The sequence below is a fragment of the Streptomyces sp. NPDC059169 genome (assembly GCF_042755225.1).
Taxonomy (GTDB): Bacteria; Actinomycetota; Actinomycetes; order Streptomycetales; family Streptomycetaceae; genus Streptomyces.
In genome coordinates this window covers 121,184-178,854 of record NZ_JBHZCF010000014.1, presented here as the reverse complement: position 1 = coordinate 178,854, position 57,671 = coordinate 121,184, and the positions used below count along the sequence as shown (strand labels likewise).

General features: G+C 70.6%; 44 protein-coding genes (1 of these 44 cut by a window edge). 24 read left to right on the top strand and 20 right to left on the bottom strand.

All coding sequences use genetic code 11. From position 1 onward, the window contains the following. On the bottom strand, nucleotides 1–255 hold the 5' end (the start) of the coding sequence (locus ACFXOM_RS25080) for a response regulator (protein WP_384937624.1). It extends 399 nt beyond the left edge of the window; 255 of the gene's 654 nt are visible here — the first part of the coding sequence; its start codon is at nucleotides 253–255; its stop codon lies beyond the left edge, outside the window. A 788-nt stretch (nucleotides 256–1,043) separates the two neighbouring features. On the opposite strand from ACFXOM_RS25080, the gene ACFXOM_RS25075 reads away from it, so the two are divergent. The 4 genes from ACFXOM_RS25075 to ACFXOM_RS25060 all read left to right on the top strand — a co-directional run bounded on the left by ACFXOM_RS25075 (nucleotide 1,044) and on the right by ACFXOM_RS25060 (nucleotide 8,955). Next, complete coding sequence (locus ACFXOM_RS25075) at nucleotides 1,044–3,833, top strand: LuxR C-terminal-related transcriptional regulator (protein WP_384944614.1); 2,790 nt, start codon at nucleotides 1,044–1,046, stop codon at nucleotides 3,831–3,833. 472 nt (nucleotides 3,834–4,305) lie between these two features. Continuing rightward, a complete protein-coding gene (locus tag ACFXOM_RS25070) occupies nucleotides 4,306–6,099 on the top strand; it encodes a S8 family serine peptidase (protein ID WP_384937629.1) in 1,794 nt (597 codons plus the stop codon). Nucleotides 6,100–6,377: 278 nt separating this feature from the next. After that, nucleotides 6,378–8,192, top strand: coding sequence for an alkyl/aryl-sulfatase (locus ACFXOM_RS25065; protein WP_385039349.1), 1,815 nt, complete (start codon nucleotides 6,378–6,380; stop codon nucleotides 8,190–8,192). 22 nt (nucleotides 8,193–8,214) lie between these two features. Further along, nucleotides 8,215–8,955 (top strand): YoaK family protein, encoded by a 741-nt coding sequence (locus ACFXOM_RS25060; protein ID WP_384937634.1) that lies wholly within the window; start codon nucleotides 8,215–8,217, stop codon nucleotides 8,953–8,955. A 39-nt stretch (nucleotides 8,956–8,994) separates the two neighbouring features. On the opposite strand, the gene ACFXOM_RS25055 is transcribed toward ACFXOM_RS25060, so the two are convergent. The 6 genes from ACFXOM_RS25055 to ACFXOM_RS25030 are packed head-to-tail and all read right to left on the bottom strand — an operon-like array spanning nucleotide 8,995 to nucleotide 18,601. Further along, complete coding sequence (locus ACFXOM_RS25055) at nucleotides 8,995–12,012, bottom strand: alpha-mannosidase (RefSeq protein WP_384937637.1); 3,018 nt, start codon at nucleotides 12,010–12,012, stop codon at nucleotides 8,995–8,997. 28 nt (nucleotides 12,013–12,040) lie between these two features. Continuing rightward, nucleotides 12,041–14,080, bottom strand: a complete 2,040-nt coding sequence (locus ACFXOM_RS25050) for an endo-beta-N-acetylglucosaminidase (RefSeq protein WP_384937640.1) — start codon at nucleotides 14,078–14,080, stop codon at nucleotides 12,041–12,043. A gap of 55 nt (nucleotides 14,081–14,135) precedes the next feature. After that, complete coding sequence (locus ACFXOM_RS25045; protein ID WP_384937642.1) at nucleotides 14,136–15,368, bottom strand: glycosyl hydrolase; 1,233 nt, start codon at nucleotides 15,366–15,368, stop codon at nucleotides 14,136–14,138. A gap of 48 nt (nucleotides 15,369–15,416) precedes the next feature. Then, nucleotides 15,417–16,319, bottom strand: a complete 903-nt coding sequence (locus ACFXOM_RS25040) for a carbohydrate ABC transporter permease (RefSeq protein ID WP_384944621.1) — start codon at nucleotides 16,317–16,319, stop codon at nucleotides 15,417–15,419. After that, complete coding sequence (locus ACFXOM_RS25035; protein ID WP_384944623.1) at nucleotides 16,316–17,314, bottom strand: carbohydrate ABC transporter permease; 999 nt, start codon at nucleotides 17,312–17,314, stop codon at nucleotides 16,316–16,318. The genes ACFXOM_RS25040 and ACFXOM_RS25035 overlap by 4 nt, the downstream gene beginning before the upstream one ends. 6 nt (nucleotides 17,315–17,320) lie before the next feature. Next, nucleotides 17,321–18,601 (bottom strand): ABC transporter substrate-binding protein, encoded by a 1,281-nt coding sequence (locus ACFXOM_RS25030; RefSeq protein ID WP_384937651.1) that lies wholly within the window; start codon nucleotides 18,599–18,601, stop codon nucleotides 17,321–17,323. A 225-nt stretch (nucleotides 18,602–18,826) separates the two neighbouring features. On the opposite strand from ACFXOM_RS25030, the gene ACFXOM_RS25025 reads away from it, so the two are divergent. Next, entirely contained in the window at nucleotides 18,827–19,879 is a 1,053-nt protein-coding gene (locus ACFXOM_RS25025; protein WP_384944624.1) for a LacI family DNA-binding transcriptional regulator, read from the top strand. 81 nt (nucleotides 19,880–19,960) lie between these two features. Here ACFXOM_RS25025 and ACFXOM_RS25020 read toward each other — a convergent pair whose 3' ends face one another. The 5 genes from ACFXOM_RS25020 to ACFXOM_RS25000 all read right to left on the bottom strand — a co-directional run bounded on the left by ACFXOM_RS25020 (nucleotide 19,961) and on the right by ACFXOM_RS25000 (nucleotide 27,701). Continuing rightward, entirely contained in the window at nucleotides 19,961–20,566 is a 606-nt protein-coding gene (locus tag ACFXOM_RS25020) for a class I SAM-dependent methyltransferase (RefSeq protein ID WP_384937657.1), read from the bottom strand. A 371-nt stretch (nucleotides 20,567–20,937) separates the two neighbouring features. Continuing rightward, nucleotides 20,938–23,064, bottom strand: a complete 2,127-nt coding sequence (locus ACFXOM_RS25015; RefSeq protein WP_384937659.1) for a TfuA-like protein — start codon at nucleotides 23,062–23,064, stop codon at nucleotides 20,938–20,940. Beyond that, a complete protein-coding gene (locus tag ACFXOM_RS25010; protein ID WP_384937662.1) occupies nucleotides 23,061–24,251 on the bottom strand; it encodes a YcaO-like family protein in 1,191 nt (396 codons plus the stop codon). Before ACFXOM_RS25010 ends, ACFXOM_RS25015 begins: the two co-directional genes overlap by 4 nt. 952 nt (nucleotides 24,252–25,203) lie before the next feature. Then, a complete protein-coding gene (locus tag ACFXOM_RS25005; protein WP_384937665.1) occupies nucleotides 25,204–26,496 on the bottom strand; it encodes an MFS transporter in 1,293 nt (430 codons plus the stop codon). Next, entirely contained in the window at nucleotides 26,493–27,701 is a 1,209-nt protein-coding gene (locus tag ACFXOM_RS25000) for a cupin domain-containing protein (protein WP_384937668.1), read from the bottom strand. The genes ACFXOM_RS25005 and ACFXOM_RS25000 overlap by 4 nt, the downstream gene beginning before the upstream one ends. A 569-nt stretch (nucleotides 27,702–28,270) precedes the next feature. Here ACFXOM_RS25000 and ACFXOM_RS24995 point away from each other — a divergent pair. The 3 genes from ACFXOM_RS24995 to ACFXOM_RS24985 all read left to right on the top strand — a co-directional run bounded on the left by ACFXOM_RS24995 (nucleotide 28,271) and on the right by ACFXOM_RS24985 (nucleotide 31,196). Beyond that, complete coding sequence (locus ACFXOM_RS24995; protein ID WP_384937671.1) at nucleotides 28,271–28,924, top strand: response regulator; 654 nt, start codon at nucleotides 28,271–28,273, stop codon at nucleotides 28,922–28,924. A 336-nt stretch (nucleotides 28,925–29,260) separates the two neighbouring features. Next, on the top strand, nucleotides 29,261–29,941 hold the full coding sequence (locus ACFXOM_RS24990) for a GAP family protein (protein ID WP_384937674.1): 681 nt from the start codon (nucleotides 29,261–29,263) through the stop codon (nucleotides 29,939–29,941). 337 nt (nucleotides 29,942–30,278) lie between these two features. Next, complete coding sequence (locus tag ACFXOM_RS24985; protein ID WP_385039347.1) at nucleotides 30,279–31,196, top strand: NADP-dependent oxidoreductase; 918 nt, start codon at nucleotides 30,279–30,281, stop codon at nucleotides 31,194–31,196. A 167-nt stretch (nucleotides 31,197–31,363) separates the two neighbouring features. Here the strand turns inward: ACFXOM_RS24985 and ACFXOM_RS24980 are convergent, their stop codons facing one another. The 3 genes from ACFXOM_RS24980 to ACFXOM_RS24970 form a co-directional block, all read right to left on the bottom strand. Further along, nucleotides 31,364–32,692: a pyridoxal phosphate-dependent decarboxylase family protein gene (locus ACFXOM_RS24980; protein WP_384937680.1), complete on the bottom strand. Its 1,329-nt coding sequence runs from the start codon at nucleotides 32,690–32,692 to the stop codon at nucleotides 31,364–31,366. A 530-nt stretch (nucleotides 32,693–33,222) separates the two neighbouring features. Then, nucleotides 33,223–34,701, bottom strand: coding sequence for a sensor histidine kinase (locus ACFXOM_RS24975; RefSeq protein ID WP_384937682.1), 1,479 nt, complete (start codon nucleotides 34,699–34,701; stop codon nucleotides 33,223–33,225). Beyond that, nucleotides 34,698–35,435: a response regulator transcription factor gene (locus tag ACFXOM_RS24970; protein WP_384937685.1), complete on the bottom strand. Its 738-nt coding sequence runs from the start codon at nucleotides 35,433–35,435 to the stop codon at nucleotides 34,698–34,700. The genes ACFXOM_RS24975 and ACFXOM_RS24970 overlap by 4 nt, the downstream gene beginning before the upstream one ends. Nucleotides 35,436–35,669: 234 nt before the next feature. Here ACFXOM_RS24970 and ACFXOM_RS24965 point away from each other — a divergent pair, with 234 nt between their 5' ends. The 3 genes from ACFXOM_RS24965 to ACFXOM_RS24955 are packed head-to-tail and all read left to right on the top strand — an operon-like array spanning nucleotide 35,670 to nucleotide 38,302. Then, nucleotides 35,670–37,037, top strand: coding sequence for a ferric reductase-like transmembrane domain-containing protein (locus ACFXOM_RS24965; protein WP_384937688.1), 1,368 nt, complete (start codon nucleotides 35,670–35,672; stop codon nucleotides 37,035–37,037). Nucleotides 37,038–37,065: 28 nt separating this feature from the next. Continuing rightward, nucleotides 37,066–37,512 (top strand): FMN-binding protein, encoded by a 447-nt coding sequence (locus ACFXOM_RS24960; RefSeq protein ID WP_384944632.1) that lies wholly within the window; start codon nucleotides 37,066–37,068, stop codon nucleotides 37,510–37,512. Then, nucleotides 37,505–38,302 (top strand): FAD:protein FMN transferase, encoded by a 798-nt coding sequence (locus ACFXOM_RS24955; RefSeq protein ID WP_385039345.1) that lies wholly within the window; start codon nucleotides 37,505–37,507, stop codon nucleotides 38,300–38,302. Before ACFXOM_RS24960 ends, ACFXOM_RS24955 begins: the two co-directional genes overlap by 8 nt. A gap of 162 nt (nucleotides 38,303–38,464) precedes the next feature. Here the strand turns inward: ACFXOM_RS24955 and ACFXOM_RS24950 are convergent, their stop codons facing one another. Continuing rightward, the gene (locus ACFXOM_RS24950; protein ID WP_384937696.1) at nucleotides 38,465–39,373 is read right to left on the bottom strand and encodes a ribosome-inactivating family protein; all 909 of its coding nucleotides are present in this window, start codon (nucleotides 39,371–39,373) and stop codon (nucleotides 38,465–38,467) included. Between the two features lie 498 nt (nucleotides 39,374–39,871). On the opposite strand from ACFXOM_RS24950, the gene ACFXOM_RS24945 reads away from it, so the two are divergent. From ACFXOM_RS24945 to ACFXOM_RS24935, 3 genes are all read left to right on the top strand, one after another. Continuing rightward, on the top strand, nucleotides 39,872–41,923 hold the full coding sequence (locus ACFXOM_RS24945) for a right-handed parallel beta-helix repeat-containing protein (protein WP_385039342.1): 2,052 nt from the start codon (nucleotides 39,872–39,874) through the stop codon (nucleotides 41,921–41,923). A 197-nt stretch (nucleotides 41,924–42,120) separates the two neighbouring features. Further along, entirely contained in the window at nucleotides 42,121–42,735 is a 615-nt protein-coding gene (locus ACFXOM_RS24940; RefSeq protein WP_385039339.1) for a hypothetical protein, read from the top strand. 5 nt (nucleotides 42,736–42,740) lie between these two features. Then, nucleotides 42,741–44,030, top strand: coding sequence for a hypothetical protein (locus ACFXOM_RS24935; RefSeq protein WP_385039417.1), 1,290 nt, complete (start codon nucleotides 42,741–42,743; stop codon nucleotides 44,028–44,030). A 112-nt stretch (nucleotides 44,031–44,142) separates the two neighbouring features. Here ACFXOM_RS24935 and ACFXOM_RS24930 read toward each other — a convergent pair whose 3' ends face one another. Continuing rightward, nucleotides 44,143–44,808 carry an esterase/lipase family protein gene (locus ACFXOM_RS24930; RefSeq protein WP_384937703.1) on the bottom strand — a complete coding sequence of 222 codons (666 nt, stop codon included), beginning with the start codon at nucleotides 44,806–44,808 and terminating at the stop codon, nucleotides 44,143–44,145. 199 nt (nucleotides 44,809–45,007) lie between these two features. Then, nucleotides 45,008–45,949 carry a helix-turn-helix domain-containing protein gene (locus ACFXOM_RS24925; protein ID WP_384937705.1) on the bottom strand — a complete coding sequence of 314 codons (942 nt, stop codon included), beginning with the start codon at nucleotides 45,947–45,949 and terminating at the stop codon, nucleotides 45,008–45,010. Nucleotides 45,950–46,242: 293 nt separating this feature from the next. Here ACFXOM_RS24925 and ACFXOM_RS24920 point away from each other — a divergent pair, with 293 nt between their 5' ends. Genes ACFXOM_RS24920 through ACFXOM_RS24900 form a run of 5 tightly spaced genes read left to right on the top strand, consistent with a single transcriptional unit; the run spans nucleotide 46,243 to nucleotide 50,260 of the window. Further along, entirely contained in the window at nucleotides 46,243–47,538 is a 1,296-nt protein-coding gene (locus ACFXOM_RS24920; protein WP_384937708.1) for an ATP-binding protein, read from the top strand. Continuing rightward, nucleotides 47,535–47,948 carry a roadblock/LC7 domain-containing protein gene (locus tag ACFXOM_RS24915; RefSeq protein ID WP_384937711.1) on the top strand — a complete coding sequence of 138 codons (414 nt, stop codon included), beginning with the start codon at nucleotides 47,535–47,537 and terminating at the stop codon, nucleotides 47,946–47,948. Before ACFXOM_RS24920 ends, ACFXOM_RS24915 begins: the two co-directional genes overlap by 4 nt. Further along, nucleotides 47,945–48,307, top strand: a complete 363-nt coding sequence (locus ACFXOM_RS24910; protein ID WP_384937713.1) for a DUF742 domain-containing protein — start codon at nucleotides 47,945–47,947, stop codon at nucleotides 48,305–48,307. Before ACFXOM_RS24915 ends, ACFXOM_RS24910 begins: the two co-directional genes overlap by 4 nt. Further along, nucleotides 48,285–48,887, top strand: coding sequence for an ATP/GTP-binding protein (locus tag ACFXOM_RS24905; RefSeq protein ID WP_385039336.1), 603 nt, complete (start codon nucleotides 48,285–48,287; stop codon nucleotides 48,885–48,887). Before ACFXOM_RS24910 ends, ACFXOM_RS24905 begins: the two co-directional genes overlap by 23 nt. Then, nucleotides 48,884–50,260, top strand: coding sequence for a cytochrome P450 (locus ACFXOM_RS24900; protein ID WP_384937719.1), 1,377 nt, complete (start codon nucleotides 48,884–48,886; stop codon nucleotides 50,258–50,260). The genes ACFXOM_RS24905 and ACFXOM_RS24900 overlap by 4 nt, the downstream gene beginning before the upstream one ends. On the opposite strand, the gene ACFXOM_RS24895 is transcribed toward ACFXOM_RS24900, so the two are convergent. Next, the gene (locus ACFXOM_RS24895; protein WP_384944642.1) at nucleotides 50,261–51,439 is read right to left on the bottom strand and encodes a cytochrome P450; all 1,179 of its coding nucleotides are present in this window, start codon (nucleotides 51,437–51,439) and stop codon (nucleotides 50,261–50,263) included. Between the two features lie 446 nt (nucleotides 51,440–51,885). After that, on the bottom strand, nucleotides 51,886–52,419 hold the full coding sequence (locus ACFXOM_RS24890) for a MarR family winged helix-turn-helix transcriptional regulator (RefSeq protein WP_384937725.1): 534 nt from the start codon (nucleotides 52,417–52,419) through the stop codon (nucleotides 51,886–51,888). A gap of 251 nt (nucleotides 52,420–52,670) precedes the next feature. Here ACFXOM_RS24890 and ACFXOM_RS24885 point away from each other — a divergent pair, with 251 nt between their 5' ends. The 5 genes from ACFXOM_RS24885 to ACFXOM_RS24865 all read left to right on the top strand — a co-directional run bounded on the left by ACFXOM_RS24885 (nucleotide 52,671) and on the right by ACFXOM_RS24865 (nucleotide 57,519). Beyond that, a complete protein-coding gene (locus tag ACFXOM_RS24885; RefSeq protein WP_384937728.1) occupies nucleotides 52,671–53,741 on the top strand; it encodes an alkene reductase in 1,071 nt (356 codons plus the stop codon). Nucleotides 53,742–53,781: 40 nt separating this feature from the next. Next, nucleotides 53,782–54,684 (top strand): NADP-dependent oxidoreductase, encoded by a 903-nt coding sequence (locus ACFXOM_RS24880; protein ID WP_384937730.1) that lies wholly within the window; start codon nucleotides 53,782–53,784, stop codon nucleotides 54,682–54,684. An 88-nt stretch (nucleotides 54,685–54,772) separates the two neighbouring features. Continuing rightward, entirely contained in the window at nucleotides 54,773–55,567 is a 795-nt protein-coding gene (locus ACFXOM_RS24875; protein WP_384937733.1) for an alpha/beta fold hydrolase, read from the top strand. 698 nt (nucleotides 55,568–56,265) lie between these two features. Beyond that, the gene (locus tag ACFXOM_RS24870; protein ID WP_385039333.1) at nucleotides 56,266–56,772 is read left to right on the top strand and encodes a hydrogenase maturation protease; all 507 of its coding nucleotides are present in this window, start codon (nucleotides 56,266–56,268) and stop codon (nucleotides 56,770–56,772) included. Between the two features lie 324 nt (nucleotides 56,773–57,096). After that, the gene (locus ACFXOM_RS24865) at nucleotides 57,097–57,519 is read left to right on the top strand and encodes an Hsp20/alpha crystallin family protein (protein WP_384937738.1); all 423 of its coding nucleotides are present in this window, start codon (nucleotides 57,097–57,099) and stop codon (nucleotides 57,517–57,519) included. Nucleotides 57,520–57,671: the final 152 nt, after the last annotated feature.

The window sequence follows — 57,671 nt, the reverse complement described above, 5'->3', positions numbered from 1 at the left end:
GATCACACGCACCGGCAGACCGTCCCGTGCAACGGCATGGACCACGGCAAGTCCGTCCAGCTTCGGCAACTGGAAGTCCACGAGTGCGACATCGGGCTTGTGCGCACGGATGTGCTCCAGAGCCTGTGCCCCGTCCCCCGCTTCCGCCACAACCTCGACGAGTCCGCTCTGTCCCAGCGCACGGATGACGCCCTCGCGGAATATCGGGTGGTCGTCGGCGACGACGACGCGCACGCGGGTCTCGTGTGTACGCATACGGCACACCGTCCTGTCAGCACTCGGCTCACACGGAAACACGGAACCTGAACCCATTGTCAACGCCCGGCATGCCCCGGTCCACACAAGCCGGCGGACGAGCCGTGGTCGTGGCGGTCGACCGGCCCGCCCCGATCGGCGTCCTACCGCCGGCGATCGCCCCGGACGCGGGGTGCCGGTCGCCCCCCCCGGCCCGGTGACGCGGGCGGGACGGACGTCGTCGGGCACCCGGTCCTCTCCGCCGGCCGGGCGAGTGGTCCGGTCCGTCGCCCGTCGCCCGTCGCCCGTCGGCCGGATCTCGCCGGCCGCCAGCGGCGCGCCCCGGACCTTCCCGCTTCCGGAACGGAGCGCTGGCGGTGACACCGGTGGCCGGACGGTACTTCGTCTTCCTGCCGAACACCTCCCCCATCGATCGCGTGGAGTAACAGTGCGACTGCTGGTGGTGATTCTTGCCTGCGGAGACGCCGTCGGAAACACCACGGCACGGGGGACCCATCATGCCGGGCGATGGGTGCCGCGGGAATCGTCCGCCACCGGTGGTTCGGTCTCGACGCGCGTCAGGACGAGCAAAGCGCGCGGGGACGAACGTTCCAACGGCAGCCGGGAAAAGCCCGGTTGCACCAGCGTCACAGCATCGCGGAAGGTGGCGGAGCAGGTCACGGGTTGACGGTGCACCGACCGTCGGGGCGGCATCTGCCCGTACGGCCCGCCGCACGGACGATGCGGCACACTTGGGCACCACCGGACCCCAGAGGCGCGGGGATCCCCGGAGCGAGGGAGCAGGCAGCGTGAACACACCGGTCTGGGAACGCCACCTGCGGCGTGCCCTCACCTCGGGGACCACCGGGCCGTTGCTCCTCCTGGTGGCGGGAGCGGCCGGCACCGGCAAGAGCCACCTCGTGCGCCGGCTCGCCGCCCTCCCCGAGGCGGCCGGCGCCGAGTTGCTGACGTGGACGTGCGGCGAGGACGCCGCCCCGCCCGACCTGGCCGGAGACGGGCCCGTCCTGCTCCTGGTGGACGATCTGCACCGGGCGGACGCGGCCGAGCGCAATGCCTTGCGCCGTGTGCTGGAGCGGCGCCGACCGCCCCTCGCGACCGTGCTGCTGTACCGGCCCGAGGAACTGCCCGAGCCCGGTCTTCCCCTGGGTGCGCCACCCGTGCGCTACCCGCGGGAGCTGGTCGTCCTCGAGCACCAGATCACACCGTGGACAACCGATCAGGTACGGCAGGCCGCCACGACCGCCCTCGGTGACCGCTGTACGCCCGAGGCCGTCGTCCGGCTGCACACGCGGTCCGGCGGCGTGGCGCAGGTGGTGGTCGACCTGCTGGCGGTGTTGCAAGAGCACGACGCACAGCGGTGCGCGGCAGCTGACGTGGACGCAGCGGGCGTGCCCGTACGCCTCACCGAACTGGCCCTGAGCCGCACGGCCTCACTACCCGCTCCGCAGCGGGCCGTGGCGTGGGCGGCTGCCGTGCTGGACGAGCCGGTGACCAGAGAGGAACTGCTGACGGTGGCCGCCGCGTCGGCACCTCCTGGCGACGGCCCCGCACAGAAGCCCTCACCGGTGGGCAAAGGGGAGCGGAACCCGGCGCTCAACGCCGCGTTGGTCGCGGCGCTCGACGCGGCCGTTCTCACCGAGTACCCCGACCGCCGGTACGGACTGTTCGTCCCGCTCGCCGCCCGGACCATACGGCGGGTACTGCCCGGCCCCGTTCGCCAGGAACTGCACGCGAGAGCCGCCGACGTGCTCGTGCGGAGGCAGCCCGTGCCGTGGGCGGCGCTCGCGCGGCACCACCGTGAAGCCGGCCGGGTACGGGCCTGGTTGCGGGCCGTGGAACAGGCCGCGGACCTGGCCACCAATGCCGGCGACCATCGGGCGGCGATCACGCTCCTGGAGCAGACCCTCGCTTCTCCCGACGTGCCCCGGGGAACGCGGGAGCGGCTGGCGCCGCTGCTGGCCGGCATCGCCGTCGACGGACTGCGCTCGGACCAGACCGTCGACGTGCTGTCGCAGATCGTGGAGGACGAGAGCCTCCCCGCGGCGTTGCGCGGCGAGATCCGGCTCGACCTCGGACTGCTGTTGTGCAACCAGGTCGGCATGGGAGGCACCGGCTGGACGGAGCTGGAGCGCGCCGCTGCCGAACTGCGCAGTGAGCGACCGGCGTTGGCCGCCCGGGCCATGTCAGCCCTGGCGATGCCGTACTGGCCCGGCTCGTCCATCGACGTCCACTGCACCTGGCTGGAGGACGCGGAGGTGGCCGCCGACGACAGCGGGGACGAGATCGTGCGCTCGGCAGTCCAGGCCAACCGCGCCGGATTGGCCATGAGTTGCGGCGATCCTGTGGCGTGGGACCTGCTGAAGTCCCTACCCACCGACCACCCCGACCCCAGCATCCGCCGGCACGCCGCCCGCGGGCTGTGCAACGCGGCCGACTCGGCGATATGGCTCGGGCACCTCGGGCGGGCGGAGGAGCTGCTGCACGAGGGCCGGGAGCTGTCCGCACGAAGCGGTGCCCCGTACACCGAGCACACCGCACTCGGGGCGACCCTCCTACTGGAGTGGTTTTCCGGGCGGTGGACAGGGCTCATCGAACGCTGCGAGGAATTCGTCGCCTCCACCGCGGACATGCCGGTCATCAGCGCCGACGCGCGCATGGTTCGGGGTCTGCTCGCCCTCGCCCAGGGCGATTGGAGTACCGCGCTGTCGTGGCTGTCCGGCCCGGACGCTTCGTCGGCCGAACACGCCGCCGCGCCGCACGCCGCCGCCACGTCCGGGGCTCTCATCCGGCTGGCGTTGGCACGCCAGGACGTGCCCGCTGCGGCGGAGGAGGCCAGGAGTTCCTGGGCGAAGGCGGCGGCGAAAGGCGTGTGGCCGTGGGCGGCCGAGTTGGCACCCTGGGCCGTTGAGGCGATGGCGCGCGTCGGCGAGCGGGCGGCGGCCCGGTCCATGGTCGAGGACCTCGCGACCGGTCTCACCGGGGTGGACGCGCCTTCCGCGACGGCCGCGTTGAGCTGGAGCCGGGCGGTACTGGCCGAGGTGGAGGGCCGTCCGCTGGACGCCATCCCGCACTACCGCGAGGCTGCCGTGGTGTTCGAGCAGGTGCCGCGTCCGTACGCCCGATCGCTGGCCGCCGAGGGCGCGGCACGCTGCACCCTCGAAGTCCTCGGGGTGCAAGCCCCGGGGACCACGGAGCAGGGGGGCGACGCCGACCCGGCCACCGCCCCCGCCGTCCATGAATTGGCCTCTTGTGTCGCCCGGTTCACCGAACTCGGAGCGGTGTGGGACGCCGCTCGGGCCCGCGCCGAGCTCCGCCGGCACCAGCCGGCCAAGGAGGGCCGGCCGCCGGGCCGCCCCTCCTACGGCGGCCACCTCTCCCCACGCGAGCGCGAGGTCGCCGAACTCGCGGCGACGGGGCTCACCAATCGGGAGATCGCGACAACGTTGCACCTGTCGCCGCGGACGGTCGAGCAGCACGTGGCCCGGGCCATGCGGAAACTGGGCACGCCCTCCCGCCAGGACCTCGCCGAGCGGTGGGAAGTCGCCGAGCGGCGCGAGTCGGTCGCGCCGGACGCATAGCACGCCGTTCCGGCCCGCACGCCCGACATCGCCAGCCCACCCGCCTGCACCTATACACATATGCGCATCCGTATAGGCATGCACCACGTGTGCGTAGATCAACCGTCCACGAACCCCACATCCGGTGATCAATCGGACCGACAAGCCCTGGTCAGGGATTAATCACGTATCCGTAGTGACCACGACCCGGATATTCCGCATGCGGGATTCGACCGTAGGTTCCTTCCACGTGCCGGTCGACCGCGCATCCGCCGCCAAGGGGAGCGATTGAGACAGCGGTCGACCGGCTGAAGCCGCGCGCACGGGCATCGTCACACGATGCCCTGCCCGGTCCGGCCGCCCCCAACCCCCCACCCTGATGCGGCCGCAGGGCCCGACTTGTCATGTACCGAACCTACCCACTTCGGTCGACCCGTCGGGAACAAACTGGAAAGGCAGCACCTTGAACGGTTCCAGACCCTTTCGCATATCCGTGCTGGCTGTGACCGCCACCGCACTGCTCACCGCAGGAGCCGCAACCTCCACCGCCGCCCCGGCGCCCCCGGCGCCCTCCAATGCCGCCCCCGCGGCAGCCGCCCCCTTGGCCAACGCCGACGCACCCGTCGAACGGCTGATCGTCGGCTACAAGACCCGCGCCGCAGAAGCCGCGTCGGACTCCGAGGCGGCCAAGGACGCCAGGTCCAAGGGCAAGAAGGCCGGTGAGTCCCTGGACTTCGACCGCCGTCTCGGCACCGGAGCCGCCCTCATCGACCTCGGCGGCAAGCAGGGCAAGGCCGATACCGCCGACATCATGGACGCCTTCCGGGCCGACCCCGACGTCGCCTACGTCGTCCCCGACACCCGCGTGTACGCCACGTCCGTCACACCGAACGACACCCAGTACAGCAAGCAGTGGGACCTCTTCGAGAGCACAGCCGGTATGAACGTGCCCGGCGCCTGGGACAAGGCCACCGGGCAGGGCGTCAAGGTCGCCGTGATCGACACCGGATACGTGGCCCACTCCGACCTCGCGGCCAACATCATCAGCGGCTACGACTTCATCTCCGACCCGTCCATGGCCAATGACGGCGGCGGTCGGGACAGCAACCCGGCCGACCCGGGCGACTGGATGGACCGCGGCGAGTGCGGAACCGACAGCAGCGGCCTGCCCGTGCCGCGGCAGGACACCAACAACTCCTGGCACGGTACGCACGTCGCCGGCACGATCGCCGCGGACGCGAACAACGGTAAGGGCGTGGCGGGCATCGCGTACGACGCGACGATCCAGCCGGTCCGCGTGCTCGGCAAGTGCGGCGGGACGACCGCCGACATCATCGACGCGATCACCTGGGCGTCCGGCGGCTCCGTGCAGGGCGTGCCGAACAACCCGAACCCAGCAGACGTCATCAACATGAGCTTCGGCGGGGAGGGCGGCTGCGACTCGGGCACCCAGAGCGCGATCAACGCAGCCGTGGGCCGCGGCACGACACTCGTCGTCGCGGCGGGCAACGACGACGAAGACGCCGCCTACTACAACCCGGCCAGCTGCAGCAACGTCATCACCGTCGCCGCAAGCGACCGCCAGGGCAACCGGGCCTCGTACTCCAACTACGGAAACGTCGTCGACATCACGGCGCCCGGTGGCGAGACCGCGGTGAGCAGCTCCAACGGCATCCTGTCCACGCTCAACACCGGTACCCGCAGCGTCGGCAGCGAGACCTACGCCGCCTACCAGGGCACCAGCATGGCGGCCCCGCACATCGCCGGCCTCGCCGCACTGTTGGTCGACGCCAACCCGTCGCTGACCCCGGCGCAGATCGAGTCCACCATCAAGAGCAAGGCCCGCACGCTGCCCGGCTCCTGCTCCGGCGGCTGCGGTGCCGGCCTCGCAGACGCGGCGGCCGCGCTCGGCGCCAGCAGCACGACCGAGCCGCCCAGCGACTCGAACGTCTTCCGCAGCACCACCGACGTCAGCATCCCCGACAACGGTGGCTGGGTCACCTCACCGATCTCGGTGAGCGGCATCAGTGGCAACGCCCCGGCGGACCTGAAGATCGACGTCGACATCAAGCACTCCTACCGGGGTGACCTGGTCATCGAGATCGTCGCCCCGAGCGGCGCCTCCGCGCGCCTGAAGGACGCCTCCGACGACAGCACCGCGAACCTCGTCACCACGTACACCGTCGACGCCTCCGGGGTAGCCGCCAACGGCACCTGGAAGCTGCGGGTGTCCGATGCCTACGCCGAGGACACCGGGTACATCGACTCCTGGAGCCTGACCTTCTGACGGTAGCGCCCCCTCGGTCTGCCGGTGCCCTCCTCGGGTACCGGCAGACCGTGCGTTTGCCCGCGACGCCGTACGTCACTCGCCGGTGCCGTTGGGGACGTCCGCGTCCGAGCACGGAAGCCGTGGTCCGGCGCAACAGGGGCCGAGCGTGCCGGAGTACCTGGACGCCCAACGCGCCCGGCGCCCTGCTCCGCTGACCGTGCGTAAGACGGGTGAACCAGTGACGACGCCCCCCGTGCTGGCGACCTGCGGAGGGGACGCGCTCCTACGATGCGCGTATGACGAAGCACCCCGGCCCCTCCGACGCCCGAGGACCGTCCGCCGCCGACCGTGGCTTCGTAGCCGCCCCGTCCTCCGCGCGGATCACCAGCGAGGACGGGCGCGTCATCTGGGACTCCGGAGCATACGACTTCCTCGAGAACCCCGACTGCCCGGACACCGTGCATCCCGGCCTGTGGCGGCAGAGCCGACTGTGCGCGAGGCAGGGGCTCTACGAAGTGACCGAGGGGGTCTACCAGGTCCGCAACCTCGATCTGTCCAACATGACCCTCATCGAGGGCACCGACGGTGTGATCGTCGTCGACCCGCTCATCTCCGCCGAAACCGCCGCGGCCGCTCTGTCCCTGTACCGCGTCCATCGAGGCGAGCGTCCCGTCACCGCCCTGATCTACACCCACAGCCACACGGACCACTTCGGCGGCGCCGGCGGCGTGCTGCCCGACGGGGCGGGGGACGTTCCGGTGTTCGCCCCCCAGGGATTCACCGAGCACTTGGTCAGCGAGAACGTCTACGCGGGCACCGCGATGGCCCGCCGTGCCGCCTACATGTACGGTGCCCTGCTCGACGAGTCCCCCACGGGGCAGGTCGGCTGCGGTCTGGGGATGGCCGTTTCCAACGGTACCGTCACCCTCATTCGGCCCACGCGTGACGTCACCCGGACCGGTCAGGAGGAGACCGTCGACGGCGTGAGGTTCGTGTTCCAGCTCACACCGGACACCGAGGCCCCGTCAGAGATGAACTTCCTGCTGCCGGACCGGCGCGCTCTGTGCATGGCCGAGAACGCCACCCACACCATGCACAACGTGCTCACCCTGCGCGGGGCCGAGGTCCGCGACAGTCGCCGATGGGCCCGCTACCTCGACGAGGCACTGAACCTGTTCGCCCCGGAAGCAGACGTCGCCTTCGCATCCCACCACTGGCCCACCTGGGGGACGGACGCCATCGCCGAGTTCCTCGGGGCCCAGCGCGACATGTACGCCTATCTGCACGACCAGACACTACGTCTGACCAACAAGGGCCTGACCGGTACCGAGATCGCCGAGCACGTACGGCTGCCGCCTTCGCTCGAAGCCAACTGGTCCCTGCGCGGCTACTACGGTTCGGTGAGCCACAACGTCAAAGCGATCTACCAGCGCTACATGGGCTGGTACGACGGGAACCCCGCACATCTGTGGGAACACCCACCCGTCGACCTGGCCCGCCGCTACGTCGCCGACTACGGCGGTCCCGCCGCGATGACCGCTCGTGCCCTCGAGTACGCAGCCCAAGGCGACCTGCGCTTCGCCGCCACCCTCCTGAACCACGCGGTCTTCGCCGAGCCGGACGCCGTCGAAGCGCGGGAAGCCCTGGCCGGCGTCTACGAACAGCTCGGCCACGGTGCGGAGAACGCCACCTGGCGCAACATCTACCTCACCGGTGCTCTGGAGCTGCGCGGTCATCCCGCCCCCCTGACCGTACGCTCCAGGATGGCCCTCACCCTGACCGTCGACCAGATCCTCGACGTCCTGGCCATCCGCATCGACGGCCCCCGCGCCTGGGACGAACACCTGGTACTCGACCTGCACGTGACGGACGAGCGGCAGACGTGGCGTCTGACGCTCTCCAACGGCGCCCTCACCCACCGCAGCGCACCGCCCGACCAGCCGCCACCCGGCGCGGCACACGCCATCCTCACCCTGACCAAGCCCCAACTACTCGCCCTCGCTGACGGCGCCCAGCAAGGCATCACCAGCCAGGGCGACCCCGGCGTGCTCCCGCGCCTGCTCGGGCTCCTCGACGCCCCGGACCACCACTTCGCCATCGTCACGCCCTGACCCGCGAGCCAACGCCCCCACCATGCTCAGCAAACGCCTTGACCGGGTGGGCCCGCCAGCGGGCCTCATGGTGCTGCTCACCGCCGTCGCGGGGTGGGTGGACGCAGCCGCCTACACGGGTCCCAGCCGGGTGTTCGTCGCGAACCAGACGGGCAACGCCGTGTTCCTCGTCACCCGCCTCACCGAGCGCGCCCTGCTGCACCCGGCCGGACGATCCGTGGAGGACGCGAGCGGACCGCTGGCTTCGATCTGTGGCTTCTGCGCCGGCGTTCTCCTGGCTGCCCTGCTCGTCCGCCGGAGCCTCCGGAAGATGGGAAGGGCCTGGACCGCGCTGGCCGCCGGACGCTGGTTCCTCCTCGTCGTGGAGGCGGCACTGCTCGTGGCCGCCGCAACCTCGGCCCCCGATCTCGATCAGGTGCCCGTGGTGCTGATCGCGGCGGCCATGGGGGTGCAGAGCCTGTACGCGGCGCGGGTCGCCCTGCAGGGAGTTCCCACGACGACCTTGACCAATACCTTGGTCACCGTGATCACCCGGGCGGTCCAGGACCGCGGACGCGCTGCCCGGCGCGGAGTACGGCTGCTCTTCCTGGTCTTCCTCGCCTACATGATCGGCGCGGCGGGAGGTGCCGCCGTCACGCTCGGTTGGTCGTACTCAGCCGCCCATGCAATCGCCGCCGTCCTGCTCGCCGCCTCGGCGGCCGCCATGATGCGCGGCGGCCTGCCGGGGACGGGGACGGGGACAGCCGACGACGGCTCCCGGTGAGGTGCATCGGGCTTCCGCCGTTCGAAACGGGCGCCCCGGTCAGACACGCCGCAGCCGGAGCGTCACCAGTTCGAAGGGGCGCAACCGGAGGCTGATGCGGTTGCCTTCCCGGCTCGGGGCCGCCCCACCGTGGAGCGGGCGCTCCAGCAGGTCGACGACCGCAACGGACGCCACGTCGAAGCCGGCCGTCAGGGTGGCCCGGGTACGACCGCCGTGCGCCTCGTGGCACCGGACGATCACGTCTCCCGTGCCGTCGTCGGCGAGTTTGACGGCGGTCACGACCACCGCATCCTCATCGACGCCGATCAGCGGCGCGACCTCACGGGCGCCGGTGAGCCGGCGCTGCGGAAGGTTGATGCGCCAGCCCTCGCGCACCGCGTCTCCGATCCCCCCACCGGGGACCATCGCATGCCGGAACCGGTGAACGCCCTGGTCGGTCTCGGGGTCCGGGAAGCGCGGAGCACGCAGCAGTGAGACGCGCACGATGGTGGTCGTCCCGCCGTCCTCGTCGCGTACGGTCCGGGTCACGTCGTGACCGTAGGTCGCGTCGTTCACCAGGGCGACCCCCCAGCCGGGCTCCTCGATGTGCACGAAACGGTGGTTGCACGCCTCGAACTTGGCCGCGTCCCAGGACGTGTTGGTGTGGGTGGGGCGGTAGAAGTGCCCGAACTGGGTTTCGGAGGCATACCGTTCGGCGTGCACGTCGAGGGGGAAGGCGAGCTTCAGGAACTTCTCGGTCTCGTGCCAATCCACCTCCGTGTCGATGTCCAGGCGTGGCGCGTCAGGCGCGAGGGACAGCACCTGGACGACCTTCGACGCGCCGAAGGACCGGACGATCCGGACCGATACGCCGTCCTCCCCGGGTGCCACTTCGTCGACGTCGACCAGGTCCGTGACGGTGTTGCGGTAGAACTCGTCGACGTCCCAGGCGTCCCACATGTTCGGGAAGTCGGGGTGGATCTGGAGCAGGTTCGCGGCGTTTCCCGGCGCCACTGCCTCACGCTCGGCCGTGAGATCGTACGCGGAGACGACGAGCCCGCGACCGTCCACCTCGACGCGCAGCCGCCCGTTGTCCAGGACGTAGCCGCCCTGCGCCCGGGACGCGAGCGCGACCTCACCGCCGCTCCGGGGCGTGCCTGCTCCACCCGCCGGCACACCGTCCCGGGTGTGCGGCGTCGCATTGAACAGCAGCCTGGTCGTGCCCTCCCCGGCGAGCGCGCGCTGCGCGTTCCCGATGATCTCGCCGAGTTCCTCGGCCACACGGCGATAGGTGGCGCGTGCCTCCCGGTGCACCCAGGCGATCGACGATCCGGGCAGGATGTCGTGGAACTGGTGGAGCAGCACCGTCTTCCAGATGCGGTCCAGGTCCTCGTGCGGATAGGGCAGTCCGGTCCGCACGGCCGCGGTGGCAGCCCACAGTTCCGCCTCGCGCAAGAGGTGTTCGCTGCGTCGGTTCCCCTGTTTGGTACCGGCCTGGCTGGTGAGCGTCGCGCGGTGGAGTTCCAGGTACAGTTCGCCGACCCACACGGGGGCGTCGGGATATTCGGCGGCGGCCTTGGTGAAGAACTCCCGGGGTGTCTCCCACACCACGGTCGCGGAGCCCTCGATGTCCCGGAGCCTGGCGGCCTTGGCCACCATCTCACGGGTGGTGCCGCCGCCTCCGTCACCCCACCCGGTGGGTGCGAGGGAGTGGCGGGCGACGCCCTTGTCCTTGAAGTTGGCCGCCGCGTGGGCGATCTCGCTTCCCTTCATGGAGCAGTTGTAGGTGTCGACGGGCGGGAAGTGCGTGAAGATCCGTGTGCCGTCGATCCCCTCCCATTGGAAGGTGTGGTGCGGGAACTTGTTGATCTGCGACCAGGAGATCTTCTGGGTGAGCAGCCACTTGGAGCCCGCCGCCTTGATGATCTGCGGGAGACCTGCGGCGAAGCCGAAGGTGTCGGGCAGCCAGGCCTCGTCGTTCTCCATGCCGAATTCGTCGAGGAAGAAGCGTTTGCCGAAAACGAACTGGCGGGCCATCGCTTCCGAGCCGGGCATGTTGGTGTCCGCCTCGACCCACATGCCGCCGGCCGGCACGAAACGCCCGTCGGCCACGGCCTTCTTCACACGGGCCCACACCTCGGGCCGGTGTTCCTTCACCCAGGCCCACTGTTGTGCCTGGGACATGGCGAAGACGAAGTCCGGGTCGTCCTCCAGGAGTGCGGTCATGTTGGACGTGGTCCGGGCCACCTTGCGCACGGTCTCGCGCAGCGGCCACAGCCAGGCGGAGTCGATGTGCGCGTGGCCGACGGCACTGATGCGGTGCGCGGAAGCCGCGGCGGGCGCGGACAGGACCTCCGTGAGACGCTCCCTCGCCGCGTCGGCGGTACCGCCGATGTCTTGGAGGTCGAGCGCGTCAAGGGCGCGCTCCACCGCGCGCAGGACGTCGTAGCGCCTCGCGGACTCCACCGGGAGTTCGGCCATCAGCTCGCCGAGGACCTCCAAGTCCATGACGAGCTGCCACACGGTCTCGTCGAAGACGGCGAGGTCCATGCGTTCCAGCCGGTACTGCGGCTCGCTTCCGGCGGTCTCCTTGTCACCGAGCTGTGTGGGCAGGAACGGGTGGTAGTCGAGGATGACGGGGTTGGAGGCGGCCTCGATGTGCAGCCGGACCTCCTCACCGCCCTCTACGGGGGCACCGATGCGGACCCACTGGTTGCGCGGATTGAGCCCCTTCACCGGGGTGCCGTCGGGACGGTAGACCAGACCCTCGCACTGGAAACCCGGCATGTTCTCGTCGAAGCCGAGGTCGAGCAGCGCTTCGACGGTGCGACCGGCCCAGGCCAGGGGCACGGTGCCGGTGACGCGGAACCAACTGGTGCCCCACGGAGCGCCCCAGCGCGTTCCCGTCTCGATCGGTTCCACGTCGGCGGCGAGCCCCTCGGCCACCGCGACCGGCTCGCCGGGGGCGTGCCAGACGGCCACGTCGAGCGGCACGGACTCGGGGTACACGGCGGGACGAATGCGCTCCTCCAGGACGCGCTTGAGGCGGGCTTCGACCAGGATGCGGTCGTCATGCATGGGAGTGCTCCGTGGGGTGAGGTTCCGGCTACCAGGTGTGGGTGGTCGTGAGCGCTGTCGAGACGGTGAACAGTTCCCCCACCGCGCGCAGTTCGAACCGCGCGACCTGCTCGCCCGGTGCGGGCGCGAGACCGGCCGCGTAGAAGGCGCACTGGCAGGTGCCGCCGAGGAAGCGGCGGGTGCCGTCGGGGAGAACGCGGTGGAGTTCGTAGTGCCGTACGGGGCCGGGTGCAGCCTGCCAAGCGAAGCGCAGACCTCCTTCGTCGACGCCGGTGACGCGCAGGTCGGTCGGCTCCGACGGGGTCACCGCCTTGTCGCGGACGGCGAGCTCCCCCAGGCGCCAGCGCACGGTTCCGGTGCCGGTCAGTCGGACGCCCAGTGCGTGGACGGTGCCGGACAGGGCGCTGAGTGACACGGTGGAGGTCTGCCAGCCGTCGCCGGGGCGCACCTGCACCGGCAGGTAGACGTACGGGGGCGCACCACCCGCGGAATCGGGCTCGGCGGTGGCAACGGCCAGTTCCACGGTGACGCTGCCCGCGTCCGCTCGGTGGGTCAGCTCGACCACGGGGTCCGTGCAGAGGGGCAGCCGGGTGGCGTAGAGGTCCAGCGTCGCCGGGGCGTCCAGGGCCCCGTCGACCAGGACGCTGCTGCCGCCGCGCCAGGCGTCCGCGAAGTCGAAGGTGACGTGCGGGCGTTGGCCGGTGGTGTGCACGACCCAGCGGCGGGACGGCAACCGGTCCTGGAGCCCGAGGTGGTTCCAGCCGGCTTCCGAGGTGACCTCGCCGTTCTCGTACCACTTCAGGCCGTGTCCGGTGTTGAACGAAGAGGCGAAGGGGACGGAGGCCACGGTGGACCGGTCGGCGACGATGAGTGCGGGGGCCCGCCAGGATGCGCTGGTGTCCGGCTGGGAGGGGTCGAGGGAGGGCCCGGTCCAGAACAGGTCGTCGGCGGCGTGAAAGTCGCCGGGGGTGCGGCTCGCCGGGAGGTGGTTGCGGGTCCACTCGGGACGGTAGAAGCCGACGGAGACCGTGTGCGCCGCCTTGGTCGGCACGATCGCGTCCCAGTTCACGAACGTTCCGGTGCCGTGTGCCTCGACGTCGATGCCCGCCCACAGCTCGTAGCGGCTACGTCCGAGCTCTTCGGCCTTCGTCCCCGATGCCGCCAGGGTGCCGCTGGACCATCGGAAGTCGACGAACATCGAGTCGGCTTCCTGGAAGAACCCCTCGTTCTGGTCGTTCAGGGCGCCCTGCCAGCTCACCGATCCGTTCGCCGTCATCGCGTCGTACCAGGTGACCCGCTGGCCCCGGGCAGCGCCGAGGTCCTTGAGCTCGTGCAGGAAGCCGAGCATGTCGGCGGCGACGGCGGTATTGCCACCGCCGGTCTCCGCATTGACGAACCACCCGTCGAAGCCGTAGGCCTCGGCGACGGCGACCAGTTGCGCGGCGAGTGGATAGCGTCCACCGGAGTCCTTCTGCACCAGGTCACGGGTCCACTGGAGCTGCCCGCCGTAGAGGGTGGGGGGCAGGAAGACGTTGCCGAGGACGGGGACCCCGTGTCGGTGGGCCGCGTCGACCACGGGCGCATTGGGCGCGAGGATCAGACCCTCGCCCGACGAACCACCCCAGAAGACGAGTTCGTCGATGTACGCCCAGTGGGTCAGGGCGTAGTAGTCGGCGGTCGCCGCGCCCTGTGAGGGATTGCCCGCCGTGGGGGCAAAGGACACCAGCGACTGGATGCGGGCCTGGCCGGAGCGGGCGGTGCTGTTCGCGGGGGTCGGGGTGAAGCGGGCGGCGAGCGGCACGGACGCCGCGTTGAAAGCCAGGTCCGCGTCGCTGTCGGCGCGCCACTCCTTCAGGCTGCGCCAGGTGATGCCGGTGCCGGGGCTGCCCGAGGGCAGGGAGTCGGGGTACCAGTAGGAGGCGTAGGGCTGGAGGTCCCCGGCCGCTGCGGGATCGGCGGCTGCCGCGGATGCGCGAGGCGCGGCGGACGCCGTGCCGGGCAGCCCCGGAACCAGACCCGCAGCGGTGCTCGCCGCGGCGATCAGGACGGTGCGTCTGCTGAGGTTCACTGAGTACTCCGTGTGGTGAGGGGACGGACTGCGGTGCGTGCGGTGGTACCGGCCGTCATCGGAGGACCTGATCGGGTGTGAGGACCTCGGTGATACCGCGTGCGGCGAGGTGGTCTGGGTCGGTGGCGCGGTCCACGAGCACGGTGGTGGGTCGGGCACCGTCAGCCGTCAACCGGGCGAAGGCTTCGAACACGAACCCGCCCGGGGCGCACACCGAACGTCCCGACGTGGTGTCGACGGCCAGGGCCGTGGTCCGCGCGGCAGGAGCCATGGGCTTGAACTGCTCGATGATCCGGGCGACGCTCTCCCCGGCGGGCTTGGTGCACCGGTCGTTGGTCAACAAGCCCAGGCTGTATTCCAGTTCGGGAAAGTCGGCCAGGTCGCGGCTGACGTCGTGCGAGCACCACCAGGTGATGCCCCACACCTCCGGGCAGTCGAGGACGTTCGCGACGGTGGCTTCGGTGAAGGCGGCGGCGTGCTCGGCGGGGATGAGCGGGGCGGGCGCACCGACCTCCTGGAGCCAAACCGGGCGGTGTGGGTCGTCGGCCCAGGCCTTGGACAGCTCGACGAGGTACGCGGCGTGGTGCTCGGTTGCGACACCGGTGCGGCCGTAGCGCTGGGCGGTGCCGTTGAAGACCCAGGAGTGGACGGCGGTCGCGCCGCCGAGCCGCGCCGAGTGCTCGGGGGTGAAGGGCTGGTCGTCCTGGTACCAGGCGGCGTCGTAGGAGGCGTGCAGGTGGAGTCTGCCAGGGGCGCCGTCCTCGCAGGCGGCAAGGAGGCGGGCGAGCCAGCGGGAGGCGTCCTCGCGGGTGATCCGGTCCGGGTCGGGGTGCGGTCCGGCAGCGAACTGGTTGACTTCGTTCCCGATCGTCATCCCGATGAAGTTCGGCCGGTCGGCCAGCGCGGCCGCCAGTCGGCGCAGGTACTCCGCCTGGGCGTCGACGACGTCCGGATCGGTGAAGATGTTCCGGCGGTGCCAGGTCTGCGTCCAGGCGGGCAGGAAGTCGAAGCTGGACAGGTGCCCCTGCAGTCCGTCCACGTTGACGTCGAGTCCGCGCTCGGCTGCTGCGTCCGCGAGCGCGACGAGCTGTTCGACGGCGCGCGGCCGGATGAGCGTCCGGTTGGGCTGGAAGAGCGGCCACAGCGGGAAGACGCGGATGTGGTCGAGGCCCAGGGCGGCGATGGAGTCGAGGTCGCCGCGGACGGAGTCGAGGTCGAAGTCGAGCCAGTGGTGGAACCACCCTTCGCTGGGGGTGTAGTTGACGCCGAAGCGCACAGCAGGGGGCATGCCGGGAGTCCTCGCGAGTCGGGTAGGGCCGGATGGCAGGATGGCGGGTCAGCCCTTGACGGCGCCTTCGCCGACGCCTCGGAAGAAGGAGCGTTGGAGGAGGGCGAAGACCGCCATCAGAGGTGCCACGGCGATCATGGTGCCCGCGGCGACCAGTCGTTCGTCGTTGGCGAAGGTGCCGTGCAGGTAGTTGAGTCCGATGGTCAGGGTGAACTTCGACGGGTCGCTGAGGACGATCAGCGGCCACAGGAAGTCGTCCCAGGCACCCATGAAGGCGAAGATCGCCACCACGGCGAGGGTGCCCTTCACGGATGGCAGCGCGATCCGAAGGAAACGCTGCCAGACGTTCGCGCCGTCGACGAACGCGGCCTCCTCTATCTCGTACGGGACGTTGAGGAAGGCGTTGCGCATCAGCAGCACGTTCATCGCGGCGACGCAGGCGGGCAACAACACGCCGACCAGCGTGTTGTTGAGGCCGAGATCGCGCATGGTGGTGAACTGGGCGATGATGATGCTCTCCGCGGGCACCAGCATCGCCAACACGAACACCAGGGTGGCGGCCCGTCGGCCGGTGTAGCGCAGCCGGGCCAGAGCGTAGCCGGCGAGCGCGGATCCGACGCAGTTGGTCACGACGTTGGCGGTGGCGACCGTGAGCGAGTTGAGTGCGTAGTCCCACACGGGGATCGTCTCGCTGACGCGCTGGTAGTTGTGCAGGGTCGGGTCGCTCGGTAGGAACGAGGGCGGAGAGCTGAAGATGTTCTCGTGGGGGCCCTTGAGCGACGTGGACAGCTGCCACAGGAAGGGGCCCACGGTGAGCGCGAGGACGGCCAGCAGCAGCGAGTAGCGCAGGGCGAGTTCCCACATGCTGATGCGTCGTCCGTGTTCGTCCCGGATCCTCGGCTCCCGGGCGGCGAGCGTCCCGCCCCGCGAGGTTTCTTCGGCGGCGCTCACACCTCGTCCTTCCGGTCCGCACGCAGCACCAGCAGCATCAGGACGACGGTGACGAGGAAGACGACGACGGAGATGGCAGAGGCGTACCCGACCCGCCCGGTCAAGCCGGTGCCGGTGCGTTGCACCAGCATCACGAGGGTGGTGTCCTCGCCGGCCGGGCCGCCGTCGGGGCCCGCCATGAGGTAGACCTCGGAGAACACCTTGAAGGCGGCGACCGAGGACAGTGCGGCGACCAGCACCATCGTGGAACGGACGGCGGGCACGGTCACGGCGAGGAAGCGGCGAACCGCCCCCGCGCCGTCCACCCGCGCGGCTTCGTGCAGTTCACGAGGCACGTTCGCCAACGCCGCGAGGTAAATGATCATGTAGTAGCCGAGTCCTTTCCAGACGGTCACGGCCATGGCGCTCATCAGGAGCAGCCACTGGTCGCTGAGGAAGCCGACCTCGCCGACCCCGACGGCCTCCAGCACCGCGTTGACCAGGCCGCGTTCGTCCAGGAGCCACACCCAGATCAGGCCGACCACGACGATGGAGGCGACCACGGGTGTGTAGAAGGCCGAACGGAAGAACGCGACACCGGGGATGTTCTTCTGCACGAGCAGGGCCAGCAGCAGGGGAAGCAGCACCAGCGCGGGAACGACTCCGAGGACGTACAACGTGCTGTTGCGCAGTCCGATCCAGAACATCTCGTCGTGCAGGAGTTCCCGGAAGTTGGCGAGCCCCACGAACGTGCCGGGACTCAGCGTTCGGCGGTCGGTGAAGGCGTTCACCATGGTGGACACGAACGGATGGAGGACGAAGACGCTGACGACCAGGATGCCGGGTGCCGCGAACAGCCACGGGCTCAGCCGTCGCTGGCGACGCACTCGGGAGACGTGGCGCCGGGCTCGGGGGGGCGGCGTCGCCCCGGCGCCCGGTCGACGCGGAGCGGGGCCGGGGCGCCGCTCCCCCGCGGTGGGGTGCGGCACCCGTTCGGTACCGGAGGGACTCGCCATGGCGGGTCAGCCCTGCTGCTTCAGCAGCCGGTCACAGATGTTGACAGCGTTGTCAAGCGCGGTTTCGGGGGTCTCCTTGCCCTGCATCGCCTTGGTGACCTCGTTGCGCAGTGCCGTCTTCATCTGCTCGCTGAACAGGACGGGCGTGTAGTTGACGGCGTTCTTGAGGGACTTGGCGGCGGCAACACGCACCCGCGTCTCGTCGGTGCCGTCCTCCTGGGTGAAGTACGGGTCGTCCAGCGATCCTGCGGTGCTCGGGAAGATGGCGACCTTCTTGGCGAATGCCATCTGGTTCCGCGCGTCGGTGACGTGGCGGGCGAAGGCGACCGCGGCCGGGGTGTGCTTGGTGCGCGCGTTGACCATGACGCCCATGACGTACATGTTCACCTTGCCGGTGCTGGTGATCTGATCCGTGATGCCGATGTTCTCGTACAGGCTCGGCGCCTGCTCCTTGAACTTGCCGAGGTCCAGGGCGCTGCCCGGGTTCATCGCGACGGCGCCGGTGAGGAACTTCTTGCCCGCCGACTCGGGCGTCGCGGTCATCGCCTGCGAGTCGAGGGCCTTCGCGTCGTACAGCTCCTTGTACTTGGTCAACAGCGCCACGCCCTTGGTGTCGTTGAAGGTGAAGCCGGTGCCCTCCTCGTTCATGAGCGGAACGCCGTAGCGGCCGAAGTCTTCGATGGTGGGCACGTTGGCGAGGGTGGCGACCTTTCCGTTGCTCTTCTCGGCCAGCTGCTGGGCCACGGTGAAGAGCTCGTCGTACGTCGTGGGCGGCTTGGTGGCGTCGAGGCCGGCCTGCTTGAACAACGCCTTGTTGTAGAAGAGCGGGCCGGTGTTGAGGTACCAGGGGAAGGCGTACGTACCGGACGTGCCCGGGACCTGGTGGCTCGCCCAGGCACCTTCGAGGTAGTCCTTCTTGTACTGCGAGGCGGATGTGTCGAGGTCGAGCGCGAGGCCGGCCTTGGCGAGCGGCGCGACGAGGTCGGGCGAGACGTTGACGACGTCGGGCAGCGTGCCGCCGGCCGCATCGGCGCTGATCTTGTCGGCGTAGCCTTCGGCGGGCTGGTCGATCCACTTCACGTGCGTGCCGGGGTGCTTCTTCTCGAAGTCGGCGATCACTCCTTCGAAGAACGGCTTGAAGTTGGCCCGAAGGTTCCAGGTCTGAAAGGTGATGTCGCCCTCGATCTTGCCGGAGGCGTCCGTCGAGCTGTCCTGGTCCGGGCCACAGGCGGTCAGCGGCAGGACGAGGGCGACGGCGGCGAGCAGTGCTCTGCGGGGTATGGACACGGCGAAACGGCTCCCTTGCAGTGACGGCTGATGGGTGCGGGTGGTGGCGGAGCGACCTTGCCCACCGCGTTTCGGAAAGTCAATGCATTGACGACAACTAAATGAACTGGCGTGACATTAGCCCAGGTCGAGCGAGGTTGACCAGACACTTGCAACGTCCCACTAATGCGCTTTAGGATCCATCACTCAAGCGCTTTAGTGAGCTACCGGGAAGGAGGGGGTGCAGTGCCAGCGAAGCGGTCACCCGCGCGCCGACCGACGATGAAGGACATCGCGCTGCGCGCCGGGGTGTCCGAGAGCGCGGTCTCCTTCGCACTCAACGACCGGCCCGGGGTCTCCGACGTCACACGCGACAGGGTGCGCCGGGTCGCCGAGCAGCTCGGCTGGCGCCCCAGCACCGCAGCCCGCCAGCTGTCCGGTGAAGGGGCTGCCACGGTCGGCTTGGTGCTGGCGCGCCCGGCCGACACCCTGGGTGTGGACTCCTTCTACCTGCAGCTCATCTCCGGCATCCAAGAAGTGCTGGCGGAGCGCCAACTCGGCCTGCTCTTCCAGGTGGTCGAGGACGTGGCGGCCGAATGCGCCGTCTACCGGCGGTGGTGGGCCGAGCACCGCGTGGACGGGGTGCTGATGGTCGACCCGCGTGTCGAGGACCCCCGCCCCGACGTCCTTGACGAGTTGGGTCTGCCCGCCGTGATCATCGGAGGCGCGCCGGACCCCGGGCATCCGGGACTGTCCACCGTATGGGCGGACGACGCGGCCGCGATGGCCGCGGCCGTGGAGGAGCTGTACGCGCTCGGGCACCGCCGGATCGTGCACATCGCCGGGCTACCGGGCCTCGCCCACACCGAGCACCGCATCCGCACGTTGCGTGCGGAGGCCGAACGCCGAGGTCTGGTCGACGTCCGCTCGGTGACCACGGACTACTCCGACGCGGAGGGCGCCGCGGTCACCCGACGCGTGCTGGGGAGCGACCACCCGCCCACCTGTCTCGTCTACGACAACGACGTCATGGCGGTCGCCGGCGTGGCGGTCGCGGGCGACCTTGGCTTCTCCGTACCCAACGAGGTGTCGGTGGTCGCCTGGGAGGACTCCGCTTTGTGCCGGATGGTCAAACCCTGGCTGTCGGCACTCTCCCGCGACACGGTGGAGTTCGGCCGTACGGCCGCGCGCGAGCTGACCTCGCTGCTGGACGGGGGGCCGGCGCGGACGGTGCAGGTGCCCGTTCCGCGTCTGATCGAACGTGACAGTACCGGGCCGTGCGGGGCGCGACCCGGCTGACCCCGTCGCCGAGGACCACCCGGCGCCACGAACCCCGGCGCACGAACCGGGGAAACGACGTACAGCCCGACCGGAAGAACGTCACCGCCGGTGGACACTGACGGCATAGCCGCCGCCGTCGTAGGGGTCGGCATCCCAGGTGGCGAAGCGGTCGACGAGCCCCAGGCCGGCCGCGGCGCACCAGTGATCGTACTCCGGCAAGGTGATGCTGGGCGGTACCGGCAAATGAGCCTCGTCCAGGCCGAAGCCGGCAACGATCAGACCCCCCGGACGCAGGGCCGAGGCCAGTCGCTCGACCACTGTGGCTTCGGTACCCGGAGCGAGCAGCGGGAAGACATTGCCTGCGGCGACCACCAGGTCGAATGCAGCGGCGATGCCCAACGGCCCCGGATCGAACCCGACCAAATCGGCGTGGAACCAGGGCAGGCCCGGCGCCTCCTGCTGTGCCACGGCCAGCATCGACGCATCACGATCCACCCCGACGCAGTCGTACCCCAGCTCCGCAAGCCGGATCATCACCCGCCCGGTACCGCACCCGGCGTCCAGCACCCGCGCTCCGGCAGGCACGAGCGCCGCGCACAGCCGCGCCTCACCGTGCACGTCCTTGCCGCTCCCGGCCAGGGCCGTGAATCGTGCGGCGTAGTCCTGCCCGGACGTCCCCCCGGTCAACTCCTCCCAACGGCTCATGGCGGAAAGCATAGTCCGACTGTCTGCCCCTCCCCGGCGCCACCGGTGCGCGGCACTGAGGGCCGCTGCCGTCGCAGCGGTCGCGCCCGTGCCGGCTCCCCCACCCGAACCGGCGCGACCGCTTCCACGCCGTCGGTGCGCCGACCTGGAGGGCGACGGTTCACAAGCCCCTCACCAGGGCGCCCGGTGAAATGATCGCGCAACCCCGCAGGCTCCCGCGCGCGACGGGTGCCGTCGATCACCGCGTTGACGTCACGCCCGCACGGTCGGCCCGCCTCGTCACCGTGCCCGGAATTCAGCCGACGTTCCAGCCCAGCGGGCGCGTCGGGGAAGAACACACCGGTCGGCCGACGTGAGTGCCGTGGGTCGCCTCACGGGTCCGTGTAGGAGAGGATGGCCAGCAGCCCCGGCTCCTCGCCAGCGTACGGTGTGCGCCAGTGCGGGATGCGGTTCCCGGCGAACGCGCGCACGCTGCCGTCGGCGTGCGGGTGCTGCAGCCGCTCGAACTCGGCGCACTCGGGCCAGAACCCCTTGTCGGCGACCACCTCGGCCAGGTGGTCCGGCGATGCGTCGCGCAGCGACGGTGCCCACCACATCGGCGGCAGACGTTCGGTCAGGGCGATGCCCACGGTGACGGTCGCCTCGGTCGTGTCGGTGTGCAGGCCTTGGAAGTCGCCATGGTGGTAGACGACCACCGAGCCGCCCCGGGGTACCAGCCGCGCCATCCCCGTCGCCTCCCGAAGGGCTGTCAGCAGGTACTCGTCGAAGGCGAGTTGTTGGAGCCGTGGCCCGGGCGGCAGGAGTCCGCAGTGTGCCGGGGAAACGAATGAACCGTCCCGGTGGGAGCTGACCTCGTCCCGCTCGTACGGGGTGGCCGTGCCGATCTGCGCGTGCGCCTCGGTGGCCGTGGCCCTCACCCGCTCGGCATCCAGGACGCCGGGCAGCAGGACGCTGCCGTGCCGGTCCCAGTCGGCACGAGCAGTGCCGAGTGCGACGTGTGGGTCGGTCTGCACCGCCCCCTCTTCTCCGGTGCCGGATGCATCCGTGGACTTGCGCGGGTGTGCGCGGAGGGTGCTGACCATGACGTCGATGTCGGTGAAGCCGCGGTCGCGCAGGACCGCCGGTATGTCACTCGCCCGCTGGACGCCCCAGCGAACGAGCACCGACCGGCACGCATCACGCAGGTCCGTGGGGTCGTTGACCGGAGGTCCGGCATCGGTGCGTGCGTCGGCGAGTGCCGCGAGCGCCTGGTGGTAGGCGGGGCACCCCCGCAGCCGCTCGATGAGTGGCGTCCTCCAGTCGACCCGGGGGTCGGCGAGCCAGAGCCGGACGGCGAGGAGGGGGCCCGCCGTGTCCCACGGTTGGTCGCGCTCCTCGTCTCGGAGCAGAGCGAGGGCGTCTCCGGCCTCGCTCGGGGACGACGGCAGGCCGAGGTCCGGGAGACGGGTGCTCAGGGCCCGGGCCAACGGCTCCCACGCCAGGTGGGTCCGGTCGTGGTCGGAGACGTCTGCGATGTTGCCCAGGGCGCGCCGTTGCTCTCCCACTGAGGCATCGATCGGCTGCGGCAGGGTCTGCAGCAGCAGGCACTCGGCCGCCACGCTCCGCTGGAAGGCCGGGTATTCGGGCCAGTCGAGCGCAAGCTGGGTCAGGACTTCGTCATCGCGCGGCAGCACCCGTTCCGACCCTGGGGTCTCGCGTTCGCCGTCCGGAGCCGAGAACGGCGGCGAAGTCGGGGTCCAGCGACGGAGATGGGTGGTCATCGCCAGCCGTACCGGGGCTCCCCGGTACCGCAGGCCGCCCGACGGGCCGCGGTCGGCCGCACGCGTGTCGGACGTGAGCGTTGTCGCACCGGCGATGGCGAGCGCGGCGACGGCGTCGCGGTGTTTGACGCCCGGGCCCCGTGCGGCACAGTACGCGCGGAAGGAATCCAGCGCGGCCGCCCGGCAGCCCAGCCGCCGGGCGGCATCCAGAATGGTGAAGTCGTCGCGAGCGGTGAAGGGAAGGCTCTTGGCCGCCTCGACGATGGTACGGGCGGTCACCTGGTCGATGGCGCCTTCCCGGGCGGCTGCGCCGGCCGTGTCCCGCAGGTCCACCAGGGCCCAGCTCGTCGGCCGGTAGGCTGCCTCGGCGTCGGCATGGGTCAGCGCCACCTCATCGTCACCGACCAGGACGCCGTCCCGGTAGCTGCGGAACACCTTCCCCACGCCCCGCATGCCGAACGCCTCGAGTTCCGCTGCGCGTAGTGCTCCCATGCTGGAAGCTCCGTACACCGTCACTCCCCGGTCGAGGAGGGCGAGCAGTTCCTTGTGACGAACCGCGCGTGACTGGAGGAAGACGCCGTCGATCACCACCAGGGTGTCTCCCGCGTCCCACTCCCACCGCAGCACCTGGTCCGCGGCGACCGGCCCGCGGACCTCTGCCTCGGGCAGCATGCGGTGCACGTCCTCCCTGCTGATGGTGGGTCCGGCGGTCACGACCAGTCTCGATGTGCGGTTCATGCCCATGCTCCAGTGTCGAAGGTGAGTCCCGGCGCGACGACATGCACCACGGGGATGCCGTAGGCGGGTACGGTGAGATTGGCCCGGAGCACGGTGATGCCGTGGCGCGCCGCTACTTCCAGGAGTTCTTCCAGGTCTGCGTCGAGGTCGCGCGGACCGGTGGACGCCGTTCCGTGGGCCCCTGTCAGATCTGCTACGCCTGGAACCGCCGCGCCCCCGTTCCCCGACTGCTGTTCCGAGGTCCCGGAGGTGTCGGTGAAGTCGTAGTGGAACACGCCGATGTCGTCCCGGGCTCCCGCCACCGCGGTCAGCCGCGACTGCGCAGCCTCGGTGAGGGCACGGGACAGGGCCACGTCGGCGTCGGGGTGAGTGCCGGAACCGGAGAACCACCAGGGCACCGACGGGGACCACACACGGGCTGCGAAGGTGGGCACCCGAAGGTCGCAGGTCACATCGGCTATCTCGACGACCGCTCCGGCCTGGAGGAGTCGTTCCAGCACCGCGGACGCCACCCCCGAACCGTCCGGTTCGGCCCGTACCGCCGACTTCCAGGGGCTACCGGAACGTGCGGCCACGGCCAGCGAGTGCCGCTCCACGACCTCAAGCAGTCCGTGCAACGTGGCCTCGGTGAGGTTGTTGCCGCTGGCCAGCCCGTTGCTGCTGGTCTGAACGGTGGGCGGTGCCCAGGATGAGCGCATGCGGAGGTCGACCACGACCGATTCCAGCGGGGCCCAGGTGGCGGTGTGCGCCGTCAGGTCCTCGACGGGGCACCAGCGGATCCGCGTGGCGGAGCGCAGGGCGTGCCCTGCGAGCAGCGGCAGTTCGGTCCAGTCGTAGGTGAGTTCGGTGGCCAGCTGGGTCGGGCTCGCCACGGCGGTGTCCAGGGCGGGGTCCTCCGCGCAGTGCAACTCGAAGGACTCCATGGCCGCCGAGACGCGGGCCAACTCATGGGTGACGCCCTTGCCCTGTGAGACGGACAGACTCATGGCGTTGGGCCGGATCGCCTGCCACACCGGGAGGCCGATGTCGTCCAGGAGCGTGACGTCCGCGACCCTGGTGATCCCGACCGTGCCCAGCAACGGCTGTAGGCGTTGCCAGGTCTCCTCCGGCGGGACGGTCCGATGGGTGCCCTGCCACACCGAACTCCAGCGGTGCGGTGGCGCGGCGAAGTCGAGCACAGCGGTCATGGGTCTGCCTCCTCGGGGTGTATGGATGACGACGGTGCTGCGGAACGGTCCTCCACCCGTCCCGCAGCACCGTCAGCTCGTCACTCTGCGGAGCAGGCGAGGAAGGAGCCGGAGCCGAGTGCCTTGGCCACGGCCACATCCAGGTCGTTGTCGAACGTGGCGATGATGTCGTTGAGGTTCATGTCCTCGTCCTTTCGGTGTGTGTCGTGGGCGGGGAGTGTGTCCCCTCCGCCCTGATGTCCACGGTGCCGTGGGGAGGGGGGCGGTGCGATCCCCCAACGGGCCCATGCACCGGTGGAGGCCCGTGTCCACCGACGGGGGTGTCCGACCGGCGGCAGATCCGCGGATCACGGACGGAGGCCACGTGAGCCGGTCGGTGCTCGCGTACGAGTCCGACGGGGAACGGTCCGGTGGTGCGCCGCTGTCGGCCGCGTCGGACGAACAACTCGTCGCGGCGCCGGTCGACCGGACTCGCAGTGAGTGGCTGTCGCGAAGCCCTGCGGCTGATCGACGAGGGCGGGTCGTTCCGGCAGCCGACGGTGCGGATTCCGGAGTTCGCGCAGGAGAGCCGGGATCGCCGACCGCGTCGGCCGTGAGAGGCACGATCCGGCCAGGAAGAGCTGCGGCAACAGCCACGACGGGGAGAACACCGCGCACCGAGGCGACGGACGGTCGCCGAACCGGTCCCGGCCCGCCGGCGGGTCGGGGCTGGCCGAAAGGCACGGGGCCACGCCGACGCGGCGAATTCCGGCAGGCCGGGCTCCTCGGGGAGTCGGTCTCACTCGGGGAACCCGCCGGCGGGTTGCCCGTGCCCGGGCCGAGGGTGCGCGCGGCCTGAGGACGAGACGCTCCCTTGCGGCCGGGGAACGTTTCGCCGGGCGGCTTCGGAGTCGAGGCAAGGGGGCGAGGGACACGCCCCGGGCGTGGTGGGGGAACGCAGCCGCCGGGGTCACTACGCCGGCGTCGCCGCAGCGCCGTCGCCCGTGCCGCCCGCACGACCTCGGTCCGTGCGCGGGGCACGGCCGAGCGGGATGCACAGTGCCGCGCCGGCCAGCCCGGCCGCCAGAGTGGCGACGGCCAGGACGTGGCTGCCGTGTCGAAGACCCCACGCAGCCAGCAGCGGGGAGAGTGTTCCCGCGGCGGCGAGGACGGTGCCCCAGATGCCGTGGTAGCGGCCGCGACCACCCGGCGGGGTCATGTGCCGCAGGACGTGTGCGGTCGCGACGAACCACGTGATCTCCCCGGGGGCGCACGCCGCCGCGGCCACGATGAAGCCGGGCGTCGTCTGCGCGAGCGCCGCCGCTGCCATGGGTACGGCGATGGCCACCGAACCGACGGCTGCCATGGCCGGCATCGAGCGTCCACAGGCCGCCCGGCGGCTCAGCCACGGTGTCATGGCGGGAGTGAGCGCGGCCACGGCCAGGGAGTTGACCAGCGCGGTGAGGCCGTACGCCCCGGGAGGGAGCCCCCGGGCAGCCATCGTCATCGGCAGGGCCGCCGCAATGCCGACCAGGGCCGTCATCGTGGCCAGGCCGGAGCCGAGCAGGAGCACCAGATGCCTGGTGAGCCGGAAGCCACCGCGTCGGTCTTCCTTCGCGGGCCCTGCGCGGTGCCGACGACCGGCGGGCAACCGGCGCAGCACACCCACGGCGAAGAGCGCGCTCGCCGCGGCGTTGATCCAGTAGAGGGCGTCGACACCCAGCTGGGCGGCCAGCAGACCACCGACGCCGCCGGCGACGAGGGCGCCGCCGTTGACCACCAGTCCGTACCGCAGCGCGTTGAGCTTCGCGTGCCGCCCGGGTTCGGGCACGAGTTCGTCGATCGCGGCGCCGACCACCACGCGCGGTGTGTCGAAGACGAGGCCCAGCGCCACCGCGCCGGCGACCAGCAGGGTCGGCGACGTTGCGGCCGTGAGCAGAGGCATGACAGCGGCGGAGACCAGTGCCGCGGCCACCAACGTCGGCCGCCGGCCGAAGCGGTCGAGCAGTCGGCCGCACGCGACCTGTCCGCCCACCCAACCCGCGCCGAAGGCGGCGAGCACGACACCGGCGACCTCCGTCCCGTGGCCCTTCCCGGCCAGCAGGTAGCTCAGGAACGGATAGGCGAATCCGGCCGCGCGCAGCAGCAACAACCCGGCCAGGAGCAAACGGAGTTCCGGCGGGCACCAGGCGCGGATATCGGCGGCCCAGGTGCGAGATCGGGCCGCAAGGTCATGGATGCGCACCTGCCGTGTGGCCTGCGTCATGGAGCGAGGGCGACCGCTCCCAGCCGCGCGAGCGTCTTCACGGCCCTGACGGAGTCTTCGGGTGCGACGGTCGGTACGAACTGCCCGGCCGGCACCACGGTGCCCGCAGCACGGGACCGCAGGGCGTCGGCAACGGATCGCGGCATGGCCACCGTCTTCCCGCCGAACCGCACACCGACGCGGTCGCCGTCGGCGCTCGGTGTGAACGAGAAGTCGGCACGGGCGGCCCGCACGGCCGTGGTCGCGTCCGTCTCGTCCACGGCCGCGGCCGCGGCGAACCGGTGCCCGGCGGCGGTTCCCTCGGCGGCGCGGCCCTCGGCCGTCAGGCGTGCGACTTCCGCGCGCGGGTCGATCGCCCTGAGTCGGTCCACCAGGAACTCGATCTGGTCCTTCAGGACCGCCGCCTGTTCGTCCCGGGTCTCCTCGGTGAGATGGGGGAAGCCGCGGTGCTCCGCGTCGACCTGCAACGTCTCGGCCACTGTGGACCGCAGCAGTTCGGGCCAGGTGCGCGGTGTCACGGTCACCGTCAGGTGGAGGGAGACGGTGTCCTCTGCGGCGGCTACGTGGGGAGTGCCGTTCGGGAGGTACATCACGTCGCCGGGCTCCAGGATCACGTCGAGGAGTGGCTCGCCCAGGTGCTCCGCCCGGTACTCCTCACCCACCTTGTAGGAGCGGCCGTCGGGCCGGGTGACCCGCGCCGTGGGCCAGACCCTCCATCGCTTCTTGCCGTGAAGGTGGATGACGAAGGTGTCGTTGGGGTCGTGGTGGATGACGAATCCCTGCTGTCCTGCGGGAGTGAGGAAGGCGAGGGAATCGCTCCGGGTCGCGAACCGCTGCGCCAGCATCGCGTTCAGCGCACGCAGGTTCGGCCGGAAGTGGTTCATGGAGTGCCACACGACGCTGGCTCCGGTGCGGAAGTGCTCGTACACGCGCTCCGGCACCACCCGGTCGGGTATGTACTTGCGCTGTACGCGCAGTGGTTGCGTGTAGGTGCCCTCGTGGATCAGATCGCCGCGTTTGACCAGTCGCAGGTACTGCGTGCGCAGGGCCTCCTCGTGCAGGCACTCGTCCAGGTCGGCCAGCGACAGCAGTTCCGCCGGCGGACCGGTCAGTGCGCCTCTGCGCAGGAGCGGGGACCTGCCGAAGTGCTCGGTGAAGAACTGCTCCTCGTCGCCGACGAGCGAGGCGAACGTGGGTACGTACATGGTGGCTCCTGTCCACAGGGGATCCGCCGGACAGTCCGGGCGTTCGGAAAAAGGGGGGCGCCGGCGGCTGGAGGCGGCCCGAAATCGTACGGGCCGCCCCCGCCCGTCGCCGCTACGGGACGTACTGGGTGATGAGGTCGTCCGTCTCGGACTCGATCAGCTCGATGTCCGTGTCCGTGTCCATGTCCATGTCCAGGTCCAGGTCCAGGTCCATGTTCGTTTCCAGGTTCATGCCGGATTCCTTCCTGCGTGGGGATGGGACGACCGGCGGGGTCGTCAGGACCTCCGCCGGTCGTAGGGCCATCGTGGCGGCCGGCCCGGGTCCGGCACCCCGGTCGATCGGCCGAAAGGCCGGTGGAGCGTCCACTCCTCCTTTCGGAGGAGCGGGGGCGCGGGCCATCACGTCCCGTGTGCGTACGGATGCCCTGCGTACGTTCCGGCCGTGCCCGCGCCGGGGTGCCTCCCTGACCACCGCCGTGCCGTGTGGAACCCAGCGCACGGGCAGCAGGACAATGTCCCCAGAGTCGTGATTCCGTACGGCTCCACGGGCAGACAGGACGGTGTGCCCCATGCGTACACATGAGACCCGCGTACGCGTCGTCGTGGCCGACGACCACCCGATATACCGCGAGGGCATCACCCAGGCGCTCAAACAGAGCGGGCTCATCGAGGTCGTGGCCGAGGCCCGGGACGGCGCGGAAGCTCTGGAACTCCTGCGGACCCATCAGCCCGATGTCGCAGTGGTGGACTACAAGCTGCCCAAGCTGGACGGCCTCGCCGTCGTCCATGCGGCCGAGCGGGACGGCCTGCCCGTGCGTGTGATCGTTCTCTCCGCCTACACCGATGACTCCCTGGTGTTCCGGGCCGTCGGGGAGGGTGCCGCCGGCTACCTCCCCAAGGACGCCACACGAGGCGAGATCGTCGATGCCGTCATGAAGGTCGCCCGGGGCGGGACGGCGCTTCCACCGGATCTCACCAGTGGCCTGATGGAACAGGTCCGACTCCGGGCCACCACCGGCGAGGACCAGGTGCTGCTCAGCGAACGCGAGCAGCAGGTGTTGCGGGGCTTCGCCGACGGCAAGAGCGTCGCCCAGGTCGCCGAGGAACTGTTCCTGGCGCCCAGCACGATCAAGACCCACACCCAACGGCTCTACGAGAAGCTCGACGTCAACGACAGGGCCTCCGCAGTGGCGGAAGCCATGCGCCGCGGCCTTCTGGAGTGACCGCGGCACCGAGGCGGCCGACGGAGGGTGCTGCATGCAGGGTGGTGCACGAGGCCGCCGCCCCCACCGGCACGGCCCCACGGCCCGGTCCACAGCCGATGCGCAGAGCCGGCGCGCGGCACGCCGGGACCCGGACGGGGTCCGCGCACGCGGGGCCCTCCCCACGAGTGTCTCGTCCGCGCCGCGACAGGAGCGCTCCTGGGCAATATCGTCGAGCACACCGACGCACATGAGGTCCAGGTCCGTCCGGACAGCAGTGGACGGGCTTCTGCGCCTTGTGGCGGCCGACGACGGCAGCGGCCTGACCCCGCTGGCGCACGTCGAGGGCTTGCGTCCGTGGCCGGGAACGACACGAAGCCGGGGGTGGGTGTGGTGATCACCGAGATGGTAGCTCCTGCACTGGGGATCGCTCTGTCACCGTTCCCGGTGGTCCCGGCAATCCTGCTGCTGCTCACTGCTCGTGCGCGGGAGAACAGCAGTGCCTTCATCGCCGGCTGGACGGCCGGAGTCGCCGGTGCTGCCGTCTTGTTCACCCTGCTGACCTCCGTCATCGAGATCACGGGCGAGCCGCCCGCAGTAGTCTCATGGGGGCGGATCGGCCTGGGCGGCCTGCTGATCCTCCTGGGCGTGATGCTGTGGAGGCGCCGGCAAACGAGGGCGGATCCGGCGTGGATACGAGCCCTGGAGACCGTCACCTGGCCGAAAGCGCTGCGGCTGGGCCTACTGCTCTCGGCGGCCAACCCGAAGATCCTGGTCCTGATCGCGGCCGGTGGCGTCGCGATCGGTTCGGCCCAGCTCACGACTGCGGGCAGGGCAGGCTCCATCGCCCTGTTCACCGTCATCGCCTCCGCGGGTGTCATCCTTCCGCCCTTGCTGCGCCTCCTCGTCGGGGAACGGATACTGCCACCGTTGGAGCGGGCCAAGGACTGGCTCAAGGCCCATAACGCCGCCATCGTCGCGATCGTCATCGCCTTGATCGGGCTTCTGCTCGTGGTGAAGGGCGTGGGCGGGCTCTGACACCGCCGGCGGGACGCTGCCGTGGCCCGTTCGCCACCGGTCCGGTCGGGCCGGGCGTCGTGAGGGCCGGCCCACGGGGCTCGGGCGGTGAGGACCAAGCGACGTCGTCCCTCACTTACCGGGCCACGTCGTGCCGCCGGTCCGCAGCCGGCGGGGCGTACCCGTCGTCACCCTGACAGTGCCGCACACCGACCGCGGCTACGACCACGACACCAACCACCGCGACCTTGCGCGATCCGGGCGTCCGCCCCTCCTCGCCCGCCGCCGGCCCGCACGGGCGCCTGGCCCCGCCGCACGGTTCCGGGAACGACGCGTCGCGCGCCGTCGTTCCCCGGGCATGAAGGCAGCAACGATCAGCGCATACGGACAGTCCCCGCACATCACCGAGGAGCCCGATCCGAAGGTCGGCCCCGACTCGGTCCTGATCCGTGTCAAGGCCGCCGGGGTCAATCCGGTGGACTGGAAGATCGCTACGGGCCATCTCGACCCGGTCCTCAACGTCTACTTCCCGTTGGTACCGGGATGGGACGTGGCCGGCGTCGTGCAGAAGGTCGGCCCGGCGGTCACCGAGTTCGCCCCCGGAGACGAGGTGATGGCCTACAACCGCCAGGACTACGTCCAGCACGGCACCTACGCCGAGTTCGCGGCCGCCCCTGTCCGCACACTGGCACGCAAGCCGACCTCACTGACGTGGGAACAGGCAGCCGGGCTCCCTCTGGCCGGGCTGACCGCGTACCAGTCGCTGCGCACCGCCGGGGTCTCTGCGGGCGACACCGTGCTCGTGCACGCGGCGGCGGGCGGAGTCGGGACCCTCGCGGTCCAGATCGCGGTCGCGCAAGGGGCCCGCGTCATCGGCACTGCCAGCGATCGGAACCACGACTTCCTGCGTGAGCTGGGTGCCGAGCCGGTGGCCTACGGCACCGGCCTGGTGGAAGGAGTCCGGGCGTTGGCTCCCGAAGGGGTGGACGCCTCGATGGACTACGTCGGCGGTGACTCGGTCGCCCAGTCCTTCGAGCTGACCCGGTCCCCCGGTCGGGTCGTGTCCATCGCCGACGCCTCCGCCACGGCCCTGGGCGGACAGTACGTCTTCGTGCGTCCGGACGCCGAGGATCTGGCGGCTCTCGGCGAACTGGCCGATGCCGGCAAGCTCACCGTCCACGTGGACCGTGTCCTGCCCCTCGCCGAGGTGGCGGAGGCGTTCAAGCTGAGCCAGGAGGGGCGGACGCGCGGAAAGATCGTCCTCTCCGTACCCTGATCTGCGTCCGGCCCTGGCCGCCCACCGCGTTGCCCGGCCGGGGCCGGGACGCTGGAGTCCCCCATGCGCCGTCGGCTGCCGCCAGAAGCGACGGCTGTGCGCGGTGGGCGATCGCAGGAAGTTCACCGAGCGAACCGTACGACGGCCTCGGTGCCCTGGCGCCGCGTTCAGGCGTCCGGGTGGCATTCGGCGTCGGCGGCGCGGAGGACTTCGTGGATCAACTGGTCGAGATCGTCTGTCGTGGTGCGGTAGTTGCACAGGCAGGCCCTGAGGACGGTACGTCCTTGGACGGCGACGGTGGCGAGGTAGGCGCGTCCGTTGTCCTGGACGCGGCGGGCGATGCGAGCGTGCAGGGCATCCGGATCGCCCCCGTTCTGGTCGGTGATCCGGAAACAGGCGACCGGCCACGGGCCGCCTGCCAGCAGTTCCAGACGCGGTTCGGCGGTGATCTGCTCGCGCAGCCGGTCGGCGAGGGCCAGGTAGTGCTCCATCAGCGCGGTGACGCCGTCGCTGCCGAGGTGGTGCAGGGTGGCCCACAGGGCCAGGGCTCTGGTGCCGGGGCGGGTCAGCTCGACCGTGGCGTGGGACAGCCACGGCAGCGCGTCCGGCTCGCCGGTGAGGTAGGACGCACGGTGGGCGAAGGCCGTGTGCAGGTGCTCCGGGTGCGGGACGAGCAACGCCCCGCAGCCCACGGGTACGTTGAGCGTTTTGTGCGGGTCCACGGTCAGTGAGTCGACGCCGCCGACGCCCCGGTAGTGGGCGGCGAGCGCAGGAACGGCAGCGCCGAGTCCTCCCCAGGCCCCGTCCACGTGGTGCCACATCCCCATGCTCCGGCACAGTTCGGTGACCGGTTCGAGCGGATCGACGGCACCGGTGGCGGTGGTGCCCACCGTAGTGACGGTGCAGAACGGCAGGAGACCCGCGTTCACGTCGGCGCTGACCGCTGCGCGTAGCGCGGCGGGGTCCAGGCGGTCGTGAGCATCGGTCGCAACGGCGCGCAGCCGGTGGGCGGACAGACCGATGCAGGCGGCTGACTTGGCGACGGACATGTGCGCCTGGGCGCTGAAGTACAGGGTGAGGCGGGCGTGGTCGCGGTCGAATGCGGGGCCGTCGCCGGAGTCGCGTCGGGTGAGGAACCAGGTCCGGGCAGTGGCCAGCGCGAGCAGGTTGGCCACGGAGCCGCCACTGGTCAGTACCCCGCCCGCACTGCCGGGCAGTCCCGCCAGGTCGGCGAGCATGCGCACGGTGCCGCGTTCCAGGTCCATGAGGGCGTGCTCGCCCATTCCGCAGGTCGCATTGATGGCGCAGGCCAGCAGGTCGGCGATGATCCCGGCCGGTGCGGGTGGCGAGTTGATCCAGGCGAAGAACGCGGGGTGCCCGTTCCCGGTCGGGTGCGGGGCGATCTCGTTGCGTACGAAGTCCAACACACCGCCGAGTTCACCGCCCTGCCGGCCGAGCCGTCCCTCACGCAGCCGGGCCTGCAGTTGCGGAGGCATCGGGCGATGCACCGGGCCGTCCGGAAGTGCTTGCAGGTACCGGGCAACCCACTCCGCCGCCGATACGAGTTCGTCTCGCAGCACCTTCGGGTGGACCGCGGGCGGCTCCTGGTCCAGGGGCGGACACGATGCGCCGTACGGTGCTGGAGCGTGGCCGTGCACGTGGTGGGTCATGTCGGCGTGTGGGGCCTTTCGTCGTCGAGCGGCCACCTGGACGTTCAGCAGGGGCCGTGATCGTAACGAGGGACTACCGTCGGCCGACACGTCAACCAACACAACTCGAGTGGCTCGCGTGCCTCCCTGCCGGGGTTCCCCCCACAGGGCTCCGGGCGATGGAGGCGCGGTACCGCGAGCTCAACGACGGGATCGCCAGGGGCTCATGGACGGGTAGCAGGCGCTGCTGGTCAACCCGTCAGTGAGGGAACCGCAGCTCATAGGCGAGAGGTTGGTGCGCTGCTCCTCGGCTCGGGAGCACGGCCCGCCTGAGTTCCGGCGGTCTTCCGACCGGATGGGGCGGAGCCCGCACTGCGTCAGTTCCCCGACGGCTGCGTCCCCGCCTCCGCCGCCTCCCGGTCCGAGGGCAGGACGAGGGTGAAGCAGGTGCGGCCGGGTTCACTCGCCACCGATACCCGTCCGCCGTGGGCGCCCACGACCGCTTGGACGATGGCGAGTCCCAGACCGGTCGCTCCCGTGGCACGGGACCGCGAGGCGTCCCCCCGGCTGAAGCGTCGGAACACTACGGGCATCAGGTCCGGCGGAATGCCGGGGCCGTCGTCCGTGACGCTCAGCTCCACCTCGGTGCCGCGCGGGACGAGCGCGACCACCACGCGGGTGCCCGCCGGGGTGTGCCGTCCCGCGTTGGCCAGGAGGTTGACGAGGACCTGGTGCAGCCGGTCCGCGTCGCCCGTGACGTGCACGGGGCGCTCCGGCAGCTCCATCTCCCAGTGGTGTTCCGGATGCCGGGTCGACGCGTCCTCCACGGTGTCCAGCACGAGCCGGGTGAGGTCCACCGGATCGGCGCACAACGCCCGCCCCGCGTCCAGCCGGGCCAACAGGAGGAGTTCGTCGACCAGCAGGCTCATCCGGCGCGACTCCGAGTCGATGCGCTGCAGCGCGTGCCTGACCTCGTCGGGCAGTGCGTCGCCGTGGGTGCGCAGCACGAGCTCGGCCCGGGCCCGCACGGTGGCCACCGGGGTGCGGAGCTCATGACCGGCGTCGGCGGCGAAGGTGCGCAGCCGCTCCTCGACGGCGTGCCGCCGGTCCAGCGCGTCCCCGACGTGGCCCAACATCCGGTTGAACGCCCCGGTGAGACGGCCCACCTCGGAGTCGGCTCCGGGCTCCGCGAGCGGGGGCGGCAGATCGACCTGGCCGGCAGCGAGCGGAAGGCGCGTCACGCCGTCGGCCGTCGCGGCGAGGTGCTCCAGGGGCCGCAGCGACAGTCGGGTCCAGACCGCCGCGACCGTCCCCGCCACAGCGAGCACGGCGGCGAAGCCGACTGCTTCCACCATCACGAGCCGCTCCACGGTCTCCTCCACGGGGTGCAGGGGGAGCCCGGTCACCAGGACGTCCCCGTCCCGACCGGTGTGGGCGGCGACGCGGTACTCGCCGAGGGTGGAGAGCCGGAGGGTGCGGGCCTGCCCCCCGGTGGGCAGGGCGGCGAGGGAGGCGGCGTCGGCGGACGTGAGGGGAACGGCACGGTCGGTGGTGCCGCGGACCACGGCGGCACGCTCGACGCGGCCGTCGACGAGCCGGGCACCGAACGTTCCCGCCGCCTGTCCGCGGGTGTCCGCGGGCTCGTCGCCGTCCCCGTCGGGTTCCTGCTCCAGACTCACGGCGAACCGCGGCCCCTCGGTGGCAAGTTGCTGATCCAGCCGGCCCACCAGGAACCGTTCCAGAGCCAGCACGGAGACGAGCCCGACGGTGGCGCAGGCCAGGGCCAGCAGGACGACGAGGCCCGCGGTGAGCCGTCCCCTGAGGGTGTGCGGCAGGTGGGGGACGAGCCGCTTCATCGGTGCTCGGGCCGCAGGACGTAGCCGACTCCGCGGACTGTGTGGATGAGCGGCTCCCGCCCGGCGTCGATCTTCTTGCGGAGGTAGCTGACGTAGAGCTCCACGATGTGTGCGCGGCCGCCGAAGTCGTAGCGCCAGACGTGTTCGAGGATCTGTTCCTTGGACAGCACCCGGTGTGCGTTGCGCATCAGATAGCGCAAGAGCTCGAATTCGGTGCGCGACAGCTCCACCGGACTACCGCCGCGGAACACACGACGGCCGTCCTCGTCCATCTCCAGATCCGCCACGGACAGACGCGTGCCGTCGGCGCCCGGGTCTGCGAGCCCGGCGCGGCGGAGCAGCCCGGCGAGTCTGGCCAGCACCTCCTGGAGGCTGAAGGGCTTGACGACGTAGTCGTCGGCCCCGGCGGTGATTCCGGCGATCCGGTCCTCGACCGCGTCGCGCGCGGTGAGGAACAGCACGCACACCTCCGGTCGGCGCTGCCGCAGTTCCGCCAGGACCTGTGGGCCGTCGCGGTCCGGGAGCATCCAGTCGAGGACCACGACGTGGGGGTCGAACGAGGCCGCCAGGGAGAGCGCCCCCTCGGCCGTTCCCGCCGTGCGCACCTCCCAGCCTTCGGCGCTCAGGGCGGTGGCGAGCACCTCCGTGAGGTCGTCCTCGTCGTCCACGACCAGGACGCGTGGCGGAAGGCCCTCGGGGCCCCGGCGCACAGGAGCGATGAGTGATGCATTCATGTCCGCTCCAGGATGCCGGACGCGAGGGGCTCCGCGCCCGGTACGCGCCTGTGAGTTTCCTCTGAACCCTTCGCCCCTCGTCCCCTGCCGTCACCTGCGGGAACACCGGCGCGGAGATCTGCCGGGGCCTCCACGACGGTCGTTGCGCCGCTCGCTCAGAGGATTCTCAGAGGCACGCCCCGCAAGATGGCCGCCGCGACGCAAGCCGCCGGACGAAACACCGAGGAGTGCACGATGACCCAAGCCGTGGAGGCACCGCAGTCGAGGCGCAGGCACCCCGCTCCTCGACGGCGACGCGACCGCGCACCCGCCATGGTGACACTGCTGCAGACCCTCGGCTGGGCCGGGGCGGCGGCCGTCGTCGGACTCTGGTGGACCGACACCGCGACGGTGGTCTCCCCCGCTGACTGGTTCATCGGCGCCGGGCGCATCACCGGACTGCTCGCCGGATACGCCTGCGCGGTGCTGGTCCTCCTCATGGCCCGCGTCCCCGTACTGGACCGTACCGTCGGCACCGACCGGCTGGCCCGCTGGCACGCGTCGGCCGGGCGGTACACCATAGGTCTGGCCCTGGCCCACACCGTCCTGATCATCGAGGGTGAGGCGCTGGCGGCCCGCACAGGGCCGCTCGCCGCGGGCGTGTCGGTCGTCACCGGCTACCCCGAGATGCTGAAGGCCACGGCGGCCCTGGTGCTCCTGTTGCTGACCGCCGTCGTGTCGGCGCGTGCCGCACGACGGCGACTGAGTCACGAAACGTGGTACTTCCTCCATCTGCTCACCTATGCGGCGGTGTTCCTGGGATTCGGCCACCAGATCGCCAATGGGGCGGACTTGGGACGGCCCGCTGTGCAGGCCGCCTGGTACGCGCTCTATCTGGGCGCGGCGGCGGCCGTCCTGTGGTTCCGCATACTCACTCCGGTGCGGACCTCCCTGCGGCACCGGCTGCGGGTGAAGGAGGTGCGCCCGGAGGGTCCGGGAGTGGTGTCGGTGGTCCTGGAGGGCGACAGGCTCGACCAACTCGCCGTCCGCCCCGGACAGTTCCTGCGTTGGAGGTTCCTGGCGCCGCAGCTGTGGTGGACCGCGTCTCCGTACTCCGTGTCCGCGCGGCCGGACGGACGCACCCTGCGTGTCACGGTGAAGGGGCTCGGCGGGCACAGCGCGGCTGTGGCACACCTGTCCCCCGGTACCCGGGTGTGGGTGGAGGGGCCGTACGGAGCGCTGACCGCCGACCGTTCCGGCGGCCGACCCACGCTGCTCCTGGCTGCGGGTATCGGCATCACTCCCCTGCGTGTGCTCTTCGAGACCCTCCCCTCCGCCCCGGTCCTGGTCTACTGGGCGCACCGGTCCGACGACCTCGTGCTGCGTCGGGAGCTCGACCTCATCGCGGCGGGACGCGGGGCACGGGTCCTGTACTCGGTCAGTGAGCCGGCGCAGTACCGCATCCCCGTGGACCCCGGCGTCCTCGGCTCCCTCGTTCCCGACGTGGCCCAGCGCGTCTGCTACCTGTGCGGCCCCGCCGAGTGGGCGGACGCGGCCCGGTCCGCACTGCGCGCGGCAGGAGTCCCGGCCCGAAGGATCCACGAGGAATCGTTCCGTTTCTGAATCGCCGGCTCCCCCGAGGAAGTGCTCCATGCGTCGTCTTCTCGCCTCGTTCGCCGTCACCGCGGCGGGCATCGGCTCACTCCTTGCCCTCAAGCCCCACCAGCCCGCACCGCTCGCGTTGCCGTCGTCCCAGCCACCCGCTTCGGCTCCGTCGGCTTCACCCGGCGGAAAACCTTCCACCGGATCCGGCTCCTCTTCGACGGGCACGTACACCGGCGACGTCATCGACACCAAGCACGGCCCCGTTCAGGTGCGCGTGACCCTGTCGGCAGGTCGACTGACGGGCGTCACCGTGCTCCAGGCGCCCGGGGCCAATCCCCGCGACCGCGAGCTGTCCTCCTACGCCCTGCCGGTGCTCACCCGGGAGGCGCTGACGGCACAGAGCGCCCGCATCGACACGGTCTCGGGAGCGACGTACACGAGCGAGGGGTACGCACAGTCCCTGCAGAGCGCGCTGGACCAGGCTCATGTCTGAGGCCGCCCCCCGCGGCACGGGGAAGACCGGACCGGTCGTACGGCCGGTCTGGCGTCACGTGGAACATGTCATGGGTACGGGGGTGTCGTTCACCGGACGCGGGCCCGCCGACGACGGTGTACGGGCGGCCCTCGCCGCTGCGGTGGCGCTGCTGCACGAGACCGACCGCGTCTACTCGCCGTTCCGGGAGGAGAGCGTGGTGTCCCGCATGCGACGCGGCGAACTCGACCGTTCCGGTGCACCTGCGGAGGTCCGCAGGGTGCTGGAGCTCTGCGAGCGTGCGCACAGCCGTACCCGGGGCGCCTTCGACGCGTGGGCGGACGGCGTGCTCGATCCCTGCGGGATCGTGAAGGGCTGGGCGGCCGAGCGTGCCTGGCGGCTCCTGCACGACGCGGGGGCGGCGGACTCGTGCGTGAACGCGGGCGGAGACGTACGGGTGGGCGGGGGCCCGGGGCCGTCCGGAACGTGGCGGACGGGGATCGCGGATCCCCGCCGCCCCGGTCGCCTCGTCGCGGTCCTGGAGGGACGGGACCACGCAGTGGCGACCTCTGGCACGGCGGAGCGAGGTGGCCACATCGTCGACCCGCGCACCGGGCGCCCGGCCTCGGGGGTGCTGTCGGCAACGGTGTGCGGCCCGGATCTGATGTGGGCCGACGCGTTCGCGACGGCCGCCGTCGTGCTCGGGGAGGAGCAGGCCCACCGCTGGATCGCCGCCCAGCCCGACTTCTCCCTCCTGACGGTCACCGACGACCGGGTGCTGGCGTCGCCCGGGCTGCCACTCGCACGGTGACCGGATGACGCCCGGCCCCTGCCGTGGCAGGCGGTCGGGCGCCCGAGGGTGAACAGGGATCGGTGAGGGCGCGGCACACAGCGGCGAAGGCCACGTGCGTGTCGTCCGGGTCCACCCGATGTCCGGCGGTGGGCGTTGGGGGTGGCCCGCCCGCGTTCGGCGTCAGCCGTTGCGTTTGTGTCCGTTGAGTTCGATGTATCCCAGGTTTGCTATGAGTGCGGCGACTGTCGGGTAGTACCTGCTGTAGTCCTGGGAACCGACGGTGAAACCGTCCCCGGCGGGGTTGCGGAGCCTGGCGTACACCCAGGTCGAGAGCTGGCCCCAGCTCGTCTCCAGGTCGGCGCCGAAGCGGCCGATCGTCGTCGACGTGTTGCTTCTGATGTTCTGTCGTACTACGTCGAAGACGTAGCCGAAACGGGCCGCTTCGGCAGTCGCGCCTATGACGTCCACGAGGTAGGACCCGACGGTGTTTCTGCCGGCTTCCGAGCCGAGGAGTTCCTGTGTCCTGCGCAGCGTCAGCAGGCCGTTCTGCAGGTTCTGCGGGGTGAGTCGCCTTTCTGACCGGGTGCTACCGCCCGGCAGGGTGGCGTAACTCCCGTTCCAGGGCAGGAGTTGTGCCCGTACACCGAGGACGCGGTTGAAAGCGTCGGGATAGCCGTCGGGAAAGACGTAGTGCCGGTTACCGGTCCCGTTGGGCTGTCCCGGTTGGTAGATTCCGGCCAGGTACAAGGTGTTGGCCCAGTAGTACAGGGAGACCACGTGCTGGCCGGCGTAGCTCACCCTGATCTGGATGAGTCTGTTGTAGGTCGTCGTCGTCTCGTCCAAGAGCTGGTAGAAGTCGTGACCGCTGACCCTGTGCACCTGGTCGATGACGTTCCAGTACCGGTCGTGGTGCCCCTGGCCGCCGTGCTCGAGGCCGGAGACGTCCCAGTCGATGACCGTGAGCGGCCGGTCCGGGTCGGCATGGGCGGTGGGCGCGACCGTGCCCAGCACGCCGACCGACAAGGCGAGTACCACGAGGAGACCGGCAGCACGCCGGGTCGCTCGTCGGCACAGGTTCACGATGGACATGGAGCTCCTTCTCATCACGCTGATTCCCCTCCACCGGCAACTCCGGTGGGGGACGTGCCACCCGACGGGGGCGGGCTCGCCGGGTTCGGGGCGTCGTTCCCGCGGCCCCGTAGGCATCCGCCCCCGAGGGCAACGGTGTTCCGGCCGTATGAGCAGCACCGGAATTCCGCGGGCTCCATCGGCCCGGCCGGTGCGCGCCGTGCACGGCTGGACGTTGCGTCGCCCGCCCGCCTGCCGCGGCCCGAGAAGCGTCTCACTCCTGGTGACGAGCGGCTGGTCCGTGAGTGCACGCACTCTGCCTGTGGGTGCACGAGTCCGACAAGCCGACCGGGGTCCGCTCGACGTCCTGTGGCCCGCCGACCTCGCCCAGCGGTGCACCGATTCCTTGGCCACGACCGTTCCTGCACCCGCGCCGATCGGGTCGACCACTGTCACTCCGTCAGACATCTCGTGTCCGGCGTCTTCCACAAACACGAAACCTGTTCTAGTTTGCCGTTCATGTGGCTGACGTGGACACGTCGAATGCTGATCGGCTTCGGCCTCGCGGCCGCGTTGACGCTGGGTGCGCCACCAGGCGCGCAGGCACACGAGGAGCGCGAGGTCACCTTCCCCGACGGCTCGGGCAGCGTTCCCGCATATCGGGACGGTGACCCCGACCTCCTGGTCTGCAAGACCGACAGAGCGGCCTTCGAGCAGCACGTCGCCCGATTCCCGGATGCGCTGCGCAAACGGAACCTCCGGCTCTACGAGCGGTGTCTCGGTCAGGGGTTCCGGCACCTGCAGCAGGCCGTGGACGCCGTCGACAAGCCCGGAACGAGCATCGCCGTCCTACCCGGCCGCTACGAGGAGGAGCCCTCCCAGCCGGAACCGAAGGGAGACTGCGCCCGGCTCAAGGCCCGCACGTCAGCCCTGGGGTACCAGATCCTGTCCTACGCGCAGCAGAAGCAGTGCCCCCACAACCAGAACCTCGTGGCCGTCCTCGGCAAACAGGACCTCCAGATAGAGGGAACGGGTGCGAGCCCTCTGGACGTCGTCGTGGACGCCGGCTACCGCAAGCTCAACGCGATCCGGGCCGACGGCTCCGACGGGATCTACTTCCGCAACTTCACCGCGCAGCGCACCACCTTCAACTCGCTGTACGTGCTGGGTGTGGACGGATTCGTCATCGACGGGGTGCTCACCCGATGGAACGACGAGTACGGCTTCCTCACCTTCGCGAGCGATCACGGTCTGTACCGCAACTGCGAGTCCTACGGAAACGGCGACTCGGGGATCTACCCGGGCAGCGCGTCGGACATCAACAACGGGCGCGGCCACGACGTGCCGCGCTACTCCATCGAGATCACCGGCTGCCGCAGTCACCACAACCTGCTCGGCTACTCGGGGACCGCGGGCGATTCGGTCTGGGCCCACGACAACGAGTTCGACCACAACATGGCCGGCGCTTCGATGGACAGCGTGTTTCCCGGCCACCCGGGCCTCCCGCAGAACCACGCCAGATTCGAGCGCAATCTCATCCACGACAACAACCAGGACTACTACGGGTACGTCAGGGACGGCACCTGCGCCAAGCCGCCCGCCGAGCGCGGCTACGAGCAGGGCGTGGTCTGCCCACAGACCTCGGTCCCACCGGGAACCGGAGTGATGGTCGCCGGTGGCAACTGGAACGTCTTCGAGGGCAACTGGATCTACGGACACCAGCGCACCGCGTTCCATCTCAACGGCGTTCCCGCCTACCTGCGCGGTGAGGACGCCTGGTCCCGGCAGGCCGACACCTCGCACCACAACCGTTTCCTCGACAATCACGTCGGCACGGCGAAGAACGGCGAGTCCAAGCCCAACCGTACGGACGTCTGGTGGGACGGCCAAGGCACGGACAACTGCTGGCAGGACACGGGAGACAGCAGTCCGCGCGCCCTGCCGCGATGCCGCGGCCACGCGGGGGCGGTCTTCGGCGGGTCGCACCGGTTGTTGGGCGAGCCCATGGCGGTCGTCCAACTGCTGGTCTGCTCCGACTACAGCGTCCAAGCACGGCGGCTGCCGACCGGCTGCGACTGGTACGGGGCGCGGGGCTTCGCCCGCATCGAGGTGCAGCTCGCGCTCGGCGTCGCCGCCGTGTTCGCCGTGGTGGGAGGATTCCTGTGGTGGCGCAGGCTGCGCGGGAACCGTTGGGTCACCGTGGCCACCGCGCTCGGCGCGGTGGGCCTGGTCCTCGATGTGGCGGGCGAGACGACCGCACTCCATCCGACGGTGGTCCCACCGCTGGCGCTCTTGCTGATCGGGGGCTGGCTGACCGTCACCGGACTGGCGCTGCGGCACAGCACCCGTGCCTTCGCCATGACGACCGTGGTCCTCGGTCTTCTGACGATGCTGAACGCCGTCGACCGGGCCCTCGTCATGATTCCGTGGACCCCCCTCGGTCCGGCCTGGCTGAGAGGGCTGCTGGGGCTCGTCTGGGTCGTGTGGGCCGTGGCGGCCTCTGCCCGACCGGTGCGCCGGAACCGGTCCGCTCCTCCGGCTGCGGACGCCCCGGCCCGGGTCTCGCCGTGAGGACCGGTCGGAATCACCGTCCCCTGAGAACGGCCGCGGTAGTCTGCGCGGCGGTCACGACGCTGGCCCTGGCATCCTCCTGTACGGAACGTCCCACCACCCATCACAGGCCGGGTACGAGCCACGATGTCGCCACGAGCGGCGCCGGAACGCTCCTGCCCTCCCCGGGCGCGGGCCACCACGACCAGCTTCGGCAGGTGGCCGCGGAGGACGCTCCGGCCGTCTCCCTGACGGTACGGGCAGATGAGCACGACGGGTGGAACATCCGGATCGACGTACGGCACTTCCGCTTCAGCCCGGACAGCGTCGGCGGCGCGGCCGTCCTGGGCAGCGGACACGCCCACCTCTTCGTGGACGGCGAGAAGGTCGCGCGCGTGTACGGCAGTTGGTACCACCTGTCCGCGGACGACGTGCCTCCCGGCGCCCGGACGCTGACCGTCGGGCTCTACGCGGACGACCACACCGCATGGGCCGTCGATGGGGTCCCCGTGCAGGATGCCGTCCCCCTGCCCGGGCTCCCTTCCGGCGACCCACAGGTGGGCGAACAACCCGACAGATCCCTCGACCTCCGTGTTGTCGAGGGCGCCGTGAGGCCGGAACCCGGGCGCGTCGAACTGCGAAAGGGCGACGTGCTGGACATCCGGATCACCAGCGACACGGACGACGAGCTCCACGTCCACGGTGTGAACCGCACCGCGGCGGTCAAGGCCGGCAGCACCACCACGCTCCGGGTCGCCCTGGACCGGTCGGGACTCTTCGAGGTGGAGATGCACCGGTCCGGTCTGGTGCTGACGCAATTGGTCGTCCGTTGAGGAGCCTGACCGGTCTCGCCCATGGCGTCGGCTCCGGGCACGACCTGCCGATCCCCGCCTTCCACGCCTATGCAGGAGCGTTCGCCGCCCTGCTCGTCTCCTTCCTCGGGTTGGGGCTCCTCTGGCCCCGGTCGCGGTTCCGGGGCGACCACGCCGGTCGTCCCCTGCCGGCGACCGTGCAGCGGTGGGCGGGCGCGTCCTTCCTTCGCGGTGGCCTGCGGGTGCTGGGACTCGTCGCCGCCGCCACGGTCCTCCTGAACCTCCTGCTCGGCCCTGACGACCCCGCACACAATCCGGCGCCCGGGGCGGTCTACGTCCTGTTGTGGGTGGGCCTGGTCCCCGCGTCGCTCCTGCTCGGCCCCGTGTGGCGGCTCCTCAATCCCCTGCGCACGCTGCACGCCCTGGGCTGCCGAGTATCGCAGCGCTCTCCGACGGAGCCGCCCCGTCGGATGCCGCAGCGACTGGGCTACTGGCCCGCGGCAGCCGGGTTGCTCGCTTTCACCTGGCTCGAGCTCGCCTCTCCCGCTCCTGCCTCGACCAGGCCCCTGCTCGTCTTCCTCCTCGGATACGCGTTCGTCCAACTGGCCGGCGCCGCGGTTTTCGGCAGTGACTGGTTCGACCGGTGCGACGCCTTCGAGGCCTATTCCGGACTCCTCGCACGACTGGCCCCGGTCGGCCGTCGCGCGGACGGGCAGCTCGTCGTCCGCAACCCGCTGCACGGTCTCGACGGCACTCCCCGGGCACCGGGACTCGTGGCGATCATGTGCGTGCTGCTCGGCAGTACCGCCTATGACGGCGCGTCCGACACACCAACATGGATCACCACACTGCAGACGTCGCCGTTGGGGCGCACCGTCACGGCCACTCTGGGACTGCTGGGAAGCATGACGGCCATCGCCGCGCTCTACTGCGTCGGTGCCGGCTCGGCCCGCCTCTTCGCCGGGACCGTACGCCGACCGCTCACCACGTTCGCCCACTCCCTGCTGCCGATCGCCACCGGCTACCTGGTCGCCCACTACTGGTCGCTCCTCACCACCGAGGGGCCGCGCACCGTGCTGACCGCGATGGGCTCCGACCCGGCGGGCGTGCCCGGGCCGGAGCCTCCGCTCAGCCCCGCGAACCTGGCCACCCTGCAGGTGACGTCGGTGGTCACCGGCCATGTCCTGGGCGTCGTCGCAGCACACGACAGAGCGGTGCGCGTGTTCCCTCCGGACAGGACGCTGGCGGGGGAAGTCCCCCTCCTGATCGTGATGATCGCGTACACGCTCGGCGGCATCGGGTTGCTCATCAGCTGACCGAGGAGCCGCCTGGTACCGGGTGGTGGACGACGTTCGCGCCGGCCCGGCGCGGTGAACCGTTCCGACGGATGGGTCCGGCCCCGTCGCGGCGGGGCCGGACCGGGCGCGGTCAGGCGATGAAATCCCGCACCTTCGTGTAGTTCCCGGCGTCGTCGTTCATGCTGTTGTGGGACTTGCATCCCACCGACGTGTTGATCGCGCCGCTCAGTTTCGCCGATTCGTCCGGATTGATGGCCGCGTCACACGTGGACCAGAGGGTGGCGTAGTTGACGGCGCCCGGGGTCTCGTCGTCGGCGTTGAGGGTCTTCAGGAAGCTGCTCCCGATGACCATTTCCTTGCACGAGGTGTAGAACGAGCAGAAGAAGCTGATGTCCGTCCCGTGGTTCACTCCTGCGACCGAGACGAAATCGTCGACGTACGAGGTGCCGCCGAGGGACTTGAGGTACCAGCGTGCACTCAGTGCGCCCATCGAGTGAGTGACGATGTCGACCTTGGCGGCACCTGTTTCGGCTCGTATCTGCTGCACCTTCGCAGCGATCTGTGACGCCGTGGTCTTGTTGGACTGCTTCCAGTTGTAAGACCAGGTGTACAGCTCCGATGCGGCGTACCCGTCCGCCTTGAACTTGCTGACCCAGGTGTTCCAGGTGCTGGCCGAGCTGCTGAGGCCGTGCACGAAGAGGACCGGGTTGTGCGTCGCCGCGTGTGCGGAGGGTGCGGCAGCGAAGTGCGTTAGAACCACAGCTGTGGCTGCGACGAGCGTTGCTGTGCGTCTCATGGTGACTCCGATGTCTGGCCATGCCCGGTCCGTGAACGTCCACAGGCATGGCTTGGAGGTGGGGGCACCGGCCGGTGGCATCGGGGAATCTGACACAACTTCAGTAGTTACCGCAAGGTAACTGCGCCTGATTTTTTGATCCGTACGGGAAACTCAGCGCCGGGACGTCGCCGGCCACGGCGAACCGGGCGGGTACGGATCACGCGTGGTGGTGTCGGCGACGCAGCTCCCGCGGACTGGTCCCGAAGCGCTGGCGGAATGCCGTGCTCAGGGCGCTCGCCGAGGAAAAACCCATGGCACAGGCCAGTTCGCTGATCGTCATGTGCGCGTACTCGGGACGTTGGAGCCGATCGCGCACCACGCGCAACCGTTCCTCGCGGATCAGCTCGCGCGGCGTGGTCCCGGCCCGCTGCAAAGCCAGTTGGATTTGGCGAAGGGACCAGCCGAGCCCACGCGCCATGGACGTGCCGGTGAGTCCCGGATCGGCGGCGTGGTCCCTCGCATAGCGGCGGACGACCGCTTCGACCTCGGCAAGGTGGTCCGGAACGTCCGGCCGGTCGTCACCAGCGGCGAGCATGCACAGCAGCTCGACCGCACGGTCCGTGACGGCGTCGAACTGCGCGGCATCCAGACGTGTGCGCTCGTCGTGCAGGCCGACCAGCATGCCGTGCAGGACACGTCCCAGCCCCGTGGACAAGTCCACTCCGGTGGCCAGGGGCGACTTCCGGTTGAGCGGACCTTCGATCTCACAGGCGGGTATCGACAGGATGACCCCCCTCAGCAGCGGATCGTGCAGCAACTCGAAGGGGGCGTCCAACGTCAGGAGTCTTCCGGAGCCAGGGGTCACCCGGATCTGCCGGTCGTTCTGCCGCAGTGTCAGCTCCCCCGCCAGCGGAAACACGAACCGGTAGTCCGGAGCGGGTGCCTGGCGCACCAGCCGAGGCGTTCGGGCGTACTCGACCCGATCGCTGCGCCAGGTGATGAGGTCGTAGGTGTCGCTGCGCTGACTGGTCATCTCGCCGCTGAAGCTGTCCGGCCGGGCGTACCTGAAATCCAGCCGAGTGTGGTGGAAGCCGACCTGCTCGCTCCACGAGTCCGCCCGTTCCCGGGGTTCGACGCGGGCCGTCGTCTGTTCGACCACGCTGTAGGTTCTCCCACGCAAAGCGCCCCTCCGCCGTCTCCCGTCCCTGTTCGCACCGCCGGCCGGTCCGACGGCTCCAGGGGCCATCCGCGCGGGCATCGTAGTGCAGACGGCCGGATCGCGTACCCGTCGTGACCGCACTTGTGCAGCGCGGACCGTTCGCCGCCGGCTCCGAACTCATCGAGGGCCCTCTGCGTATGACAACAAGTTCTCTGCGCGTGAGCGGTAGTACACGCGTCCGACCAGAACTAACGTCAGGCGCTCCCGCAGGGTCAAGCCGTCTTGAGGACTTCATGACTGAACAGATACCGGATGCGGTGGTGTGGTGCCTGGCCGTCGGCCTGCTCGCCCTCACCGTGCTCCTGGTACGGCAGCGCGGGATCAGCGCGCTGCAGAGGAAACGGAACGAGGAGCTGGCTGACGGCCTGCGCACCCGGGAAGAGGAGCTTCGCCACCTGATCACGGTCCGGCTGCCGGCCCTCGAGGAATCGCCGCACCAGTCCGTACCGGGCGCCGGACTCCTCGACGCACGGCTGGCGGAGACGGACTTCGCGAAGTGCCTGGACGACGTACTCGAACGGTTCGCCGAGGCCGTGGAGAACGCACAGGCCCGAGCCGATCGATCGGCGAAAGCGGCGCTGAAGTCCTCGATGCGCGCGATCCAGGCCCTGGCCAGCGAACAGCAGGTGGCGATCTCGGAAATGCAGGATCGCCACGACCACCCGGACGTCCTGCAGGACCTGTTGGAAGTCGACCACGCGAACGCCCAGTTCGGCCGCCGCGCCCAAGCCATCGCCGTGCTGTGCGGATCCTGGCCCGGGCGGCAGCGGGCGGCTTCAGCGCTGGTCGAAGTAGTGCGCGGAGCCACGTCACGGATCCGCGACTACCGACGGATCCGGATCCGCGGCACGGTCGACGTCGCTGTCGAGAGCCGGGCCGTGGAGCCCGTGGTCCTGGCGGTCGCGGAACTGCTGGACAACGCGGCACGCCACTCACAACCCAACACCCAGGTCGAAGTGGGCATCCAGGCCGTGCACAACGGCGCCTGCATCGTGATCGACGACGCCGGCGTCGGCATGGACGGGCAGGCGTTGGAGAAGGCCTCGACACTGCTCTCCGGCAGGCGCACGGTGGACGTCACCCGGCTCGAGGACCCTCCTCAGTTCGGCTTTGCGGTCATCGGGGTCCTCGCGCAGCGGTACGGGTTCAGCGTCAGTGTGGACACCCACTCCCCGTACGGGGGCGTACGCGCCGTCGTGTTCCTCCCGAGCGTCCTGCTCACGCGTCCGGACGCCTCCGACGGACTTCCGACGGCGCCCCCGGCCGCGGCCCGCGGCGCGTCCGGTGCCGCCCCGTCAACCTTGCCGACGACCCGGGCCGCGACGACCGTGGGGGGACTTCCGAAGCGCCGCCGACGCGCCGCGCAGAACCCGGTGACCGCGCAGCAGCCTGCGGTCCCCGCCGAGGAGGTCGACACACGGTCGGCCGAGGAGACGGCCCGGCGCATCGGCGCGTTCGCACGCGGCACGCTGAGCGGCCGTGCCGCCCAGGACGCCCTCCACGAAGACGAAGGGAACAACCGAGGATGATCGAGCCCAGGAACAACGAGTTGGGCTGGATGCTCGATGAGGTCCTGAAAGTGCCCGGGGCCCTGCACGCGATCCTGCTGTCGGCGGACGGCATGCTCCGGGCCCACTCGGCGGACATCGGCAGGGACGACGCCGAGCGGCTGGCGGCCGGACTCTCCGGCGTCCAGTCCATCAGCCGCAGCACGGCGGAGTTCTGCGGTCACGACGACAGCCCGTGGCGGCAGACCCTGATCGAGTTCGCACACGGCTACGTGTTTCTCGCCGCAGCCGGTGAGGGCGCCTACCTCGCGGTCTCCACGACGGAGAACGTGGACATGGAGGCGGTCACCTACCGCATGCACAAGCTCGTCGACCGGCTCGGCAAGGAACTGACCAGTCCGGCGCGGCATGGCACCGGCATTCGGGCATGACCCCGCCCAGGCCCCGCCCCAACGGGGGATTGGTCCGGCCCTATGTGGTCACGGGGGGCCGCGCCCATCCACGCCGCGGCACCCTGGACCTCGTCACCCTTCTGATCGCCGCCGACGGGCCGTCCGCCACCGGTCTGGGGCCCGAGAAGCGACGGATCGCGGAGCTCTGCAGACCGGGCGCACTGTCGCTGGCGGAGGTGGCCGGACATCTGTCGCTGCCGGTCAGTGTCACGAGGGTGCTGGTGGACGACCTCCTGGACAGCGGACACATCGTCAAACTCGCGCCGGTCCCGGCAGCCGTGCCGTCCGATGCCCGAATCCTGCAGGAGGTGCTCGATGGGCTCCGCGCCCGCCTCTGAAGACGTCTATCTCCGACCGACCGTACGCACCGCGGTCAAGATCCTGGTGGTCGGCCACTTCGCGGTCGGCAAGACCACCTTCGTGGGCACGTTGTCCGAGATCCGTCCGCTGCACACCGAGGAGGTGATGACCGAAGCGGGGGCCCTGGTCGACGACCTGGGGGACACCCAGGACAAGACGACCACCACGGTGGCCCTCGACTTCGGACGCATCACGCTGAGCGATGCCCTCGTGCTGTACCTCTTCGGCACTCCCGGTCAGCAGCGGTTCACCACGCTCTGGCGTGACATGACCCGGGGCGCGCTCGGTGCACTGGTCCTGGCAGACACCCGGCGCCTTGAACGTTCATTCGATGTCATGGGTGTCCTGGAGGAGCTCGGATTGCCCTACGCCGTTGCGCTCAACGACTTCGACAGTGCACCCCAGCACACGCTGGACGAGGTGCGTGACGCCCTCGATCTGCTCCCGGAAACACCCCTCGTCCGCTGTGACGCCCGCGACCCCCGTTCCTCGACCCGGGCACTGGTCTCCCTCGTCGAGCACCTCCTGACCCGCACGAGCGAACTGGAGCACGCATGACCCCTGACTCCACCCCCGATCGCGAGTCCCGCTGCCCCCACCGCGAACTGCTGTACGGACCGGACTTCGCGGCGGATCCAGCCGCTGCCTACCGACGCATGCGACAGTCCGGACCAACCGCCCCGGTCGAACTGTCACCCGACGTGCGGGCCACGCTCGTCACCGGCTACGACGCCGCACTCCACGTGCTGCGCAGTTCCGAGACGTTCTCAAAGGACTCCCGCCGCTGGCGCGACATGGCCGACGGCACGGTGCCCGCGGACAGTCCGGTCGCGCCGATGATGGCCTACCGACCGAACGCCCTGCTGACCGACGGACCGGAGCACCGCCGCCTACGCGAAGCGATCACGGACAGCCTGGGGGGCGTGGAGCCCAACGCCCTGCGCGGCTACGTGGAGCGGAGCGCCGATACGCTCATCGACCGAATCGCGCCGGACGGGGAAGCTGATCTGCTCGACGCGTACGCCCGGCCCCTGCCGCTCCTGGTACTCAACGAGCTCTTCGGCTGTCCGCCCGAATACGGTGACCGGCTGGTGGAGGGAATGGCCGGCATCTTCGAACTCGACGACGCCGAAAAGGCGAACGAACTCCTCACCCGAACCGTCGGCGAACTGATCGCGCTCAAGCGCGCGAATCCGGGAAAGGACGTGACCTCTCGGCTCATCGCCCATCCCGCGCGGCTGACGGACGAGGAACTCGTCCACACCCTGGTCCTGCTCCTGGGCGCCGGCACCGAGCCCGAACAGAATCTGATCGCCAACAGCCTGCGCCTGCTGCTGTCGGACGACAGGTTCGCAGGCAGTCTGTCGGGGGGCAGTCTGCCCGTGGACGACGCGCTCGACGAAGTGCTGTGGACCGATCCCCCCATGGCCAATTACGCCGTGCACTTTCCCGTGCACGATGTCCTGTACGAAGGGACACTTCTGGAAGAGGGCCATCCGGTCGTCATCAGTTTCGCCGCCGCGAACACGGACCCCGCCCTGGCGGTCGATCAGCGCACGGGCAACCGCGCCCATCTGGCGTGGAGCGCCGGCCCGCACGCCTGTCCCGCGCAGGGCTCAGCGCGACTGATCGCGGCAGTGGCCATCGAGAAGCTCCTCGACCGTCTCCCCGACATGGAACTCGCCGTTCCCGTCCGGGACCTCGAGTGGCGGCCGGGGCCCTTCCACCGTGCGCTTGCCGCGCTGCCCGTACGCTTCCCGCCCGTCGTCGTCACCCGCTCCGAAAAGGATGAGCGGCCTGCGGGTGACGACGGGTCCACGGGGCCGGGCAGGCACACCTCCGCGCCGCCCGGAAGACGAGGCGGTGCGCCGGCGACCACTGCACCGAAGAGTGGCTGGGCCCGGGTGCTGGCGTGGTGGCGGGGAGAGTGATCAGGCCAGGCGGACGGGCAGGGACTGGTGCCCGTTGGAGATGAACGACTCCACGGGCAGCAGTTCCTCCGGAGCCACGGCGAGAGTGAGTCCGGGGAACCGTTCGAACAGCGCGGGAAGTGCGACGCGTGCCTCCAGTCGGCCCAGCGGGGCGCCCAGGCAGTGGTGCACCCCGTGCCCGAAGGCCAGGTGCTCCTTGTCCACCCGGGTGACGTCGAAGCGATCGGCGTCCTTCCCGTAGCGCTCGGGGTCGCGCCCCGCCGCGGCGAAGGCGGCGAGAATGGCTTCCCCTGCGCGGATCACCGTTCCTTCCGGACCGCCGAGTTCACCGAGTTCGATGTCTTCCACGGCGTACCGCAACGGCAGATTGGCCACGGGCGCGTCCGCACGCAGGGACTCCTCGATCGCGTCGTCCCACGTGGCACGGCCCCCGCGGATGTGCGCGATGTGCTCGGGATGGGTGAGCAGGGCGTGCACCGCGTTGTCGATGAGATTGACCGTGGTCTCGTGACCGGCACCGATCATGAGGACCAGGGTGTCGAGCAGTTCCTGCTCGCTGAGTCGTGCGGCGCCCCCCTCGTCGCGGGCTGCGATGAGGTGGGTGGTCAGGTCGTCCCCGGGCGACTCCCGCTTGGTCGCGACGAGTTCCGCCATCAGGGCGTAGAGACGCTCGTAGTTCGCGGTGACCTCGTCGGGCTCCGCGGACGTGTGGAAGAGGCCGTCCACGACCTCGCGCAGGTCCACCGCCTTGTCACCGGGCAGACCGAACAGTTCGCTGATCACCTGGATCGGCAGCGGATAGCAGAACTCCTCGCGCAGATCGACCACCTCGCCCCGCCTCCCCACCTCGGCGACGCGGTCCAGCAGCTTCTCCGTGATCTCCTCGATCCGCGGTCGCAGTGCGGTCGTGCGCCGCGCGGTGAAGGCGCTGGAGACCAGGGTGCGCAGACGCCTGTGCTCACTGCCGTAGGCGGTGAACATGTTCTGCACGGCGACCCAGGCGAACAACGGCCAGTCCGGGGAGATCCCTCCGCTCCTCCAGAGCGGCCAGTGCTGTCGCGGGTCCTTGGACACCCGTGCGTCGGTGAGCAGCCGTTTGAGAAGAGCAGGACTGCTGACCGCGAGCGCCTCGACTTCGCCGGGCAGTTCGATGCGGGCCACCGGGCCCCTGTCACGCATTCGCGCGCCTTCACCGTGGATGTCGCGGCCTGAAGGGTCTATCACCATCGGGCACTGATCTGGCATGGAACGCCTCTCCGGTACTCGACTGTCAACACGTTCGGTGATGCTACTCCCGCGTAGAGCAGCTGCCCCGGGTCCGTTCACCACATGCGCGCTGCGGCAAGTTCCCTGCGCACAAGGGAAATCGCCGAGGCCACCCCGTCCCGCGACGACGATCGGACGAGGGACGACCGGACGGGCACGCGCCCACGCGCGCGGAACCGTCGTCAGCCGGGCGCCGACCGCTTGCCGGGCGGCCGGCACTCACCCGCACGCGCGAACCGCCCTCAGGCCATCGCGCGTCGGCGGCGGCCGGCCGGGACACCACCGAGCCCGTCGGTGCGCGGGACCCCCGAGCACCCCGGCGCGCGCCCACGCCTTCGGGAAGCCCCGCCTGGCGCCCTCTACTGCTCCTCGCTCGCACACGACGACTGGGCCGCCGCCCGTACGAGGTTCTGCTCGAGGCGCTCCAGGGTGGCCAGGACATCGACGCACTCGTCGTCCGTGAGGCCCGCGGTCGAAACGTCCTCGAGCTGGCTCCAGACGCGCTCCACCTCTCGACGCAGGGCGTGACTGGCCGCCGTGGGCTCGATGAGCGAGGCGCGCTTGTCGGTGGGCGAGGGCCGGCGGCGGACGAATCCCGCCTGCTCCAGACGGCGCACGGTGCGCGTCATGGTTGCGGCGTCGGAGTCCATGAGGCGCACCAGGTCGATCTGGCGCTGGGGGCCCAGTTCCCAGAGGTGCATCATGACCAGCTCCTGGCCCGGGTGCAGGCCGATGCGGCGCAGCAGTTGCCCCGCGAACATGCGGTGCAGGCGGGCCAGCCGGAAGATCGCGTGACTGATGGGTCCGCCGCTGGCTGCACCAGGGAGCGGGACGGTGGCTCCCCGCCCCGACAGACCGGAACCCCGGCCGCCTTCAGGTGTGGACTCGGCCATCACTTTCCTCACTTCCCTGCCTGGACAGGATGACTGTACCTTCCGCCAAAAGCCCCCACAGCCACTCCGCCCGGCAGTGACACAGATGACCAGGTAGGAGGGGTGTTACCTACGTCACTTTCAACCTCGGGAATGGGTCGGCGGCACTTACCTGTTCAGACAAGTGATTTACTTGTTCGGACAGGTAACTGTTGATGCGGGCACCGGGATGCCAGGTGCCGCAGGCATCACCCACTACGAGGAAGAGCCCCATGACCACTGCTTTCGACCCGATCGTCCTGGGAGGCAAACGCCTGACCAGCCGCATCGCGATGGCCCCGATGACCCGCAGCCGCGCGTCCGGGCCCGGCGCGGAACCGACGGAGCTGATGGCGACGTACTACGCCCAGCGCGCCGGGGCCGGACTGATCGTCACCGAGGGCGTCCAGCCCTCGCCGGTGGGCCAGGGCTACCCCGACACCCCCGGCCTGCACACGGCCGGCCAGGTGCGGACCTGGCGGACGGTGACCGACGCCGTGCACCGCGAAGGCGGCGTGATCTTCGCCCAGCTGATGCACACCGGGCGGATCGGCCACCCGAGCCTGCTGCCGGACGGTCTGGTGCCGGTGGGTCCGTCGGCCGTGGCAGCCCGCGGCCGGGTCTACACCCACGAAGGACCGAAGGACTTCGTGACGCCGAAGGAACTGAGCGAGGAGGACATCCGGCAGACCGTCGCCGACTTCGCGACCGCGGCACACCACGCCGTGGAGGCCGGGTTCGACGGAGTGGAGGTGCACGGCGCCAACGGCTACCTGATCCACCAGTTCCTCGCGGACAACACCAACCACCGCACCGATTCCTGGGGCAGCACCACCGAGGGTCGGACCCGCTTCGCCGTCGAGGTCGTCACGGCCGTGGCGGAGGCGATCGGCAGCCACCGCGTGGGGCTGCGGATCTCGCCCGGCAACCAGTACAACGACATCGTCGAGGAGAACCCCGGCGAGGTCTACGGGATGTTGCTGGAGCGACTCGCGCACCTGGACCTGGCCTACCTGCACCTGATGGAAGGCCCCGACCCCGAACTCGCCCCGCGGCTGCGCACCGAATGGCCCGGCACGTTCGTCCTCAACCCGTTCACGTACCCCGACGTCACCGGTCCCGACGCACTGAAGCTGATCGAGAACGGCAGCGCGGACATGGTGGCCTACGGAGCGCTGTTCCTGGCGAACCCGGACCTGCCGCGACGCCTGGCCGCCGGCGGCCCGTTCAACACCCCGGACCGGTCCACCTTCTACGGCGGCGACCACCGCGGCTACACCGACTACCCCACCCTCACCGCTTGAGCGGCGAACCCACCAACGCAACCCTGTTCGGGAGTTGATGATGTCCAAAGCGATCACTTTCTCGGCCTACGGCACGCCCGAGGTACTCCGGCTGTCGGAGGTCACTCCGCCTGACCCGGGTCCGGGGCAGGTCCGGATCCGGGTGCGCGCCGCCTCCGTGAACCCACTCGACATGAAGATCCGCTCCGGTCTGCTGGCCGGCGCCGTCCCGGCGCGCTTCCCCGTCATCCCCGGCCTGGACGCGGCCGGCGTCGTCGATGCGGTCGGCGAAGGAGCCCCCTCGACCGTGGGGGACGAAGTCCTCGGTGTCACCGTCGGCGGAAGCTACAGCGAGTACGCGCTGCTCGACCGGCCGGTGGCGAAGCCCGAGGCACTGTCGTGGGAAGTCGCCGCGTCGCTGGTCACGGTCGGCACCACCGCGTTCCGCGTCCTCGGGCAGCTCGATGTCCACGAGGGGCAGACCCTGCTCGTCCACGGCGCCGCCGGCAGCGTCGGCACCATCGCGGTGCAGCTGGCCGTCGCCCGCGGCATCACCGTCATCGGAACGGCCGGCGAGCACGACATCGCGCGTGTCACGGCGCTCGGAGCCACCGCGGTCCGCTACGGCGACCACTGGCTGGAGCGGGTGCAGGCCGCGGCACCACGAGGAGTCGACGTCGTCTTCGACGCCTCCGGCGCCGGCGTCCTCCCCGAGTCCGTCGCCCTGACGGGCGACAGCTCACGTGTCATCACCATCGCCGACATGTCCGCCGCGCAGCACGGCGTCCGCTTCAGCGCCGGCGGCTCCGGGGCCGAGGAACCCCTGCCGGAGCTGGTCCGGTTGGCCGCCTCGGGCGCACTCACCCTGCCCGTGTGGCGGACCTATCCCCTGGATGAGGCCGCCGTCGCACACGCCGACCTGGAAGCCCACCGCAACCGGGGCAAGGCCGTCCTGCTGCCCTGACCCGCCTGCCGCCGCCCGCCTTCCGGCGTGGGCGGGCCTCCGCAGCACCGCACCACCGGATCACCACACTCACAGATGGGAAATACTCATGTCCGCACGCGCCCTGCCCGAAGCGACCTTCGCCCGCACCGTCCTCGGCTCCGGCCCCGGCCTCGCGCTCGCCCACGGCGCCGGCAGCAGCACGGCCGGCACCTACGGCCCGATCCTCGAAGGCCTGGCTGCCCGCCACACCGTCGTCGGCATCGACTACCCCGGTAGTGGAGAAACCCCCCGATCCACCACGACGCTGTCGCTGGACGACCTGGCCGACCAGCTCGTCGCCGCCGCCGTCGCCGAAGGCCTGGACACCTTCGCGCTGTCCGGCTACTCCCTCGGTGGCCCCGTCGCCATCCGCGCCGCCGCCCGCCACCCCGAACGCGTCACGGCCCTCCTTCTGACCGCGACCTTCCCCCACCGGGACAACCGCCTCTCGCTCGCCCTACCCGTCTGGCGCAAGCTGGCCGAGTCGGGCGACCTCGAACTGCTGGCCCAGTACCTGACGATGATGGCCCTGGGTGCGGACGCCCTGGAGGCGATGCCGGACGAGCAACTCCGGCAGGCCCTCGCCTTCACCACCGCCAGCATCGCCGACGGAACCCCGGAACACGCCGAACTGGCACCCCGGGTCGACGTCCGCGGCGACCTGCCGCACATCACGGCACCCACCCTGGTCATCTCCACCACCCAGGACTGGTTCACCTCCACCCGCCTGCACCGCCAGCTCGCCGAGTCCATACCCGGCGCCCAGCTCGTGGAGATCGCCACCGGCCACCTGCCCATGGTCGAACGTCCCGAGGAATGGCAGCAGCTCATCACCACATTCCTCGACCAGCACAACGCGTGAACGGGCCCCCGGTGTCCGGGCGGTGCCCGCGTCAACAGCACGCGTACGGCGGCTGGCGTGCAGCGCGCCGCCGACGCGGGCGACCGCTCGCCATCGGGGCCGTTCCCACCGACCGTCGAGTACGCGTGCCTTCGGTGTCGTGACCGAAACAATGCGTGCTCCGAAGCAATGCGAGCTCAGGAAGGGGTGAGGAGGCGGACCCGCCTCGGTGACGACCATGGTGAGTTCGACATGGACGGCTCGCCTGCCGTCGACGGTGCAGGGTCCGTCAGCCGTGTCGATCTTGACCTGCACCGTGCGACGCGACTCATGGCGGTGCGGCTCCCGCCGTGCGGAGGGCGGATGCGGATCCTCGCCACCGCGGCCGTCCGGTGCCTCGGGTCCACCGGACCACCACCTGGACCGACCGCGACGCCCGTGGCCCGCCCCTGCCTCCGACGAAACCGGTCGTGCCGGGTGTAGGACTGCAGCAGCAGTGCACAACCCAGCCGCGCTGCCCGGCTGCCCAGCACGAGCCCCGGTTCGTGGCGGGCTCCGTCCGGTGCTCGACCGGCCCGTCCCGCCTCACCGGCATGCGCCGGGCCGTTCGCGGACGGCCGAGAGCGGGATCCGGTCAACGGCGTCCCGGCCCGTGGCGGTTCGAACGCGCCCATGTCGTGACACCACTGCAGGCGTCGCGCCCGAGACGAGGAGTTCCGATGCGATCCGAGGCACGCACGGTGGTCGTCGGCATCGGCAATGACTTCCGCCGTGACGACGGCGTCGGCCCGGTCGTGGTGGAGACGCTCCGCAGCCGCGCCTCGGTCGGTGCCCTCCCGGCCGGGACGGAGCTGCGCAGCTGCGGTGGAGATCCCGTCCGGCTCATCGAATGGTGGGACGACGCGGAGTTCGCCGTGGTGGTGGATGCGGCACGCGTGCGCCCCGGGTACCCGGGCCGTGTGCACCGCCTGGAGCCGGGCCCCGGGCAACCGGCCCGGTTCCCGACGACCAGCTCACACGGGTTCGGTCTCGTTGAAGCGTGGTGTCTCGCCCAGGTCCTCGGACGGCTGCCTCGTCGTCTCGTGGTCCATGCCGTCGAGATTGCCGACGCCTCCGTAGGCATGGGTCTCTCCCCCGGGGTCGCGGCGGCGGTGCCGTACGTGTCCGACGGCGTGGTCTCCGAAATCGTGCGGCACCGGGAAGGGGCCGCTACGCGCCGCGGCTGATGCACGCCGTGCGGCGCCCCGCCGTCCGGTCGCCGTGGCCGGCCCCGCCCGGCCGCCGTCATCCCGAGCGGCCCCGTGGCCCGTGTGGCCGACGCCGGCACCCGGGGGCCGCCGAAGGTGAGAGGTCTGCCGGGGACCGTACGACGAATCCCCGAGTAGGCGGCTCGCCGCGGCGCGCAGCACGGGGTCCCCGTGCCGAAGCGCCGGCAACACCTTTTGGGGCCCTTCGGGCCCCCCTTCGGCCTGGTCGGCCCGCTGCGCCGCGTCCCGTGGCGCTGTTGACTGGACCTGTAGGAACCGGAGACGCACCGAGGAGGCCCGATCATGGCTGTGCTCGCACACAAGCAGCGGTTCCCGTTCCCCGACCTGCCGGATTGGTTCGAGGCCCTGCCCAGCCGGTTCAGCATGCCGGCAATGGCCGAGCTGTACCCCATGAGGGTCGAGGAGTACACCGAGGACGACCGGTACGTCGTCCGGGCCGAGCTCCCGGGCGTCGACGTCGAGAACCTCGATGTCACCGTGGAGGACGGTGTCCTCACCATCAAGGCGGAGCGCACCGAACGCGACGTGGACAAGAACCGCAGCGAGATCCGCTACGGGTCCCTCGCGCGCAGTATGCCCCTCCCCAAGAGCGCCGACGAGGACGACGTCCGCGCCGAGTACGTCGACGGCATGCTCACCATCAGCATCGGCCTCGGTCAGGAGAAGGCGGAGACGAAGCACATCGAGATCAGGCATCCCTCGTGACGGATTCGGGTGCGGGGAGCGAACGCCCCCACGCCTGTCCGGAGACGGGACCGGGGGGGGGGGGGGGGGAGGGTCGGCCCGGCCCCGGCGTTTCCCTCCCCCTCCCCCCCCCCAGGGCCACCACCCCCCCCTCCTCCTTGCAAAGAGACACG

Bases quoted from the DNA above. Each gene is read 5' to 3' on its own strand.
- ACFXOM_RS25045 (WP_384937642.1), bottom strand. From the start codon at position 15,368: ATGCCCCCTGCTGTGCGCTTCGGCGTCAACTACACCCCCAGCGAAGGG.
- ACFXOM_RS25015 (WP_384937659.1), bottom strand. From the start codon at position 23,064: ATGAACCGCACATCGAGACTGGTCGTGACCGCCGGACCCACCATCAGC.
- ACFXOM_RS24965 (WP_384937688.1), top strand. From the start codon at position 35,670: ATGACCCAAGCCGTGGAGGCACCGCAGTCGAGGCGCAGGCACCCCGCT.
- ACFXOM_RS24905 (WP_385039336.1), top strand. From the start codon at position 48,285: ATGGGCTCCGCGCCCGCCTCTGAAGACGTCTATCTCCGACCGACCGTA.
- ACFXOM_RS24915 (WP_384937711.1), top strand. From the start codon at position 47,535: ATGATCGAGCCCAGGAACAACGAGTTGGGCTGGATGCTCGATGAGGTC.
- ACFXOM_RS25020 (WP_384937657.1), bottom strand. From the start codon at position 20,566: ATGAGCCGTTGGGAGGAGTTGACCGGGGGGACGTCCGGGCAGGACTAC.
- ACFXOM_RS25065 (WP_385039349.1), top strand. From the start codon at position 6,378: ATGACGAAGCACCCCGGCCCCTCCGACGCCCGAGGACCGTCCGCCGCC.
- ACFXOM_RS25000 (WP_384937668.1), bottom strand. From the start codon at position 27,701: ATGTACGTACCCACGTTCGCCTCGCTCGTCGGCGACGAGGAGCAGTTC.
- ACFXOM_RS24945 (WP_385039342.1), top strand. From the start codon at position 39,872: ATGTGGCTGACGTGGACACGTCGAATGCTGATCGGCTTCGGCCTCGCG.
- ACFXOM_RS24955 (WP_385039345.1), top strand. From the start codon at position 37,505: ATGTCTGAGGCCGCCCCCCGCGGCACGGGGAAGACCGGACCGGTCGTA.
- ACFXOM_RS24870 (WP_385039333.1), top strand. From the start codon at position 56,266: ATGCGATCCGAGGCACGCACGGTGGTCGTCGGCATCGGCAATGACTTC.
- ACFXOM_RS25005 (WP_384937665.1), bottom strand. From the start codon at position 26,496: ATGACGCAGGCCACACGGCAGGTGCGCATCCATGACCTTGCGGCCCGA.
- ACFXOM_RS25060 (WP_384937634.1), top strand. From the start codon at position 8,215: ATGCTCAGCAAACGCCTTGACCGGGTGGGCCCGCCAGCGGGCCTCATG.
- ACFXOM_RS24865 (WP_384937738.1), top strand. From the start codon at position 57,097: ATGGCTGTGCTCGCACACAAGCAGCGGTTCCCGTTCCCCGACCTGCCG.
- ACFXOM_RS24895 (WP_384944642.1), bottom strand. From the start codon at position 51,439: ATGCGTGACAGGGGCCCGGTGGCCCGCATCGAACTGCCCGGCGAAGTC.
- ACFXOM_RS25010 (WP_384937662.1), bottom strand. From the start codon at position 24,251: ATGACCGCTGTGCTCGACTTCGCCGCGCCACCGCACCGCTGGAGTTCG.
- ACFXOM_RS24920 (WP_384937708.1), top strand. From the start codon at position 46,243: ATGACTGAACAGATACCGGATGCGGTGGTGTGGTGCCTGGCCGTCGGC.
- ACFXOM_RS24890 (WP_384937725.1), bottom strand. From the start codon at position 52,419: ATGGCCGAGTCCACACCTGAAGGCGGCCGGGGTTCCGGTCTGTCGGGG.
- ACFXOM_RS25055 (WP_384937637.1), bottom strand. From the start codon at position 12,012: ATGCATGACGACCGCATCCTGGTCGAAGCCCGCCTCAAGCGCGTCCTG.
- ACFXOM_RS24950 (WP_384937696.1), bottom strand. From the start codon at position 39,373: ATGTCCATCGTGAACCTGTGCCGACGAGCGACCCGGCGTGCTGCCGGT.
- ACFXOM_RS24985 (WP_385039347.1), top strand. From the start codon at position 30,279: ATGAAGGCAGCAACGATCAGCGCATACGGACAGTCCCCGCACATCACC.
- ACFXOM_RS24970 (WP_384937685.1), bottom strand. From the start codon at position 35,435: ATGAATGCATCACTCATCGCTCCTGTGCGCCGGGGCCCCGAGGGCCTT.
- ACFXOM_RS24880 (WP_384937730.1), top strand. From the start codon at position 53,782: ATGTCCAAAGCGATCACTTTCTCGGCCTACGGCACGCCCGAGGTACTC.
- ACFXOM_RS24975 (WP_384937682.1), bottom strand. From the start codon at position 34,701: ATGAAGCGGCTCGTCCCCCACCTGCCGCACACCCTCAGGGGACGGCTC.
- ACFXOM_RS24980 (WP_384937680.1), bottom strand. From the start codon at position 32,692: ATGCCTCCGCAACTGCAGGCCCGGCTGCGTGAGGGACGGCTCGGCCGG.
- ACFXOM_RS24900 (WP_384937719.1), top strand. From the start codon at position 48,884: ATGACCCCTGACTCCACCCCCGATCGCGAGTCCCGCTGCCCCCACCGC.
- ACFXOM_RS24930 (WP_384937703.1), bottom strand. From the start codon at position 44,808: ATGAGACGCACAGCAACGCTCGTCGCAGCCACAGCTGTGGTTCTAACG.
- ACFXOM_RS24885 (WP_384937728.1), top strand. From the start codon at position 52,671: ATGACCACTGCTTTCGACCCGATCGTCCTGGGAGGCAAACGCCTGACC.
- ACFXOM_RS24960 (WP_384944632.1), top strand. From the start codon at position 37,066: ATGCGTCGTCTTCTCGCCTCGTTCGCCGTCACCGCGGCGGGCATCGGC.
- ACFXOM_RS24875 (WP_384937733.1), top strand. From the start codon at position 54,773: ATGTCCGCACGCGCCCTGCCCGAAGCGACCTTCGCCCGCACCGTCCTC.
- ACFXOM_RS24910 (WP_384937713.1), top strand. From the start codon at position 47,945: ATGACCCCGCCCAGGCCCCGCCCCAACGGGGGATTGGTCCGGCCCTAT.
- ACFXOM_RS24995 (WP_384937671.1), top strand. From the start codon at position 28,271: ATGCGTACACATGAGACCCGCGTACGCGTCGTCGTGGCCGACGACCAC.
- ACFXOM_RS25035 (WP_384944623.1), bottom strand. From the start codon at position 17,314: ATGGCGAGTCCCTCCGGTACCGAACGGGTGCCGCACCCCACCGCGGGG.